Raw genomic sequence first — 57331 nt, forward strand, 5'->3', positions numbered from 1 at the left:
CCCCCTATTCCATAGGGGGGAAGCGAACCCAGTGAGCAGGGGGGTCGATTTGCCTATTCCATAGGGGGTAAGGGAACCTAAGTGAGCAGGGGGGTACTACAACTCTCCCACCGCCCGCTTCACCCTCGCCGCCGCCACCTGGTAATCGAAAACCGAGCGGAAGTAGTCGTTCCGTGTCTGGGTGAGCAGGGTCTGGGCATCGATGACGTCGGTGGCCGTCCCCACCTTTTCCACATAGCGGTCATTGTTGATGCGCAGGTTTTCCTCGCTCTGGCGGATGGCCATCTCCGAGACGGAAATGCGCTCTTCGGCCACCTTGAGGTCATTCAGGGCAGTCTCCAGCTCAAGGCGGACATTCGCTTCCAGGTTACGCAGCCGCTCTTCTTCCCGCGACCTGATCTTCACCGCCTGCCGTTTGCGGGAGGTTGTAGCGAGACCATCGAAAAGGTTGATCTTGAAGCCGACCGTTGCCGACAGGATCGTCTGTTCCTGGACCCTGTTGTTTTCCAGATAGTCCATGGCCAGCTTGGCGTACAGTTCCGGATAGTAGCTGCTCCTGTATTCCCTGATGGCGGCTTCATCGGCCCGGATGGTCTTCTTTATGGCCTCGATTTCCGGTCGCTTGCGCAGGGCGATCTCCATCATCATATGCAGATCTGCCGTTTCCGTGTGCTGTTCCGGCTCCTCCAGTTCTGAACGAAAGCCCGCCACCTGGCCGGTGAGGAAGTTCAGGTAGAGCCAGCTGTTTTCCAGGGTGTTGGCAGCCGAGAGCCGCTTCTGTTTGCTGTTGGCCAGCTTTACCTGGGCCTGGAGCAGGTCGTTGCGCGTCACCACCCCCTGCTCGTACATATCCTGGGCCACTTTCTGGTGATGGGTCATCTGCTTTACCTCATCATCGGCAGTGGCCAGGTATTTCTGCCCGGCGAGAATGCCGTAGTAGGCCCTGACCACCTGGAGAAAGACATCCTGCTCCTCTCCCCGGTAGGCCTGTTGAGCCGCTTCGCTGGCCATGACCGCCTGTTCCCTGCGAGCCCGCGTGCGGCCGAAATCGTAGAGGGTCTGGTAAATGGACAGGTTGGCGAAGGCATAATCAGCCTGCTGGGTCGGTATGGATTCCGCGGTGAATTTCACAGCCTGGGGAGCCTGCTGTGCCGCGTACCCCGCCTGCAGGTCCACCCGTGGCAGGTAACCGCTCGTGGCCACTCCGACAGCTTCGGCGGCCACTTGCTCATCATAGGCAGATGCTTGAGTTGGCTATTGGCAACAGCCGCCCGTGTCAAACAGTCTTTCAAGGTCAGTGCAAAGGCCGAGGTGGCGCTCAGGTACAGCTGGGCCACTGTCAGTATGGCGACTACGATCGGTTTCATCATGGTTTCTCCAGATCAGCTGCGGAGTTTCTGCAGTAACTGTCTCAGGGTTTCCACTTCCCGGTCGGTAAGGGGAGCGGTGAAACGGGCCAGCGCCTTCATTGCCAGGGGCGAAAGCTCCTCTTTCATGGCTTTTCCCAGTTCGGACAGGCAGATCTGATAAGCACGGCGGTCTTTGGATGGGGCAATCTCTGGACCAGTCCCTCTTTTTCCAGCCGATCTATCAGCCCGCCAATGGTGGTGCGGTCAATCTGGCTTCGTGCCGACAGCTCCGCCTGGGAAAGCCCGTCTTCCTGCCAGAGAAAGCCGAGCAGACCGAACTGCTGCGTGGTCAGATCATATCCCTCGAACATTTCCTTAAAGATGGCACAGGCTCTCTGGTATGCCTTTGCCAACAGAAAGCCGACGTTTTTTTTCCATGTCTATCATTGCGTAATCCTTCATAAATAAGGCACATTCAACCACATGGTCAGTATGCTGTCAATCGGTCAACCCAAGTTTTTTAAGGTGAAAGGCGGTCGGGACAAAAAGCAGCAGGTAATCTCCTTTGACTTTGAATTGCAGGCGGATTATATTTCCACGCTAATCGAGAGCCACATGATCCAGGAAATTAAAAATGAACTCGCCGTTCTTGCCGATGCAGCCGACGGCCTCTTCTTGCAGCGCTTCTTCAAGACCGGCCCCGGCCAGTATGGGGAAGGTGATCTCTTTCGCGGTATCCGCGTGCCGCCGTTGCGCAAGCTTGCTGCGGCTTATCTGGATCTGCCCCTGGAACAGGCGGCGCTGCTTTTATCCAGCAACTATCACGAGGACCGGCTTCTGGCGCTCCTGATTCTGGTGGGCAAGTTCAAGCTGGGGGATGAGGCGGAGCGGGGTGCCATCTACAGGCTCTATCTTCAGAACACCCGCTTCATCAATAACTGGGATCTGGTGGATGCCTCGGCGGAGCATATCGTCGGTGGTTATCTTCTGGGGAGGGATTGCCGGCCGCTCCATGGGCTGGCCCGGTCCGGCAGCATCTGGGAAAGAAGGATCGCCATCATGGCGACGTTCCATTTTACCCGCCGGGGCAGTTTTGATAAGACCCTTGAAATTGCGGAGATGTTGCTGCAGGACAGGGAAGACCTCATTCACAAGGCGGTGGGCTGGATGCTCAGGGAAGTGGGCAAGCGCGACCTGCAGGCGGAAGAGGCGTTTCTTGCCGCCCATTACCGGCAGATGCCCAGAACCATGCTCCGCTATGCCATTGAGCGCTTTGCCGAGGAACGGCGGCAGGGCTACCTGAAGGGGATGCTGTAGGGGAACCCTTCAATCCCCCTTGAAGCAATGCAGTGGGACCCCCTCAGTCCCCCCAGGACCAACTGGAGTGGACCCCTCCAGTCCCCCCTATTTTATAGGGGGGAAGCGAACGTAGTGAGCAGGGGGGTGATGTTTATTTCATAGGGGGAAGCGAATGGAGTGAGCAGGGGGGTGTTATTTAGCTGGCTGCAGTTCCGACTGAACCGCTGCTGTCTTCTCCGCCGGGGCCGTGGCCTTTTCCACCGGTTTCCGGTCCAGCCCATAGAACCGCTGGTACAGTTCCATGCCCGCCAGTACCTTTTTCACGTATTCCCTGGTTTCGCCGAAGGGAATATTCTCGATGAATTGATCTCTGGGCATTTGCCCAAGCCTTTTTTCCCATTTGCCCACGTTGCCTGAACCGGCATTGTAGGCGGCAATGACCTTGACCAGGTCGCCGTTGTGGTATTCGAGCAGGTCTTTCAGATGTTTCGAGCCGAAACGGATGTTGACTGCCGGCGAGGTGAGGCTGTTTCTGTCCAGTTTGCCCCTTGCGACGGCTGAGGCGGTTGCTGGCATCAGCTGCATCAACCCCACTGCTCCCACCGGCGAGAGGGCCGTGGGGGAATAGGTGCTCTCGGCGCGAATTATGGCGTACACAAGGCTTTCGGGCAGGCTGCTGTCGCCGGCATTCTTCGTCACGTAGTCCCTGTAGGCCAGGGGATAGTTGAGGCCCCATATCAGGGCGGAATCCTTGTCCAGTCTGCTCAGACGCTCCTTTTTAAACAGATGGACCACCGCGTTGTAGTTGCCCATTTCCAGGTAAAGACGGGCGATTCCCTGCTGCATTTTTGGCTTTTTCTGGCCGGAGAGTTCCTTTTGGGCCTCATCATGAAAGCCGAGGGTTATCAGTGCTTTTACCCGCTCGAAACCGGCCGGTACCGGCAAAGCTTCGGTCAGGTCAACTGGCGGCAGAGTTGTTTCGGTACTGGCGATCCCCGATTCCTTGGCATGGGTAAGGGCATAATAACCCAGGGGGAATTCCGTCATCAGCTGGGAAAATGAGGCCTTGGCTCCTTCCTGGTCGCCGGCTGCCGCCTGGGATTTCCCTCGCCAGTAAAGGGCCCGGTCACGGGCATTTTCATAACCTGCCAGTTTGCCGAACCAGTCGCTTGCAGCCTTGTAGTCCCTGGCCTGGTACCGTTCCCAGGCGCTCTCCCAGAGCAGGCTCTTTTTCAGGCCGGACTCCGGATAAAGGAAGAGTGATCTCTGCAGCAGCTGTTGGGCTTCATCGGTCTTTTTCTGCGATTTTCTGATCTGGGCCGCTTCCAGCAGGGCATCGTCGCAAGAGCAGCTTTGGGCCAGGTATCGGCCAGCAGCAGGTATGCACTGACAGCTTCATCTTCCTTGCCGTTTTTTGCCAGTGTTCTTGCCAGCCAGAAGCGGATCTCCTCATTCAGCACTTTCCCTGTGTTCACTTTCACCAGTGCTGTGAACAGCTGTTCCGCATCCTTGTAGTGTCTGGATTTGAAAAGCGCCTGCGCCTTTTTGAACTGGAATCTGACGTTGATTTCGGGATCTGAGGACTTCTGTAGTACCGAGTCAAAGGTCTTTATGGCCTGAGCATATCTACCCAGATCAAAGAGTATGGTTCCCTGGCGAAAAATCTCACTGGTGGAAAGAGGCTCGATTTTAATTCCCGTCTGTGCCAGCCGCTCCAGGTCGAGGGATGCCTTGGGAGTCAGCGAGGAGGCGGGATAATTGATGGGAATGGAGCGCAGAATGGAGGCTGCAGCGGCGGGGTCGCCAAGCTGCTCCCGGCAGAGTGCCGACCTGTAAAGTGCTGTCAGGGAATCCGCCCCCTGGGGATATCTTTCGATGAAGTCGGTGTAGGTCTTCAAGGCATCCATGAAATTGCCGCCGGCATAGAGTTCGTTCCCCTTGAGATAAATGGCGGCCCGGCTGATCGGACTTTCAGGATAGACCTTCAGCATCTTTCCCAGAGAAGCCAGTGCCTCAGGATGTTTGTCCTGTCTGGAAAAAGCCGTTGCCTGATTGTAGAGGGCATAATCTCCAAGGAGGGGGAAATTATCGGCGGCATAACCAAGATAGGAGATGGCCTCCTGCCACTGCTCCAGTTTTATGGCTGCCATGCCGAGAATGAAGTCGCGGATGCCGCTTTGGGGCGCTTTCAGTGCCGATTCCCGGGCGGGACCATAATCCTTGTCGCGGAAATGTGTCGATGCCTCCTGCAACGCCTCGTCGGGCAGTGGAAAAAGGGTCGTGCCCGAAGCGGAGATGGAAAAAAGTATGATCAGGGCAAGGGCGGTGAGACTGCGGAACAACATCGAAAACTCCTTTTATGACAAATTCATTTGAAGTGGTAAATTAGTAATCATTACAATGGATTAGGGTCACACAGCTGCTTATACTAACTGCATCGTCCGTAAAAATGCAAAGCTTTTTGCCTTAAACGTGTAAAATGTTTGACAAGCCTGAAGAAATTTTAGCATATTGAGTGCAGTTTTTTTTAATGAGCATGAGAGGGTCATATGAAGATAAAAAAAGAAGCCGTTGTAAAACTGCTGAAGAATAATGCCGGAGTTCCCATGGAATTCAGGGAAATGATGCAGGCTTTCGGCATCAGCAAAGCTGAGCGCCCAAAGTTCAAAGCGATCATCGACGGCTTCGTCGACGAGGGGGCGCTTCTGCGTTTGAGGGGGCGACTCTTTATCCTGCCGACCTCTGACGCCGGCCTGGCCGGCAAGCTGAGTGTCCACCGTGACGGCTACGGTTTCGTCATGCCGGAAGATGGGGGAGAGGATGTATTTATTCCCGCCCGTTATCTCAGGGAAAACATGCATGGCGATCGGGTCCAGGTGCAGATCGTGGCCAAAAAGAGGGACGGTAAGCAGGAAGGGCGAATCGTCAAGACACTGGAGCGTGGTTTTTCGAAACTCGTCGGTCGCTTTGAAAAGGGAGCTAAGGTCTCCCGCGTCATACCCGATGAGGTCCGTATCGGCAAGGACATCATAATTCCGGCGAAAGCCGCAGGCAAGGCGACAAACGGCCAGGTGGTCGTCGCCGAGATAACCTCCTACGCCGGTGCCGGCCGTTCCATGGAAGGAAGGATCGTCGAGGTTCTCGGCTGGCCCGATGAGCCGGAAGTGGAAGTGCAGACCATCATCAGAAAGCACGACCTGCCCGACGTTTTTCCGCCATCGGTCCTGAAGGCCGCCCGGGCGGTTCCCGAGACTATCCAGGATTCGGACCACGAGGGGCGGACCGACCTGCGTGGCCAGCTGACGGTAACCATCGACGGGGAGACGGCCAAGGATTTCGACGATGCGGTTGCCGTGAAAAAAGAGGGGAAGGGGGCCATCCGCCTCTGGGTCTCCATCGCCGACGTTTCCCATTATGTAAAGCCGGGCTCTCCCCTGGACAAGGAGGCATACCTGCGGGGTACTTCGGTCTATTTCCCCGACCGCTGCATTCCCATGCTTCCGGAAGAGCTTTCCAACGGCATTTGTTCCCTGAATCCCCAGGTGGACCGCCTGACGATGACGGCGGAGATGCTCTTCGATGGAAGCGGCACCATGCTGGAAGCGGCCTTCTACCCCAGCGTCATCAGGAGTGTGGCCAGGCTCACCTATACCAAGGTGAAACAGATCGTCGTCGATAACGACGCGGAGCTGGTCAAGGAATACGCGGAGCTGGTGCCCGAGCTGAAAACCATGGAGGAACTGGCCCTGCGCCTGATGGCCAAGCGCCGGAAAAGGGGGAGCATCGATTTTGACCTGCCCGAACCGGAGATACTGCTGGATCTGACCGGCGGCATCACGGCCATTATCAGGGCCGAGCGCAACCTGGCCCACAAGATCATCGAGGAGTTCATGCTTGCCGCCAACGAGGCGGTTGCCTCCCATATTGAAGAGCGGGAGCTTCCCTTCCTTTACCGGATCCACGAGACACCCGAGTTTGCCAAGCTGCAGGATTTCAAGGAGTTCATCTTCAATTTCGGCTATGAGCTGCGCCTGCAGGAGGAGAAAGTATCTCCTGGAGAGTTCCAGCGGATCCTTGACCAGGCCCAAGGCAAGCCGGAAGAGCGAATGATAAACGAGGTGCTGTTGCGCTGCATGAAGCAGGCACGCTACTCTGCGGAAAATGTCGGCCATTTCGGCTTGGCTGCCGCTTCCTATACCCATTTTACCTCTCCCATACGCCGCTATCCAGACCTGGTGGTGCACCGGATACTGAAAAAACAGCTGGCCAAAAAGATCGGCGAAAAAGAGAGGGAAAACCTGGCCTCAACCCTGCCGGAGACCGGCCTGCACACCAGCAAACGGGAGCGGGTGGCCATGGAGGCGGAACGGGAAATCGTCGAGCTGAAGAAGATGCAGTACATGCAGGACAAGGTGGGGGAAGAGTTCGACGGCATCATTACCGGGGTTGCTTCCTTCGGCTTTTTTGTGGAACTGGTGGAAATCTTCGTGGAGGGGATGGTGCATATCTCGACCCTGAAGCAGGACTTTTACGAATATGTGGAGAAACAGCATGCCCTGATCGGCGAACGGAGCCGTACCATATACAGGATCGGCGATCCGGTGCGCATCAGGGTGGCCGCCGTCAGCCTGGAAAAGAAACAGGTGGAATTCGTCCTTGCCCGTCATGATGAAAGGGCTGCACCTGTGGCTGAAGGATATGGGGGGGATGAATTTCCCAAAATTCCGGTGCGGGGCAAATGGCCGAAAGTGGAAAGGAAAGAAGACCGCCGTTCCGGTGAAAAGGATCGCAGGGAGAGTGGTTCCAAGAAGGGCAGAAGGCGCAAGTGAATTTTGCTGCAACCTGATGAATGAATGAGTGAGGTATTGGTGAGGAATTCGGCTAACGCCCTGTTACGGGTCTGGTTTTTTTTATTCAAGATAATGGCTGCTGTTTTCATCGTGGAAACCCTGGTCATGCTGTTGATGCAGTATCCCCTGTCTTCACTGCCGGACAATAAGAAGACCTTTCTCGATGGAGCTTTTCTCCTGCTGTTTCTCTCTCCCATACTTTATTTCCTGGTTGTCAGGCCACTGGTGCAGAAAAATGCCGAACATGCGGAATCCCAAGCCGATCTGGAAGAAGCCTTCTTCGAGTTGAACGAACGTAAAACTTTTATCGAGTCGGTGTTGAAGAATATCCAGAGCGGTATTATCGTCACCGACCCGGAACTGAGAATCAATCTTGCCAATGAATACGCCCTTGATTTCTTTGCCAGAAAAGGGAGTGAACTGGTCGGGGTAAAACTTGACAAGGTTTGCCCGATGATCTACGACCTTATCCGTACCGGCACCTATGCTGCCGAAGTCACTGAATTAGGGCACCAACAGAGGACAGTCGGATACAAACGCTTCGATCTGAAGCAGGCCGATGGTTTGCTGGCCGGCCACATCATCACCTTCATCGACATTTCGGAAGTGGAAAAGGTCCGCAAGGAAATGCGCCAGAAGGAACGTCTCGCCACCATGGGGGAAGTGGTGGCGAGGGTTGCCCATGAGATGCGCAATCCACTTTTCGGCATTACCGCCTCATCCCAGATTTTGGCCATGGAACTGCCCCTGACGGCGGAGCAGAAGGAGCTGATGAATTCCATCCTCGTGGAAGGCCGACGCATGAATCGACTGGTGGATGAACTCCTTGACTGCTCCAAGGAGATGAAACTGAAGAAGGTCCCTTTCGATATGGTCAAGGCGGTGCGGGACTCCATCAGTTTCAACGAGCCTTTGATCATGGAGAAGAGGCTTTTTTTGCACAAGTCCTTTGCTGAAGGGGAGGTTACCGTTACAGCCGATCAGGAAAGGATCAGGCAGGTGCTGGTCAACCTGCTGAAAAATGCTGTCGATGCCGTATCCGAGGGGGGGAACATAACTATCGAAATGGAGGGGAAGGATGGCAAGATTCTGATCCGCATCCTGGATTCGGGGCCCGGCATCCCTGAAGAGAGCCTTGAGAAAATCTTCGATATTTTTTACACCACCAAAAAAAGCGGGACCGGCCTGGGGCTCGCGGTCAGCAGAAAGATTATCGAAGCCCATGATGGTACCCTTGTGGCGGGAAACGGGCCTGGCGGGGCGGTCTTCACCATTACTCTCCCCCGGGGGCTTTCGGTATGAGAGCACTTGTCATAGATGATGAAAAAAGCATCAGACTTGCCCTTGGCCACTTTCTCACAAAAAGGGGTTATGGGGTGACCCAGGCGGCGACCGGAGAAGAGGGCCTGGCTTTGGCACGCGGCAACATGCCCGATGTTGTTTTTCTTGACTATCGGCTTCCTGATATGGAAGGGGAAGCATTGCTTCACCCCCTTACGGCGCCGGAGGTGGGAGCCCGAGTGATCATGATGACCGCCTATGTGGACCTGGACAAGGCGTTCAGGCCATGAAGAATGGAGCAGCCTATTTTTTTCCCAAGCCCCTCGACCTGGAGCAGGTTGCAGAGATATTGACGAGCATTGAGGAAACCTTGAAGTTGAAACAGGAGGTGGAATTCAGCAGAAAATCCGGCGGCGATCCTTCTGACGAAGAAGAAGTGATCGGCGACTCCCCCCAGATCATTAGAATCCAGAGGCTGGTAGCACTCATGCAGCTAATAAAAGCGCCCCGGTACTGATCCTTGGGGAATCCGGCACCGGCAAGGAGCGTGTTGCCAAGTCAATTCATCGTCAGAGCCAGGTGCCGGGACCGCTGGTGGAGATCAATTGCGCTTCCCTTTCGGAGCAGCTGCTTGAATCGGAGCTGTTCGGTCATGAAAAAGGAGCTTTTACCGATGCCAAGGAGAGTAAGCCGGGGCTTCTGGAAGTGGCCGATTCCGGCACGGTCTTTTTTGATGAACTGGCGGAAATGCCCCTTGCCATCCAGGCCAAGCTGCTCAAGGTGCTGGACACGAGAAACTTTCGCCGGGTAGGCGGCATCGTCGACAAACGGACCGAAGCCCGGTTCATGGCTGCCACCAACAGAAACCTGGCGGCAATGGTCAAAGAGGGTTCCTTTCGCGAAGATCTGCTCTACCGCATCAATGTCCTGCCTATAACCGTTCCTCCTTTGCGCGAAAGGGGCACCGACGTGGTCATCCTTGCCGATTATTTTGTCCGCACCATGGGCAAAAAGATGGGCAAGTGCAAAGCAGGCATCTCCGTCGAGGCCATGAGGTGCCTGGCTGAATACCAATGGCCGGGCAATGTGCGGGAACTGAAAAATGTCATCGAAAGGGGGTTGATCCTGACGACAGGCAGTGAAATTACCCCCGATTGCCTGCCCCTCGAGCTGCGCAGGAGCCCGGCCTTTCCGGCGGCTGTAGCAGGGCTGAACAGCTGCGGCCATTGTGCCAGGTGAGGATGAATATATTTCCCGGGTTCTCCAGGCCACGGGGCATAATCATTCCCGTGCTGCCGCAGCCTTGGGTATCAGCCGCTCCACACTTCTGGCCAAGCTGAAGAAGATGAAGGTGTAGCGAAATTGTACAGTGTCCTGTTTTGAGACAGCAAGGCCACGTACCCCTTCCGTCCTCCTTTTTTATAGTTACCACGGGCGTTTGCCCTTCTTTGCCATCCTTTCTGCTGTAGTGAAACTGTACACCTCCCATTGGTCCATTACCGCCCCAGCTTTTCCTTTTGAATTTCAACCAGCCGATCCATAAGAGTTTTGCAGATTAAATCCCCTGTGAGGCATGGTCTGTGCTCTGCCTTCTTGCACTTTTTTAAGCGGAGGCCGTATGAACAGCAAGTTATTGAAGAAAATTCTTATTGTGGATGATGAGCAGTCAATCCTGAAGAGCCTTTCCTATGCCCTGAAGACGGATGGTGTGGAGGTTTTAGCCTGCAGCGAAATCGAGCAGGCCGAAGAAGCCCTGGAAAGTACCCGCTTCGACCTGGTGATAACCGATATCCGCATGTCGGGTGTCAACGGCATCGAGGGGCTGGAGCTTCTGACCTATGTTCGTGACCGTTACCACTCGGAAGTGATCATCATGACCGGCTACGGTACGGAGGAAATGGAGGCGGAGGCCTACAGGCGCGGAGCCCTGTGTTATTTCAGAAAACCGGTGGATTTGGGCGACCTGGTGAAAAAGGTAGCCGAAATCGGCATCCCGGTCAAAAATACCTTTACTGGCTGATCAGATGCTTTACCCCATTCAAAAATCAAAAGTGACAAGAGGTTCCCATGCTCAGCAAAATTCTTTTAGTCGATGATTCCTCTCTGATTCACCAGATGTACCGCCTGGTATTATCTCGCTACAACTGTGATCTAGTGGATGCAATGAACGGTCAGGAAGCCCTGGACAAGCTTGCCGAGGATAAGGACATTCAGCTGATACTCCTGGATATCAACATGCCGGTCATGAACGGCGTTCAATTCCTGGAAAAGGCCTCGGCCCTGGGGATCGCCAGCCGGATACCCATCATCGTCATCAGCACCGAAGGGAAAGAAGAGGATACCATTCGCTGCCTGAAGATGGGGGCGAAGGCCTATCTAAGAAAACCCTTCAACCCGTCGGACCTCCACGGACTGATTGACAAGATCATTCCCGATGCGGTCGCCGCCTGACAATTCATGGACATGGAGTGAATGGTGAACAATACAGTAGATTTGTCGGTACTGCTGGCCGATTTCGTCGAGGACACAACAGGACACCTGGATGCGGTGGAAAATGCGCTGCTGGAGCTTGAGAAGCAATATGGCCGGGGTGTCACCGATGAAGCGCTTGTTACCCAGATCCTGGGAAATCTGCATACGATCAAGGGCAATTCGGGGATGATGGGGCTCGGCAGCATTCAGCAGTTAGTTCACAAGCTAGAGGCGGCCTTCAAGCAGGTTTTGGAGAGGAATATCCACCTTACCAACGGCTTCTTCGAAGCCATCTTTGCTGCCCTCAACAACATCCGGGAGTCACTGGCAAAACTGGTGGAGAATCCTGCATACCAGGCCGATTTCAGTGACATTACCATGCTGGTGGAATATGTTTCCAGCGGAGCGGTGGAGAATGAAGGGTTCATGGCCCCGGCGGACAAGAAAGAGGATAGCAGTTACATCAGCCAGAAAAGCAGTACCCTGAAGGTAAATTTCGAGAAACTGGACGATCTGCTCAACCTGGTGGGCGAACTGGTAATCCACCGCACCGGCCTTCTTGCCCTGGAGTCTCGCATCAGGGAGATCAATGACAAATCACTGGTGGAGGCGTTCACGGAATCGAGCCAGCTGATCGGCGATACTGCGGCGCAACTGAGGGAAGCCATCATGAAGGCGCGGATGCTGCCGGTAAAGGTGGTCTTCCAGCGGTTCAACCGCCTGGTTCGAGATCTGTGCCAGCGCCACGACAAAGAGGTGAACCTGGTTTTTATCGGCGAAGATACTGAACTGGACAAGACCGTTATCGATGAGATAGGGGAGCCGCTTCTTCACCTGATCCGCAATGCGGTGGATCATGGCCTGGAAAGCCCCGAAGTGCGCAGGCGGAGCGGTAAACCTGCCAAGGGCATCCTCACGCTACGGGCACGTCACGAAAACAATCATATGGTCATATCCGTTGAGGACGATGGGAATGGCATCTCTCCGGAAAGATTGAGGAATGCGGCAGTCAGCAAGGGGCTGATCGACAGCCAGCAGGCACGCGCACTGTCGGATCATGAAGCGCTGCAGCTGATTTTCATGCCGGGATTTTCCACCAAGGAAGAGGTTACCGAGACCTCGGGGCGCGGTATCGGCCTGGACGTGGTCAAGAATATTGTCGCTTCCTTCAATGGCATGATCGATATCGAGAGCACCATGGGGGTCGGCACCACCTTTACCATCAAGCTGCCGCTCACACTTGCCATAATCACGTCGCTGATGGTGGAGGTGTCCGGTGATACTTACGCCATTCCCCTTTCGGGTGTGCTGGAGAGCATCAAGGTTGACAGGGGTGATATTCATGAGGTGGCGGACGGTGAGGTGATACAGCTGCGGGACCGGCTCCTCCCCCTGGTACGCGTCGGCAGTTTCTTCGGGCTTCCCCAGTTAAAGCAGGAAGAGACGGAATATGTGGTCGTTGTCGGCAGCGGGGAGCGTCGGGGTGGTCTCGTGGTCGACCGGCTGATCGGCCAGCAGGAGATCGTCATCAAGGCCATGGACGATTATCTGGGCGCACTGCCCGGCATTGCCGGGGGGACCATTCTTGGCGATGGCAAGATAGCGCTCATCTTTGACATCGCGTCGCTTATGGGCAAGGCAAAAGGAGGGAGAATCGATGCAGGGAAATGACACGAAAACACTGCCGTCTTCGGGACTGGCTGAAGACATCCTGGCCCAGTACATGGACAAGGCGCAAAGGTCGCTGGATTCGGATCTGGTCGTGGCTGCCGCACAACAGGAGGACCTGCTCCACCACCTGGTCACCTTCAGGCTGGGGCGGGAGGAATACGGCGTCGATATCAGCTCTGTCCAGGAAATCATCCGTGCTACGGACATTACCCAGGTGCCGGGTGCACCCTCCCATGTGCGGGGGGTCATCAACCTGCGGGGCAAGATCATTCCGGTGGTGGACCTGCGCACACGCTTCGGCATGGCGGAGGTGGAGGATTCGGAAGAGCAGCGGATCATCGTCATCGATATAAGGAACAAAAGGCTCGGCATGCTGGTAGACGGTGTTTCCCAGGTGCTCAAGCTTTCCGCTTCCGTTATCGAGGAGATTCCCGAAGAGGCAATCAGTGTCGATCAGAACTATATCAAAGGGGTGGGAAAACTGGACGGCCGGCTGATCATCATCCTCGACCTGAATCGTTCGCTCTTACTTACCGATGGCGCTGCAATTTAAATCATTTTCGAATAGTCACATGGGGAAAAAAGGGAGGTATATGATGTTGGCAAACATGAGAATCGGAGTCAGGTTGGGATTGGGCTTTCTGCTGTTGCTGATGCTGATGATTATTGTCGGCGGGGTGGGTTACTGGGGAGTCAAGACCAGTACCGGCGCCACTATCAGGATGCTGCAGACAGACTCCGAGATTGCTGAAAATTCAGCCAGGGCCAGGGCAGACGTACTTGCCTTGCGCCGCTTCGAGAAGGACTTGTTCCTTAATGTGAAGGACAATGCAAAGGTCGCTGAATACAAGGGAAAATGGAAGGATGTGCAGGAACATCTGGCTGCTCGCATAGCTGATCTGGAGAAGGTGGCAAGCTCGAACAAGGATAAGGATGCTGTAAAAAGCATGAAGAGTGACATGGCTGAGTATGACAAGGGGATGGCCGGTGTCATGGCATGATAGCCGCCGGACAGGTGAATACGCCGGAGGAGGGTAATAAGGCGATATCTGATTTTAAAGAGCCGATTCACAAGTTGGAAGCAGTGTCTACTGAACTGGCCCAACAGGGCATTGAGCGCATGCAATCCATGCAAAAGGTGATGATGGAGCTTGCCCGGCAGACGGTATTGATCATCGTGATCTGCATCATTGTGGCACTCTGTTTAAGCGTTCTGACCGGCCTTTTGCTGACCAGAAGTATCACCGGACCCCTGAGCATCGCCGTTGACACTGCCAACCGACTTGCCGCAGGCGATCTAACGGCGACAATACAGGTGAAATCAAGGGATGAGGTGGGTCAGTTCATGGCGGCCATGAACACCATGACCGAAAGCCTGCGCAATATGATCGGCAAGATAATGACAAGCTCAGATCAGGTGGCCTCAGCTGCCAACCAGATCTCAGCCGGCTCCGACCAGCTGACAAAGGCAGCCCACAGCCAGGCATCGGCGGCCGAGGAAACCTCCAGCACCATGGTGCAGATGGCGGCCTCCATCCAGACGGTGGCGGGCAATGCCGATTCCCTGGCCAGCAACGCCGATGAGGTGGCATCCACGGTTCAGGAGTTGGGGGCGACCAGCGAGCAGCTGGCCAAGGGGGCGGAAGTCATGTCTTCCTCTGTCGCCGAGACTTCCGCAACCATCGAGCAGATGACCGTTTCCATCGACAAAGTGGCGCAGAATGCCGAGGAGCTGGCTTCATCCGTGGCGGAAACTTCTTCCACCATAGAGCAGATGACGGTATCCATAGACCAGGTTGCCGGCAATTCCCAGGAGCTGCAGAGCGTGGTAACGGAAACAGCAGCCATAGTGGAGCAGATGGCGGTATCGGTGGGCCAGGTGGCAAAAAATGTGGAGGAGGCTGACTCTGTGGCCAAAACGGCGGCAAAGGAAGGTTATGCGGGTAAACAGGCCGTTGAAGAGGCACTTGCTTCCATGAACAGGGTGGCAGGTGTCATCGAAAAGACCGCCGACTCCATTCTCAACCTGGACAAGCGTTCGGAAGAGATCGGCAGCATCGTCAAGGTCATTAACGAAATTGCCGACCAGACCAACCTGCTGGCGCTCAATGCTGCCATTGAAGCCGCCCGGGCAGGGGATGCGGGCAGGGGTTTTGCCGTCGTGGCCGAAGAGGTGAGGAAGCTGGCCGAAAGAAGTGTCAATGCCACCAAGGAAATCGGCCTGGTCATCAAGCAGGTGCAGGTGGATACCAGCAATTCGGTGAAGTATGGGGAGTTGGCGTCCAAGGAAGCCAAGGCCTCCATGGAGCTTTCCAATGTGGCTGGAAATGCCCTGGTGAACATCGTCAGTAGCGTGGAGCAGACCAGTAACTTGATGACCTCCATCTCTGCAACCGCCAACGAGCAGGCGAAGGCATCGACAGGTGCTGCAGGCGGTGGACAGGATGAGCCAGTCATCGGCTCTCGTTGCAAATGCTGCAAAGGAGCAGGCACTTGGAGGACGTCAGATCAGGACGGCCGTGGAAAGGATGAACAACCTCACCCAGGAAGTAACCGGAGCCACCAAGGAACAGACACAGGGGAGTCGTCAGATCAGGGTGGCGGTGGAGAACATGAATCATGTCACCGGCCAGGTGGCGATTGCCACAAAGGAACAGGCCCTTTCCGCACGCCAGATTGCCGATGCCATAACGGTCATGAACAGCATGACCCAGTCGGTTGCCAATGCCACGGCGGAACAGAAGAAAGGGGGCGAGATGGTGGTTGCGGCTGTGGAGAACATCAACGACATCACCCGCGAAAATCTGTCTTCGGTGGAGCAGCTCTCCAAAGCGGCCCAGAACCTTTCGGCACAGGCGGTTGACCTGGCTGGCTGGTGGCTGAGTTCAAGGTCAACTGAGAAAGATGGTGAATACTGCGTTTATTGCCATTGAGAAGTTCATCCGTGACCGGAGCATGCTTTACTTCAAGGGAAACAAGAGGCAGGTTCTCAAGGCCAGGCTGGAGGAGCGCGTGGCTTTTCTGGGCCTGCCGGACCTGGCCTCCTACCTTGATTTTCTGCAGAGTTCCGGCAGTGAGGAATCTACTCTCATGGATCTGATTACCACCAACGAGACCTTCTTTTTCAGAAACGGCTCCCAATTCGATTATCTGATGAAGAATATCATCCCGGCTATGGAAATAAAGAGGGGGATGCAAGTCATAAGTTCCTGGGGAAAGCAGAATCGACCCCTTCTGCTTCCATCATGAAAATCAGGGTACTCTGCGCGGGCTGCTCCACCGGAGAAGAGCCCTATTCCATTGCCATGGCTCTGCTTGAATCCCTGCGCTATCCAAAGGCATGGGACGTGGAGATCCTTGCCGGCGATCTGAGCCCGGCCTGTCTGAAAAAGGCGGAAACGGGCTTTTATGAGGAAGAACGGTTGAAGGGATTGCCGCCGGCATTTCGCGAGAAGTACCTGGAATGGATTGACGGCGGTGCCATGGTTCGGGAAGAGGTGAAGAAACTGATCCGCTTTTTTCCGCTCAACCTGCTTGGGGTTGTCAATGGCGAGTCTCTGCCGATGGAAAGCGGCTTCAGTGGTTTTGATTTCATATTCTGCAGAAATGTGATGATCTATTTTTCGATCGATACCCAGCAGCGCCTGGTAAATTCCCTGTACAACCTGCTGTTGCCGGGCGGGTTCCTCTTTACCGGTGATGCGGAGGCGCTGCATATTTACGATCACGGGTTTCAGACGGTTAATGATGCTGAATGCCTGATTTATACGAGAGTGGAGAAAAATGGACATGGCAAAGCCGCTTGAGGGTAAAAAGCCGATGGATTCCTGCCTGGCCGACAAATCTGTCGAAGATTTGCTGCTGCTTGTGGGGGATCAGGATCTGGGATTCAGGGTTGAGGCAATGAATCAGGCACTTTCCATTGGCTTTCCGGAAATTTATCCAGTGCTGGAAAGGGCGGTGAGAAACGATGGTAATGCCGATCTCAGGAACGGGGCAATGGAAGTCCTGGTCAGATTCGGCCGGCAGGCGGTTCCTGCCCTGATTGCCCTTTTGCGGGATGCGGATGAGGAAGTGAGGAATTTCAGCGCGGTAATGCTCGGGGATATCGCCAGTCGCGAGGCCCTTTACCCATTGATCGAAGCTTTACGGGATCCGGATATCAATGTCAGTCATGCTGCAGCCGAGGCACTGGGAAAAATCGGTGACGATGCCGCTTTGCTGCCCCTCATCCAGTTGCTGGAAGGGGATTTCTGGCTGCAATATCCTGCCGTGGTCGCCATGGGAGAAATGGCGGACAGCCGCGCAGTACCCCACCTGATACCTCTCCTTGACCATGAATTGTTGATGGAACCGGTACTGAAGGCTCTGGGCCAGATTGGCGATGCAGGGCACTGCCCCATTTGCTGAAAGTTCTTTGTGACGATCCGGCGAAGCATATTGCTGCAGCTGCCGGGGCCATTGTTGCCGTTGTCGAGAAGGGAGACGCGGTTGCAAAGGACCACCTGGTGTCGTCCATTACCAGGCGAGGCATTGAAAACCTGTTGCGGCATATTTCCAGCGGAGACGGTGATGGCAAGGTGGCCGCTGTGGCATTGTTGGGGCTTGTGGGCGATAAGGCTGCAATCCCGACACTATTGAGGCTCCTGGAAGAGCACGATTATGAGGAAGTCGTGAAAAAAGCCATCACCGGCATGGCCTTTGCCGCCACTACCCTTGAGGAAGGACTGCTTCGCAACAGCCAGAAGGTCCAGGCGGTAGTCCTGTGTCTGTTGCGCAATCTGAACGGCAAGGTTTCGGTGGATCACCTGCTGTCCCTCTTTCACCAAGGCTCTCCCGAGGTCCAGCTGGAGGTGCTTGCTTCTCTGGCCGGCACAACGGAGCCCGAGGTATTCAAGCTGGTGGAATCCATGCTGGAGAACGGCAGTACCGCCAACTCCATGACTGACATGGCAGCAAAGGTGATTTCGCGATTCTCTCCCGACAGGATCAGCTCTGTGCAATCATCTCTTCCAATCTGCCGATCTGCAGCAGAGAAGGGTTGCCGCCCTCGTTGCAGGCTATGCCGAAGCTGATATCTTTACCGATCACCTGTCGGGGCTGTTTGGCGACAGGGAAGTTCTTGTCCGGCTGGAAGCGGTGAAAGCGGCCGGAAAATGGAAGAAAAAGGAGTTCTTGCCCCTGTTGGTTTCCGCACTTTCGGATGAAGAAGAACTGGTCAGGCGGGAAGCGCTGTTTTCCCTGACCGAGTACGGGGAGGCTATGCCTGTGAACCGTGTCCTGCAGCAACTTGGCAGGCAGGATGAGCGGCTCGATTATGAGATTATCATGGCCATAGGCAGAATCGGCAGGACAGAAGCTGAAATGACTCTGGTAGACTACCTGGCAGATGGCGGCATTTCCACCCGCCTGGAATTTGCGGTCATTGAAGCCCTCGGCAAGATCGGCAGCAGAAAAGGAGGAGGATGGCAAACCCTGTCCCGATACCTTGGTCATGCCGATCCCGATATCAGGCGGCTGGCCGTCCAGGCCCTGGCAAGCATTGGGGCTGGCGAATTTGTCGAGGAAATTGCCGAAGCCACACAGGATCGGCACTGGAGTGTGCGGGCAGCGGCATTGCAGGGACTGGGAAGATCTGGCTCCGATTGTGCCATTCCTTGTATTGCCGCAGCCTTGAAAGATCCTGATGTTATGGTGAAGAAAAATGCCGTATCTGCTCTGGCAGAAACGGGAAACGGTCTTGCCGTGCCGGAACTGGCGAAATGCCTTGCCGACCCGGAACTGGTTAAATACGCCAGTGAAGCGCTTTATGAGCTGGGATCGGCTCATCTTTCCCTGCTCCATGCCCTGGCTGGAGGCAATGAACCGTTGCTGTTGCGTCAGGGAGTACTTTCCGTGATCGGCAAATTTGATGATGAGCAGAGCGTGCGAGTCCTGGCTGACCTGGTAAAAAATGACCCTGTTGAAGAGATACGGACGGCAGCCAGTCATGCTCTTATTCTCAGAGGGGGCCGGGTCTGATTGTGGCCAGGGACGAATGTCCTGGAGAAACGGGTGCCTAAATGATGGGAAGCTCTGCCAAACCAGTCATGACCTCTGAAGAGTTCAGGCTTTTAAAGGATTACGTGGCGTCGAAATTTGGTCTGAAACTGGAGGCAATTATCTACCAGCTGAAAGGGAAAAATCCCACATGACTGCAAATGGGCAACGAAAAATACGGGTGTTGGTGGTCGATGATTCGGCTTCGTGAGAAGGGCCATAATCCGGATGTTCGAGACCAGTTCGGACATCCAGGTCATTGATGTGGCCTCCAATGGAGAAATGGCCATAGATCTGATCAAATCCCTGAAACCGGACGTGGTGACCCTGGATGTGAAGATGCCGGTTTTGGATGGTCTGTCCGCTCTGGAAAGGATCATGAAGGAATGCCCGACGCCAGTGATCATGCTCAGCTCCCTGATGGAGAAAGGGGGCGACAACACATTGCGCGCCCTGGAACTGGGGGCAGTGGATTTTGTCGACAAATCTGCGCAGCGGCGCTATGGATATTTCCGTGCTTGCCCGGGAACTGATCTCCAAAATCAGGATGGCGGCCCAGGTGGATGTGGACAAACTCCGGGTGGGGGAGGGACGGGAGGTCTCGCCGCCGGTCCAGGTGGTGGCGGAAAAGAGGGAAACGGAGGTCGTGCTGATCGGTACGTCCACAGGTGGGCCACCGGCATTGCAGAACATTCTGACCAGGATTCCCGCTTCTTTCCCCTGTCCCATACTGATCGTCCAGCACATGCCTGCCGGTTTCACTGCGCCATTGGCGGAACGGCTCAATCGCCTTTGTGCTGTACCTGTCAAGGAAGCGAAAAACGATGAAGCGGTAATGCCCGGCACTGTCTATATCGCTCCGGCCGGAAGTCACCTGAAGTTGAAGAGGGAGGGGAATCACCTGCGCGTTGTCCTGGATTCCCTTCCGGAGGGGACGTTGCACCGGCCCTCGGTCGATGTGCTCTTCGAATCAGCAGCAGCTGCCTGTGGCGGTAAAATCCTTTCCTTTGTCCTGACCGGAATGGGCAGGGATGGAGCCACGGGCGCCAAAGCCGTCAAGGATGCAGGAGGCAAAGTTTTTATCGAGTCTGAGAAAACCTGCATCGTTTTCGGCATGCCCAAAGCGGTTATGGATACTGTAAATATAGACGGTGAAATTCTCCTCGACAAGGTGGCAGAGACCATGATCCGGTCCTTTTGACCCGGCAAACTTTTCCGGCGTTGGAATAAACCTCCGGCTCATGGGACGAGCCTCTTAGCTGTTGCGCTTTGGCTTTCTGCTGTGTTATAAAGCTCGATGCTGTCAAGGTGGTCGAAAAGAGGGTATTCCATGGCCGATGAGAAAGTCCTGCCGTTTATAGAACATCTGGTGGAGCTGCGAAAACGGCTCATCATTTCCTTCATTGCCGTTGTAATCGGCATGGGAATATCATGGAACTTTTCCAATGTTCTGCTCAATTTTATCGAGAAACCACTCTCAGGCAAGACCTATCTGACCGACCTTAAAAAACAGGTCTATAACGAGGTGAAGGAACGCTATCCCTCGATCTACAGCCGCTATAAACTGGATGAAGAGTTCAAGACCCCCGCAAAGGAGAGGGTACTCAATTACAGTGCGCCCCTTGAGCCTTTCTTTATCCAGTGCAAGATTTCCATCATTGCCGGATTGATCCTGGTGCTGCCGGTGCTTTTCCATCAGGTGTGGCTGTTTGTGGCGCCGGGGTTGACCGGCAGGGAACGGAGAATGGTCGTCCCATTCGTTACGGCCAGTACCATCAGCTTCTGCGTCGGTGCAGCATTTTTTCTCATCGTCATCTGGCCGGTTATCATCAATTTTTCCCTTTCCTATGAGGCACAGGGACTTCAGAGCTGGTTCAATCTCAGCGCCTACGTCAACTTCTGTCTCCGCCTGATCCTCATGTTCGGCTGATCTTCGAGCTGCCGGTGCTGGCCCTTTTGCTGGCCCGATTCGGCATCGTCAACTACCAGATGCTGGCCAGAAACCGCAAATACGCCCTCCTGGCCAGCTCCATAGTAGCGGCCTTCCATGCGGACCTGATCACCATGTTTGTCATCATGGTGCCACTGTACCTCATGTACGAGGTCAGTGTCTGGGTGGCGCTTGTCTTCGGCAAAAAGAAAATCAATCCGAGCGAAAACGGGGCAGGCTGAACCTTTGGCTTCAGACTAAATCTATGAGAATAATAAAAGACCTTTCCCAGATAACAGAGCCATTGACCAATGCCGTGGTCACTGTCGGCAATTTCGATGGTGTACACCTGGGGCATCGGGAAATATTCCGCAAGGTAAAAAAGGCTGCAGCCGATTCGGGAGGAGTGTCGGTAGTCGTGACATTTATCCCCCATCCGTTGAAGGTGCTGGCTCCCCAGAAAAGCCCGCAGTTGATCAACACCTATGCCGAGAAGGAAACACTTATCGAGGCATCGGGCATCGATTATCTGGTGGAAATTGCCTTTGATCATCAATTTGCCTCGACCACAGCCAGGGATTTTGTCGCAAATATTCTGGTTGGCAAGCTGGGGATGAGCAAGCTGATCATAGGCTACGATTATGCGTTTGGCCGCAACCGTGAAGGCAATGTGTCGCTGCTTACCCTTTTGGGAGATGAATTTTCCTTTAAGGTCGAAGAGCTGAAACCGATAAGCAATGGGAGTACCATTTTCAGCAGCACTGCCATCAGAAAGATGATCGCAAGCGGCGACGTCAAGGGGGTAGTTCCCCTGCTGGGGAGGCATTTCTCGGTAGGTGGCACGGTCGTCCACGGCCATCACCGCGGCAAGGGGCTTGGTTTCCCCACGGCAAACCTGGAGACGGAAAAGGAGTTGCTGCCCAAAGACGGTGTTTATGCGGTCAAGGTGAAAGTGGATGGTGTTTTTTATGCCGGCGCCTGTAACATCGGAACCAATCCCACGTTCAAAAACCACGCCTTGTCCGTCGAGGTCTTTCTCTTCGACTTCGAGGGGGATCTCTACCAGAAGGAAATCAGGGTCTACTTCATCGACAGGGTCCGCGATGAAAAAAGCTTTGCGGACGTTTCTTCCCTGCAGCAGGCCATAGCCGATGATATTCAGCGGTGCCGTGACATTTTGAGCAAGGCTTTCGTTATCGAATATGACGAATATCTGAAGGATTGAACTTGTCCGGAAAAACGATCGACAAAAAGCTTCTGGCGGGGGTAGGAATCAGCCTTTGCTTCATGGTGCTGCTCTTTCGCAAGATAGACTTCGACAAGGTATTGCTGGCCTTCAGGGCGATGGACTACCGCTATCTGTTGCCCGTGGTGTTCCTGACGTTCGTCAGTTACTATCTGCGAGCGGTACGGTGGAAATATCTGCTTTTGCCCATCAAGCGGACAGCCATGGCAAACCTTTTCCCCGCCACCATTATCGGCTACATGGCAAACAACATCCTACCGGCGCGATTGGGTGAATTCGTCAGGGCATATGTTCTGGGACAGAAAGAGGAGATCGAAACCAGCGCCGTTTTTGCGACGCTGGTGGTGGACCGGCTCTTCGACGGTTTCACCGTTCTGCTCATACTGCTCATAACCTTTTTTACCGTCAAGCTGCCGGCCGGCATGGAAAATGTCCAGGATGGCCTGAAAATGGGAGGCTACGTCACCCTCGGCGTTTACCTTGTGGTGCTGTCATTTCTCTTTCTGCTGAAAAAGAGAACCATGCGCACCATACATGTGGTGGGCGTATTGCTGAGACCTTTCCCGGTCAAGGTTTCAGAGAAGGTAATACCTCTCCTGGGGTCATTCATCTCCGGCATTCGTCTCTCTTCCAGGCCCTCGGAAATACTCATCCTCCTGTTTACTTCCTTCGCTGTCTGGGCCACCTGCATCTGGCCGTTGCATCTGATTCTTCAGTCGTTCAACATAACTCTGCCCATTACCGCTTCCATGCTGATCATGGTTTTTCTGGTCTTTGCCGTTATGGTGCCGGCGTCGCCGGGCTATGTGGGAACTTACCACGCAGCGTGCGTTTATGGCCTAATGGCATTCAACATTCCCAAGGAGCAGTCTCTCAGTGTGGCTCTGGTTATGCACGGGACCGGTTTTTTCCCCGTGATCGTGGCAGGATTCTACTATCTCTGGCGCGACAAGGTTTCTCTGAAAAAAATAAGCGAAAACAGTGGCCAAAGGAGAAATTGATTGAGTAATTTCAGGTGGACTGAGAGAATTGATCCATTTGCGGTGCTTGCCTTTACGGTACCGCTTACCATTTATCTGCTGACTCTCGCTCCCAGTGTCACATTCTTTGACAGCGGCGAATTTCTCACTGCCATCTTCTCCCTCGGTACCGCCCACTCCCCTGGCTACCCGTTGTTTGTCAACTATGCCAAACCTTTTACCTATCTGCCCTTTGGCAGTATTGCCTTTCGTGTGAACTTTGCCACTGCTGTTTCTGCAGCTGCTGCTTGCTATGGCGTTTATCTCATTGTCTGTCATCTGCTGGCCGGAGAAGAATTGGCTGCAAATACCAGGCAGTCCGAAATTTATAAAAAAATCATCGCTCTCTGTGCTGCAACCAGCTTTGCCTTTTCAGCCAGACTCTGGCTGCAGTCCAATCACGACAAGCCTTACCCTCTGATAGCCTTCTTGTCCGCAATGGTCTTCTATCTTCTGCTTCTCTGGAGAGATCGTTACCGTCAGGGAGAGGAGCATTCGGCCTATATCTATTTGGGTGCTTTCCTTTGCGGACTGGCTTTTGGCGCCCATCAGACGATCGTTCTTTTGCTACCTTCCTATGCGTTCCTTATTCTTTCCATGAACTGGCGCCTGATCTGGCGGATCAAGGAATTTATCCTTGCCCTGTTCTTCGGTGTCCTCGGGTTTGCGGTTCATCTTCATTTGCCGGTCAGGGCGATGCAAAACCCGCTTCTCAACTGGGGTGATTCGAAGACCTTGACCCAGTTTCTCTGGAACCTGCTGCGCAGGGGGTACCCTTCGGAAAAGCCGGTGAGGGACCTGAGCCTGCTTTGGGACCAGATAAATGCCTTCAATATACCCTATGAATTTACCTGGGTCGGGCTGGTACTGGTTTTAATCGGAGTCTTTGCTTTCCTGAAAAAAAGACGGGACGAGATTCTGGCTTACCTGATAGGCATCCTGTTTTTTCTGCTGGTTATTGCTGGGTATTTCAATACCCCCCTTGAAATGATTTTCCTTACAGAGGAATTTTTCACCCCTCTGTATTTGCTTTCTGCGGTCATCATCGGCCTGGGGCTTTTTGCCTGGTGCAGAATACACTGGCTCTAATTCCCTCCCAAATTGTCTCGACCTTGCCCGTTAAAACAGCTGTCACACTTTTCCTGCTTGCTTTTCCAGCAACTGTATGCGCCCTGCACTACGTTGAAAACGACCAACATGAAAACTATATAGCCTATGATTATGCCAGCAACACCCTTCGGTCCCTGCCACAGGGCGCCATTCTCTTCACTTGGGGTGACAGCGGCGCGTTTCCGCTCTGGTACCTGCAGGGCGTGGAAAAAATGCGAGAAGACCTGGATCTTCCCCATACTCCACATCTGGTTTTCAACTGGTACCTCGACACTTTTCCCCAGCTCTTCCGACACAGCATGCTCAGGTCCATTCCACTGGAGTCGCAGGCCCCGGAAAATGCACTGCAACTGGTCATTGTGGAACAATACGACCGAAGGCCGGTCTTTGTGGATTTCTCCACCCGCTACTCGATTGAGTTTCCGGATTACCGGCTTTTACAACGGGGTATCTGCTATCAATTGATTCGAGGAAAGGGGGAAGAGCTTTACCCCGATCTCACCGTCTGGGACAACTATATCCTGCGTGGCATTTCCGGTGAGATGTTTTTCCGCGACCTGGACACGGGCAAGGCAATCCTCATTTATGCAAACAGTCATCTGGAATCTGGAGAAACATTGCTGCGAATGCGCCAGCTTGGTCAGGGGGTGGCGGAATTGCGGGCTGCTGAGAGAATCGCACCGCAGATGCAGATGCAGGTAGCACAGATCCTCAGTGGGTACGGAATCAGATGAAACCAGCAATCTCAGGTTTGACAAAGGTTCTCGGAATCATAGGCTCACCGCTGAGCCATTCCCTTTCTCCGCTCATGCATAATGCTGCCCTTGATGCGCTTGGCCTTGATTATGTCTATGTTCCTTTTCCTGTCTCTCCAGATCGGTTGGGAGAGGCGATCCAAGGATTGAAAAGCCTGGGGATAGTCGGCTTCAATGTGACTATCCCCCATAAATCGGCCATTATTCCATATCTTGACAGATTGAGCCAGAGGCTGAGTTGGCGGGGGCTGTCAATACCGTCAACAGGGAAGGGGACCTGCTGGTGGGATATAACACTGATGGCGCCGGTCTGTTGGTTTCCCTGAAAGAAGACTTGGCATTTGAGCCTGGCGGAGCGAAGGTTCTCATTCTCGGGGCTGGTGGCGCCGCAAGGGGCGCCCTTGCTGCCCTTGGCAATGGGGGGGCGGTTTCGATCACTGTGGCAAACAGAAACAGAGAGAAGGCAAATGAGCTGATCGGCCACTTTGCAGGGGTGTTCAATAAGATCGAATTCCATTCCATTTCTTTGGAGGTGCTCTCATCGGCAGAGCACTTGCAACGGTTCGATCTGGTGATCAATACCACATCGGTGGGAATGGATAATACGTCTTTTAACGGATTTTCCGGATCTTCAATAAAAGGGGTATCTGCCTCCTTTTACGACATGGTCTATGCACCTCCATAACCCCCTTTCTTGAGTTGGCCCGCATACACGGGTGCGGAACGGCCAACGGCCTTGGCATGCTTGCGGCACAAGGAGAAATTGCTTTTTCACACTGGACCGGCTTAGCTCCCCCGGGAGGCCTTATGAAAAGCTGTCTTTTGACGGCGGTGAAGGGGAACTAATGCTTGACTTAATAGCTGTTACAAAATACTATTCGTAGGGTTCGACTTAATCAATCTGAGGGTTTCTTATGCATGTAAGCAGGCTGGGAGAGCTCCTGGTCAAAAACAACATCATAACCAAAGAGCAGTTGACCAACGCGCTCCAGGAACAGAAGGAGGCGGGCGGCCAGCAGCGCTTGGGTTCTATTCTCATAAAGAACGGTCTTATCTCCGAACCTGACCTGACATCCTTTCTCTCCAAGCAATACGGCTTCCCTTCCATAAACCTGCAGGACTTTGAAGTCGACCCTGCTGTCGTCAAGATTATTCCAGTCGACATTGCCCAGAAGTACCAGATCGTGCCGGTGAACAGATCAGGTGGCACCCTGATCATCGCCATGTGCGATCCTTCCAATATATTCGCCATAGATGACATCAAGTTCATGACCGGCTACAACATTGAAGTGGTTGTGGCGTCTGAAACCTCGATCAAAGCTGCCATTGACAAGCTGTATGATCAGTCGGCCTCCCTGGCCGATGTGATGAACGATTTTGAGCTGGATGACCTGGAAGTTGTCGGGGATGAAGAGGACATAGATGTCTCGTCCCTTGAGCGGGCCACAGAGGATGCTCCGGTTGTCAAACTGGTGAACCTGATCCTTACCGACGCGATTAAGAAGAAGGCCAGTGACATTCACATAGAGCCATATGAAAGAAGTTTCAGAGTCAGATACAGGATTGACGGCATTTTGTATGAAGTCATGAAACCGCCGATGAAGCTGAAAAATGCCATTACTTCGAGAATCAAGATCATGGCCGAGCTGGACATCGCCGAACGCCGCCTGCCACAGGACGGCCGCATCAAGATCAAGCTGGGTGGGGGCAAGGACATGGATTTTCGCGTCTCCGTTCTGCCTACATTGTTTGGCGAAAAGATCGTTATGCGGCTTCTGGACAAATCGAACCTGCAGCTGGATATGACCAAGCTGGGCTATGAAGAAGAAGCCCTGGCGGCCTTTCAAAAGGAGATCCATAAGCCGTTTGGTATGGTACTTGTTACCGGCCCCACCGGCAGCGGCAAAACCGTATCGCTTTACTCAGCCTTATCCGAGCTCAACAAGATAAGTGAAAATATATCAACTGCCGAGGACCCGGTCGAATTCAACTTTGCCGGGATAAACCAGGTGCAGATGCACGAGGATATCGGTCTCAACTTTGCCGCAGCCCTCCGTTCATTTTTGCGCCAGGACCCGGACATCATCATGATCGGCGAAATCCGCGATTTCGAAACTGCTGAAATCGGCGTCAAGGCGGCATTGACCGGCCATATGGTCCTTTCCACCCTGCACACCAACGATGCACCGTCCACTATCAACCGTCTGTTGAACATGGGCATTGAACCCTTTCTCGTTGCCTCTGCAGTAAACCTGATTACAGCACAGCGGCTCGCCAGAAGGGTATGTTCAGAGTGTAAGGTCATCGATGAAATCCCTGTCAACGCTTTGATCACCGCAGGCGTTCCAGCCGAGGAAGCCTCCTCCTTTGTCTGCTACAAGGGGGCGGGTTGCCCCAAATGCAACGGTACCGGTTACAAGGGGAGGGTTGGTTTTTACCAGGTCATGCCCATGCTGGAAGAAATACGGGAACTGATCCTCAACGGTGCGAACACAGCCGAGATCAAGCGGGAGTCCATGCGCCTGGGCATAAAAACCATGCGCCAATCGGGGCTGACCAAGCTGAAGGAAGGGGTTACGTCTTTCGAAGAGGTGCTGCGGGTAACCGTTGCTGACGATTAGGGGGTAAATCCAAAGATGGCTAATTTACATCAATTACTGAAAGAACTGGTTGAGCGAGGTGGCTCGGACCTCCACATCACGACCAATACTCCACCCCAGATAAGGATCGACGGCAAGGTCACCCCGATGGATTTTCCTCCGCTAACTGCCATCGAAACAAAACAACTCTGTTACAGCATTCTCACTGATGCACAGAAACACAAATTCGAAGAAGAGAGCGAGCTGGATCTGTCCTTTGGCGTCAAAGGGCTGTCACGGTTCAGGGGCAATGTCTTCGTCCAGCGTGGCGCAGTGGCCGGGGTGTTCAGGGTCATTCCCTATAAAATTCTCACCTTTGAGGAACTGGGCCTGCCGCCGGTCGTAAAAGACCTGTCCGAGCGGCCGAGAGGCTTGATATTGGTTACCGGGCCTACCGGCAGCGGCAAATCAACCACCCTTGCGTCAATCATCGACAAGATCAACACCGACCGTCACGATCATATCATCACCATTGAAGACCCCATCGAGTACCTGCATCCCCACAAGGGTTGTCTGGTCAACCAGCGCGAAGTCGGTGCCGATACTAAAAGCTTCAAAAATGCCCTGAAATACGTGCTGCGCCAGGATCCTGATATTGTGCTTGTCGGTGAGCTGCGAGACCTTGAAACCATTGAAGCGGCCTTGACCCTTGCAGAAACCGGCCATCTCTGTTTCGCTACTCTGCATACCAACTCCTGTGCCCAGACCATCAACCGCATCATAGATGTGTTTCCGCCTTATCAGCAGACCCAGGTAAGGACACAACTCTCCTTCGTTCTTGAGGGGGTGCTGTCCCAGACCCTCATCCCCAAAATGAATGGGGAGGTAGAGCACTGGCCCTGGAGGTAATGGTGCCGAACCCGGCCATCCGCAACCTGATCCGGGAAGATAAAGTACATCAGATCTATTCCCAGATGCAGGTCGGACAGGACAAATTCGGCATGCAGACCATGAACCAGTGTCTGTTCAGCCTTTATAAGAGACGTATCATATCCGTTGATGATGCTTTGGGAAGATCCCCTGAGCCGGATGAACTGAAACAGATGATTTCCGCCGGCGCCATGCAAAATGTCCAACGGAGATCGTGAATTGTATAAATCAATGGCTTCAAACGTGCTGACTGATCCGAGCAGAAGTCATGGAGACGGGAGGGAAGATGCCTAAATTTGATTGGGAAGCAAGAAGCAAATCCGGATCAGCGCAAAAGGGTGTCATGGAGGCTCCGAGTGTCGCATGGTGGAAGCACAGCTGAAGAAGTACGGCTTTACCGGCATAACTATAAAGGAAGCCGGCAAAGGCCTCAGTTTCAAAATAAAATTTCCGGGTGGCGGGAAAAAGATCGAAACCAAGGACCTCGTTGTCTTCACCCGCCAGTTTGCGACGATGATTGACTCCGGCCTGCCGCTGGTACAATGTCTGGATATCCTTTCAAGCCAGCAGGAAAACAAGACCTTCAAGGAAATCCTGATAAAAGTCAAGGAAAGCGTGGAAAGTGGTTCGACCTTCGCCGATGCTCTGTCAAAACACCCCAAGGCCTTCGACCAGCTTTACGTGAATCTTGTTGCTGCAGGGGAGGCTGGTGGTATTTTGGATACCATTCTTAACCGGCTCGCGGCCTACATAGAAAAGGCGATGAAGCTGAAAAAGCAAGTGAAGGGGGCAATGGTCTATCCCATTACCATCATGGCCATTGCCGTTATCGTTGTTGGTGTCATTCTTGTCTTTGTTATCCCCACCTTTGCCAAGATGTTTGCGGATTTTGGCGGTGAACTGCCTGCGCCGACTAAATTCGTTATTGCCCTCAGTAATTTCCTTAAAAAGTATATTATCGTTATCATTGCTGCTTTTTTTGCTGCGAAAGTAGCTTTCAGCAAATACTATGCAACGGCAAGTGGACGTAAAGCCATCGACCAGCTGGCCTTGAAACTGCCGGTTGTTGGTCCCCTCATCAGGAAAGTTTCCACTGCCAAGTTCACCAGGACCCTCGGTACGATGATCAGCAGCGGTGTGCCGATCATGGACGGTCTAGAAATTGTTGCCAAGACTGCCGGCAACGTCGTAGTAGAGAAAGCCATTTATGACGTCCGTCAGGCCATATCCGAAGGTAAAACCATGGCCGAGCCCTTGGCCGCTTGCGGTGTCTTTCCCCCCATGGTTGTGCAAATGATCTCTGTCGGTGAGGCAACAGGCGCCATGGATGCCATGTTGAATAAGATTGCCGATTTCTATGACGATGAGGTTGATGATGCCGTCGGTGCACTGACCTCAATGATGGAACCTCTGCTCATGGTCTTTCTCGGGACGACCGTAGGGGGGCTGGTTATTGCCATGTACCTGCCGATTTTCAAACTTGCCGGTGCCGTCGGCGGTTAGAAATGGCCGACAAAAAAAGGTTATTCTGGTTCATATTTCTGAGAGTGGTGGTGGTCTCTTTCTTTCTGGTTTCCACCATCATTCTCGATATAAAAGAGCCTGATTCTTTAGGTAATGTTGCCTTTCACGGATTGATAAAGCTGATCATTGCCACCTATGCTTTTTCGATAATTTCTTTATTTGCCTTAAAGTTCTCAGAAAAGGTCAGCAGTGCACTTACCTATGGCCAGATCATCTGGGACGTTGCTCTTGTTACTCTCCTTTTGATCTTCACCGGTGGCGTCAATTCACCGTACTCATTCCTATACTTTCTTTCGATCATCAACGCCAGCGTCTTTCTTGCTCGAAGAGAAGCCTACTATACCGCCTCCCTCTGCGGTATTCTCTATGGCGGCATCATCGATCTGCAATACTTTGGCAGGCTGGCACCATTCGGTCTAAGTCAGTATCCGATACAGCAATATGGTATTCGCTATCTTTTTTACACCATCTTCCTCAATATTGCTGCGTACTACCTTACTGCGTTCCTTGCCGGGCATCTTTCGGAGCGTGCAAGGGTAAGTGAAACGGCCCTTCAGGACAAAGTAGTCGATTACGAAGAACTGGAGAGGCTGAGTACGTCAATTGTATCCACACTTAACAGCGGCCTATTGACCATAAACCAAGAGGGGAATATCCGCGTTTTCAACCCGTTTGCCGAGATGTTGACCGGCATAAATCAGGATCAAGCCTACGATCGCCATTTGGTTGACGTAATTCCGGGTTTTGCCAACTTCATCGACAAATTTTATGAACCGGTACAAGACGAAGTTGACTTTTTCGACGAGAGCGGCAAAAGAAAGATTTTCGGTTTCAAATCTGTCCCTTTGACTGATAAAGACGGTTTTGTGATGGGGGTCATATTGGATTTTCAGGACCTGACCCAGTATAAGCAGATGGAAGCAAAGCTGAAAAGAGCTGACCGCCTTGCTGCTGTGGGCGAGCTTTCTGCCCGCATGGCCCATGAGATCAGGAATCCCTTGGCTTCCATTAGTGGCGCAGTGCAGCTAATTGCACAAAGCGGCGAGACCTGTCCCAAGGATAAGCAACTCCTGGAGATCGTGCTACGCGAGACCGACCGTTTGAATGAGTTGATCCGCGACTTCCTCGAATACGCACGTCCTACTCCACCCGCAATAGTTAAATTGGATCTGGAGGCACTGATTGCGGATCTGTCATCGCTGCTGAAAACCGATCATAGATTTGCAGGGGTCTCAATTAAGACACAGATTCCCGTGGGGGCTGCAATTGCTTTTGACCCCCAGCAATGTAAGCAGGTGTTTTGGAATCTATTGGTTAATGCAGCTGAGGCTTTGACTGGACAAGGGGAAATAGATGTCAGGGCAGAAATAATAACTGATTCCGCATCAGGCATTGCTATTGGTGATGTAGTAAAGATCGAGGTATCGGACAACGGCATAGGCATGGATCCGAAGGATGTAGGAAGTGTCTTCGAGCCTTTTTTTACTACCAAACCCAATGGTACCGGTCTTGGACTGGCTACTGTCTACAGGATTATAGAAAGCCACGGCGGGATTATTTTTGTGGACAGCAAGCCTGGCTACGGAACAAAATTTGTTATTTTTTTGCCCCAGTTGGTTGAAGCTTAGCAGAAATAAGGCACAGAGGGGGTTGCGTGGCTGCAAATATTTTGGTTGTTGACGATGAACAGAGCATGCGGGAATTTCTCGCCATCCTGTTGGAAAGAGAAGGGTATGCAGTACAGCAGAGCGAAAATGCAACCAGTGCATTGACAGTTCTCCAAGCGTGCCCATTTGATTTGGTCATTTCCGATGTTAACATGCCCGGGCTAAATGGTATGCAACTCCTGGAAGAGATAAAGAAAAAGAGTCCGGAAACGGCAGTATTAATGATTACGGCCTTTACAACCGCAGAGCAGGCGGTCGAAGCGATGAAACGTGGTGCCTATGACTACATTGCGAAGCCTTTCAAGGTGGAAGAAGTAAAGGTGCTGGTTAAGAACGCCCTGGAAAAGAGTCACTTGCAAAAGGAAAACCGCCGCCTGAAAGAGGTTGTTCAAGAACGATACAGTTTCAGTGGGCTCATCGGCAAGAGTAAAAAAATGCGGGACATCTATGATCTCATAGAAAAAGTGTCCGTGAGCATGGCCAATGTTCTGATCCTTGGTGAAAGCGGTACGGGAAAGGAGCTTGTTGCCAAGGCAATCCATTATAATAGCCCAAGACGTGAGAAACGTTTTGTTGCAGTCAACTGCGGTGCAATTCCAGAGACGCTCATGGAAGCAGAGCTGTTCGGCCATAAAAAGGGATCATTCACAGGGGCTGTTGCCGATAGACCTGGGCTTTTTGAGCAGGCAGAGGGGGGAACCCTCTTTCTTGACGAGATCGGAGAAGTACCACTGCAACTGCAGGCAAAACTTCTGAGAGTTTTGCAGGAGCGGGAATTCAGAAGGGTGGGTGGGGTTGCTTCAATTAAGGCGGATGTCAGAGTAATAGCTGCTTCAAATAAAAACCTGGAAGAGCAGGCCCAAGAAGGTACCTTCCGTGAAGATCTCTTTTATCGCTTAAATGTTGTGCCCATACACATGCCATCTCTTAGGGAGAGAGTTGAGGATATTCCTTATCTCGCTGAACATTTCTACAAGAAAGTTACTGGATACGATGGGGCCGGTCCTGTGATTTTGTCTGAGGCTATGAATGTGCTCATCAACTATTCCTTCCCTGGTAATGTACGCGAACTTGAAAATTTAATAGAACGCTGCGTTATCCTTGGCGGCAAGCCAATAACTCTGGAAAGTCTGCCACCACAAGTATTAAATTGTAACAGAGCTTCCGTTTCAGAAAGCCTTGAAGAGTTGTCCGACGAAGGTATAAACCTAGAAGCTTACCTGGATGCAATAGAGAAGCGGTTTCTGCTGCGAGCGTTGGCAAAGAGTAAAGGGGTCAAAAAGAACGCGGCATCTCTTTTAGGAATGACTTTCCGCTCATTTAGATATCGGCTTGCCAAATTCGGGATGGAAGAAGAATGATTGAAGGGGTGTCAAAAATTGTCATCTCATTCTTACTCATTTTGTCAGGCCATCGATTGAAATCCGATTTCTTCGAAGGAACTACCTGTATTCTTTGAGATATTTTCCTCTTCTAAAGCGGCCTGACTTTTGCTAATCTGAAAAACAGTTCCGCATTAAAAGTTGGATGCAAACCAATTGAAAGGAGAAACACCTATGTTACAGAAACTCAGAAGCAAAAAGGGCTTCACCCTCATCGAGCTGTTGATCGTCGTGGCGATCATCGGCATCCTGGCGGCCATCGCCATCCCGCAGTTTTCCGCCTATCGGCAGAAGGCTTACAACAGCGCTGGAAACTCAGACGTGAAGAACTGGAAGACCGGGTTGGAGCATACAACGCCGATTTCCAGACATATCCTGCTGCTTACTATCAACAATAATTATTGTCAAGAAATGGAGGTTACTATGAAAAAATTATAATTTTATCACTTGTTGCTTTACTATCATATGGAGCCAATGCTTTTGCGGCTGCTGGCGCTTTGGCTTCCGGCGCGGCCTCTAATACTGGGGCCGCTATTTTCGGTGCCCCTGATTCTACTGAAGCTGCTAAAATGAATAACAGACTGGTAAGCACGTCCAAAGGCGTAGGTGGTGTTGTGATTTTTACAGCTGATGCTGCCAATAAAACCAGTGCAGGTTATGTAATTGCCTGCAAGCATCTAAGCGGCACAAAATGGTCAGGTACTTCCAACGATTCTACCAAGATTTATTGGAAGCAATCCTCTGTTGCTACTACGTTAACTGCTTCTGAAGTAGGGAATAGTGATGTAGGCTCAACGAATTTTGCTGCCGGAACTGGCTGGACGGAATATTAAGCTAAATACTTAACCGGCAAGATAACGGGGCGGGGTGCGTTGGTGCTCCGCTCTTTTTTGGTTTAAGGGGATAACATGTTTTCAATTATGACAATTACGTTAAAGGGGATATTCCGTGACCGTGTTTTTCAAGGAATTATGGCACTGGTTGTACTGTTTCTGTTAATACCTTCCGCGGCTTCGCTTTCAATGCGCCAGGTTACGGAGCTTTCCATTACCCTTTCCTTGTCCCTTATTTCCTTTATCCTGCTGCTTTTATCAGTATTCCTGGGCGCTACATCGATCTGGAAGGACATGGAGCGCCGCTATACCTTCAGTGTGCTGAGTCTGCCGATTAGCCGGTGTTCATACCTGTTGGGTCGTTTTTTCGGTACGGCTCTTTTTCTCTGTTTGACTTCGCTGCTTCTTGGCAGTCTGGCCTGTATAATGGTCAAAATCGCTTGCGGAATCTACCCTTCTGAACGCCCGATTGTCTGGAGTTTTATCGTATTGGCCATCGTGTTTTCAACACTCAAATACATACTGTTGGTAGGGGTGGCGCTTCTTCTGTCAACAGTCAGCACCTCGTTTTTTTTACCCATCTTCGGTACAATTTGCACCTTTATGGCCAGCGGTATTACTCAGCAGGTTTTTGACTATGTTAATTCCACGTCTTCCGCCCAAGTGATTTCTCCGGTCTTGAAGCCCCTGGTTGCGGTGCTCTACTATCTGTTGCCAAATCTCTCCAGTTTTGATCTGAAGGTGAACGCGATTTACGGCCTCGCTCCCAGTATGTCCGGACTGTTGCTGACAGTCGCCTACTTTTGTGTGTACACCACACTGTTGCTTGGTGGCGCTGCCTTCGTGTTCGGCCGAAGGGAGATGAAATGACCCAGCGAACACCGGTTACCATGCTTCTGCTTGGACTTGTATCCTATTGTCTGGTTATCGGTCCGTTTACTTCATATATGCGCAACAAACCTGTTGAAGAAAAGCTCGGGTATCTGCCAAGTGTCAAACTGCTTAAGCCGCTCAGCGCAGATCAGAAAGAGCTTGTCGCAGAGTCACTGGTGTTCAAGGTAATTGTATATTTTGGCGGTCTGATGGAGAAAGCTCCGGAAGGAAGCATATTTGAGCAGCAGCCTGATTTACAGGGTATGTCGCGTTTGCTTCATAATGCGGTGCATCTGGATCCATACAACAAAGATGCCTATTACTTCGCGCAAGGTTTTTTGACGTGGGATGCCAGACAATTCAAGGTGGCTAATGATTTGCTTGACTATGGCATGAAGCACCGCACATGGGACTGGCAGCTACCATATTTTGCCGGCTTCAACAGTTCGTTCTTTATGCACGATTATAAAAAGGCGGCTGAATATTATAAACTGGCTGGAGATTTAAGCGGCAATTTCCTTTTTAGGCAGTTAGCCGGTCGCTACTTGCAGGAATCGGGGCAGACCGATTTGGCCATTGCATATCTTTCGACAATGGCAAAGGGTGAGAGAAACCAGACCTTAAAAAAAACCTTGTTGACACGTTTAAGTGCATTCAGGGAAGTGAAGCGGATTGAGGTGGCGTGCGACAAGTTCAGGGAATTACACGGTGTTACGCCACTGAACATTGAACAATTGATTGTTGCCGGATTTCTCACGCCACCTCCTGTCGATCCCTATGGCGGGCGGTTTTTTCTAGAACCTGGCGGTAAGGTTGCCACAACCAGCAAATTTGCTTTTGGGGTCAAAAAAGTAAGGTAAGAAATTAAGCGGGAGAACAGATGAACGCCATTGAGATAACAGGTTTGTGCAAGCAGTTTACCGGAAAACGAATGGCAAAGGTTGATGCCCTGAAGGATCTTGAGCTTACGATTTCCGCGGGGGAAGTCTTCGGTTTTCTGGGGCCGAATGGCGCCGGCAAGAGCACGACCATAAAGCTGCTGATGGGCTTGTTACGCCCAACCTCCGGAACAACGAAGATAATGGGAATGGATACCGGTAATGCTGAGTCGCGTCGCTCTGTTGGCTATCTTCCGGAAAATCCTGCTTTCTATGATTATCTGAGCGCGGAAGAGTATATTGCCTTCGTCGGTTCCCAATTCAGGATGCAAAAAGCTTTGCTTGCACAACGTTCGGAAGAAGTGCTCAGGCGGCTTGATCTTTGGGAGGCCCGCAAACGCCCCATGCGCAGTTACAGCAAAGGGATGGTGCAGAGGGTGGGGCTGGCGCAGGCACTGGTTCACGATCCTGACGTCTATATCCTTGATGAACCGATGAGCGGCCTTGACCCGATTGGACGTGCGCTCGTCAAGGACATTGTTCTGGATCTCAAGCAACGGGGTAAAAGTGTCTTCTTCAGTACCCATATTACCGATGATGTGGAAAAGGTATGCGATCGGGTCGGTGTTATAAACAAGGGGCGGATGCTTGTTGTGGACCGTGTCGAAACCATTCTTCAGCGCGGCGTTGAAGGGTACGATGTGACTGTGACCTATCCGGATGGCTTGACTGAAGAGCTTTTTCTGGAAAAAGCCGCTTTACAACCTTTTATTCAACAGTCTGGCAGCAAACAACAATCCATAGCAAAGATTGAACCTCGCCGGAAGGATATGGAGCCTTTTTTCTTGAGATCGTGGCGCAGCAATAACCTGCCGAGGCACCCTCTTTTCGCCCCACTGTTACTGATTGCTGTTGTTCTGGCCATTTATTGCCCAGCGTTAGACAGTAACGTAACTCTCATAGACGACGCCCGTATCATTGCCTCCTATTCATCACCTCCAACTCTGTTTGATATTTTGCTGCCGGGTCACAGATACTATTATCGCCCTCTTGTAGAGTTGTCCTACTACCTTGACAGCCGGCTCTGGGGGATGGAACCGGTTACCATGCACTTGGAAAATGTTCTGCTCCATGTTGCCTGCGTTATATTGGTTTTTTTGCTAGCCCGCAGAATTTCAGCCTGTTATCCTGATTCATCCCCCTTGATTCCGATCTTTTCCGCGCTGTTATTTGCTCTTCACCCCCTGAATGTGGAGGCGGTGAGCTGGATTGCAGGCAGGACCGATCCCATGGCGGCTATGTTTGTTCTCCTTGCCACAATTTTTCTAATTCGCTGGCTGGATGGCGCAAAGTGGTGGGATGCAGTGCTTCTTATTTTCTTTTTCTTGTGCGCTCTGCTGGCCAAGGAGACTGCGCTGGCCTTTCTGCCTGCGGGGATGCTCCTGGTTCTTGGCTGGCCAGCCTCTTCAGGCACTGGCCAGCGAACTCTACGGTTAAAGGCGACAGGCGCAATGGGTCTGCTTGGAATTCTGATTGCCGCGTTGGCTTTCTTACTTCGTGGAGACGCAACGGCCATTGTCCGTTTTTTGTCAGAAAAAAATGCCGGTATTGGGGAGTTCGCATATAATTCGCTCATCACTTTCGGTTTTTATGTAAAAAAGATATTTTTTCCACAACCGTTGAATTTTGCCATTTCAAAAGTCGATGCCAACTATGGTCTGTTGGGGGGGCTCGCTCTCCTGCTCCTGGCCGGGTTCCTGACGCGCCGCAGATTGTCGCCGCTTCTGTTTGCAGCTGCAGCGTTAATGTCCCTCCCCGCGGTTGCCGTGGCGTCAGGGCATGTCGCCTGGACCCCGTACGCGGAGCGCTACATGTATCTCCCGACAGCTCTTTGCTCCCTCGGGACATGCGGTATTCTTTCTGTTCTGGGAAGCCAACGAAATAAGCTTTTCTTCTCCTTCATGTTTTTGCTCCTCTGCAGCATGGCATTCGTCAGCAGGGAGCGCAATCTTCTATGGAAGGATAATCTGGCTTTTTATCGTGATGCTGTCGCCAAGTCGCCGGACTTTGGGGCGGTATACAATGAATTGGGCTCCGCTTTAATGCAACATGGAAAAGTAAAAGAAGCGGGAGAGATGTTTGCAAAAGCCGACCGGCTGAATAATCGACCATCCATAAGGATGCTGATAAAGGCAAATCTGATGGGATCTATGATTGCGAAGGGTGAATACGGCGCAGCACGAAGCTATTTTTTCCAGTTGCATGAATCTAAGAACATGGCGTCAATGGATTTTCTGGACCTGCTACAAAAATCTGACGGAAAGAGATTGGAGACAGCCTCAGCACAGGACAAACCCGCGCTGGCCCGCGATTTGCTAGAGACATTCGGGTTGCTCTATGCGAAAACAAAAGATCCGTTCTGGCTGTACCGCAGTGGCCAGATTGCAGTTTCAATCCGTTCACCTGCAGAAGCTTCAGATTTTTTCAAAAAGGCATATTCCGAAGCACCGGTTGATGCCTGTTATCGCCTGGCTGCATATAAACAAGTACGAAATCTGGCCAATAAATGATCACAGCGTATATTTCAATACTGCGCCCTTCGCAATGGCTGAAGAATCTGATGTTGTTCTTCCCGTCTTTTCTGGGGGGGCACCTCCTGGAGCCAGGCATGCCTTCAGCAGGGATTCTTCCTTTTGCAGCTTTCTGTCTGGTGTCGAGCGCCGGCTATCTCTTTAATGATATTATGGATCGGGAACGAGACCTCTGTCATCCCGGGAAACGAATGAGGCCTATTCCCTCCGGGAAAGTAAGCCCTTTCATCGCCGCCGTATTATCGGGAGCTCTTCTGTGCTGCGGCATAGTCCTGGCGATTCCGGTTTCAGGACCATTTCTTTTGCTTCTGCTGTTGTATGCTGCAGTTTCAATCGGCTACTCCCTCTGGATGAAAAATATTCCTGTCGTGGATCTGTTCTGTGTTTCCGCCGGATTTCTGCTTCGGATGCAAGCAGGGGGAGAGGCGTTTCATGTTGTTGTTTCTCCCTGGCTCTTTATGTGTGTGCTTTTGCTTTCCGTGTTCCTCTGCGCCGGGAAACGCCTTGGAGAGTTTCGTGCGCTGGGCGGGAGCGCATCTTCCCACCGCGGAGTCCTTGCACTCTATCCGCAAGTTTTCTGGACGGGATTATGTACATGACCGGTGGGGCGCTGATTGTCACCTATGAGATGTATTCGATCAGCAAGCAGAGGCTGGTCTTTACTGTTCCGCTATGTCTTTTCGGTCTGCTTCGTTATATATTCAGGGTAAGGTCGGATGGAGGTGGAGACCCGACTGAATCGCTTCTAAAGGATCAAGTGCTTTTTATTGTCGGCCTCCTCTGGACAGTGATGGTTGCCTGGAGCATTTATTCGTGAGCCGTGTCTATATCATTATTGTCAACTGGAATGGCTGGCGCGATACGGCTGAATGTCTGGAAAGCCTGCTCCTCCTGAATTACCCGGATTTCCGTGTCGTACTTTGTGACAATGGCTCCACTTGTGAATCGCTACAGGAAATCAGGAACTGGGCTGAGCAGCAGAAGCTGACATTTGTTCAGTGTCTGAGTGATGAGAGTGAGGCGGGTGGTTCACTGGATGCCGACCCTCTGCTGACGCTGATCCGTATCGATGAAAACCTAGGTTTTGCAGGTGGGAACAACGCTGGTTTGCGTTATGTGATGGCGCGGGGTGACGCAGATTATTGCTGGCTGCTGAACAATGATACAGTGGTGGAACCGGATGCTGTGACCCATCTGGTGGCCCGGATGCAGCAGCAGCCATCAGTTGGAATCTGTGGCTCCACCATTCTGATGTATCATGACCGCCAGCGGGTGCAGGCGCTGGGTGGCGGCCACTACTGCCGCTGGATCGGACTCCCCTGGCACTACGGACGTTTTACCCGCTGGGGAAGGAGAATAAACCGGGAGCGGGCCGAATCATGGATGAACTATGTTGAGGGGGCCTCAATGCTTGTATCGCGGCAGTTTCTCTCTGAGGTCGGCCTGATGTGCGAGGACTATTTTTTGTACTTTGAAGAGGCCGACTGGGCGATTCGAGCTAAAGGCAGATTCAATCTTGGTTATGCAGCCAGGAGTATTGTGTATCACAAGGTTGGCGGCAGTATCGGCACCAGCAGCAATCCCGCAAAGAAAAGTTACACTTGCGATTATTACAGTATCCGAAACCGTCTGTTGTTTACCCGGCGATTTTATCCTGCAGCAATGCCAACAGTCTGGCTGGTGATAGTCGGGGCGCTTCTGCTGCGAATTTGCATGGGAAAATGGAATAGAGCTATGATGGTTTTCAGGATTTTGTGCGGCAGTGACGATCGGCATCATGAAGTCATGTCTGAGTACCCTGAGAAAGCATGAGTGGAGAGGTCAAAATATCGGTTGTCACGGTGGTTAAGGATGACGCTTGCCATCTTGAAGAGACCATATTGAGTGTCATTGAGAAGAAGGCACGCGCAGCGCTTGACTACATTGTGATTGATGGAGGCTCAACAGACGGCACGACGGATATCATCAGAAAATACGCTGATCAGATATCTTATTGGGTTAGTGAGAAGGATAACGGTATCTACGATGCCATGAACAAGGGGTGGGCAACCGCAGCGGGCGACAGTTTCATCCTTTTTATTGGCGCCGGGGACAGGATAGTTTCACTTCCACAGAACATGGACTGCTACAGCCTGAATGATGTTGTCTACGGGGCTGTAATGATGGGTGAAAACACGCTTTTCAAGGCCAGGGCCGATTTCCATCTGAAGCTGTACAATTCGCTCCATCACCAGGCGCTCCTGGTTAACAAGTCGCTCCACCCTGCTCCTCCTTTTGATTGCCATTACCCGGTGTATGCGGATTTTGATTTCAATCAGCGGTTGATGAAAAGCGGGGCCAATTTTGTCTATTCATCGGATTTCATAGGGTACGCCCGGCCAGGTGGAGTGAGCGATCGGCACAGTCTAGATGAATCATTGAGGGTAATTGCCGGGAATTTCGGTTTTTTATGGTCAGCAATTGCCCTCTCAGGCTATTATGCAATGAAGCTTTTCCCTTTTCTGAAACGCATGCGACCCATTTATGATGCTTGATCCTCAAGGAAACCATGGAATGGAAATGGAAACTCAAAACGGGCGGCAGGAATTACTGATAGAGCCGAATCGTCAAGCTCTTCACTATTGGCGTGATGTTTGGGAGTACCGTGAACTGTTCTGGTTCCTGACCTTGCGCGATATTCTGGTCAGGTACAAGCAGACAGCCATCGGAGTTGCCTGGAGTGTTATTCGCCCATTGGTAACCATGGTCGTCTTTTCCATAATATTCGGCATGTTTGCCAAACTCCCCTCAAACGGTGTGCCATATCCGCTGCTGGTCATTGCTGCAATGCTTCCCTGGAACTTTTTTACCAATGCCCTTTCTGAAAGCTCCGGCTCTCTGATCGGCAATGCAAACCTACTGACGAAGGTCTACTTTCCCCGCATCATCGTTCCGTGCAGCAGCATTATCGTCAGTTTGATAGATTTTGTCATCTCGCTGGCAATCATGGCTGTCATGATGTTCTGGTACGATTATCTCCCGGATTGGAGAGTTGTTACACTGCCTTTGTTTTTGTTGCTGGCCTTTCTCCCTATTGCCGGTGCGGGACTTTGGTTTTCGTCTTTGAATGTCAAGTATCGTGATTTTCGTTATCTGGTTCCCTTCCTGCTGCAGTTTGGCCTGTATGTTTCTCCTGTCGGGTTTGCCAGCAGCATCGTCCCTGAAAAGTGGCGCTTGTTGTATGCACTGAATCCAATGGTGGGAGTGATTGACGGTTTCAGATGGGCTTTACTGAAAGGTTCAAGCGAGCTCAATTTGCCGGGGATTCTACTTTCAACGGTACTGTCATCAGTTTTAATGATTACAGGACTCTGGTTTTTCCGTAAAACAGAAAGAATACTGGCGGACGTGATATGATTGCCCCTCATGCCAGAGACCTTGAATTCTCTTTACAGAAATAATTTATGTCCACCATAATTAAAGTCGAAACACTCGGTAAAAAATACACAATTTCTCATCGGCGGCGTGAGGAGGCCTCTTCCCTGCGAGAATTGCTCGCCAACTGCATGGCATCTCTCAGTAGAAATGTTGCAGCTCCATTCAGGAAATCCTCCACCGGCTTATCGAATCTTGCGGCTGCCGCCGAAGATTTCTGGGCTTTGAAAGATGTCTCATTCGAAGTTAGGCAGGGGGACAGAATCGGTATAATAGGCCGTAACGGCGCCGGTAAATCCACACTCCTCAAGATACTCTCCCGCATAACGGAACCAACGACAGGGAGCATAAGGATCAAAGGAGGGTAGCGAGCCTGCTGGAAGTGGGAACAGGCTTTCATCAGGAACTGACCGGCCGTGAAAACATTTTTCTGAATGGTGCCATCCTGGGAATGCAGCGGGAAGAGATCCGGCGGAAGTTCGACGAAATTGTTGATTTTGCCGAGATTGAGAAGTTTCTCGATACCCCGGTAAAGCATTATTCATCTGGTATGTATGTCCGTTTAGCTTTTGCCGTGGCTGCGCACCTGGAACCAGAAATACTGATCGTAGATGAGGTGCTGGCGGTAGGGGATGCACAGTTCCAGAAGAAGTGCCTGGGAAAGATGGAGAATGTCGGAAAAGAAGGGCGGACGGTGCTATTTGTAAGCCACAATATGACAGCAGTTCGTGCTCTGTGCAGTCGTGCCATCTTGTTTCATGGAGGAGAGCTTAAGAGTGACGGTCATGTGGAAACTTCAATCAGCGCCTATCTTGGTGGTATAGGTGATCAAACTCATGTTCAGGAATGGCTCGATAATGATACAGCGCCGCAAAATGCCTCAGCTGTAATTCTTAAGGTTGCCGTTTGTGATAGCAATGGGTCCGTTTTGAACGAAATTACAACAGATACAGAAATCCATCTTGAAATTATTTTCAGGGTTAAAAATGCCGGAGCTTCGATTGGGCTTACGCTAATAATTTATGATACTGACAATACTTGTCTCTTTAGCTCTATCAACAACGGAGAGCCGATGTGGTATGGCAGAGCTATGCCTGAAGGGATTTATCGCAGCATTTGTATTATTCCCGGCTATCTCCTCAATAACAGGATATTCACTTTTACTATGAATCTTTTTGGCAGATCATTTTCTGATGTGCTGACGCTTACCGATATTATCAAAATAAATGTTAATGATACAATCACAGTCAGACGTGATTTCTTAGGAGAGTGCGGCGGGTATTTCCGGCCTGATTTTGATTGGACAACTAAACGTATATGAATAGATCAAATGTAACCGATAGTACTGTCTCGATAATAATCCCTGTTTACAATGGTGCAAACTACTTAAAGGAAGCAATCGACAGTGCCCTGTCGCAGACATATGACCACATTGAGGTGATTGTTATTAATGATGGTTCTACGGATGAAGGGGAAACGGAAAAAATAGCTTTGTCATACGGAGATAAAGTTCGTTATTTTCGGAAATGCAATGGCGGGGTTGCTTCTGCCTTAAATATGGGAATAAATAAAATGCGCGGCGAATATGTCTCGTGGCTTAGCCATGATGACGTATTTTATCCTGACAAGATAGCCAGCCAAATTGCCTTTCTTCACTCGCAAACATCCCCTGAAACCATTCTATATGGGGATTATGATCTCATAAATGCACAATCGGAGATTATTGAAGCAATTGACTTGATTGATCCTCCGCAGCCAGGGCATATGTGTTTTGCTCTAACAGTGCGGTATCCGATTCATGGCTGCACAACTCTCATCCCCCGCCGTTGCTTTGAACGGGTAGGGATGTTCAATGAGGACTTACGGACAACGCAGGATTATGAACTCTGGTTTAGATTCGCAAAGATTTTTCCGATTGTTCATCAACCAAAGCGGCTCATCCATTCCCGACGACACGAAGAACAGGGGACAATTATCATGAACCGCCTTCATATGCGGGAGGTTGACGAACTTTTGAAAAATTTTGTTCATGAGATTGATCCAGTCGAGTTGATTGAGGCTAGCGGGAAGCCTCTCCCAAACGCTTATGCCTATATCGCAAACAGTTATCAAAAGAGAGGATGTTATTCTGCAGCGCTTCAAGCTAGTAGATATTCATTCAGGAACATTGGTGAACTCGCTCTTGTTGAAAAATGTAAGTTGTTTGTCTGCCTTTTGTTGATGGAAGCAAAAGGATACATATCTTTTATTTTGAAGGCAATGATTGACACTTCCATGAAAGCAACGATTTGACAATGATCGGGAAATTCAGGGACCTTTCGGTTATATAAAGGTCAAGGATGAAGTTGTATGAAAATTCTGATTGTTGCCCTGTCAGACAGTATTCACACGGCCAGATGGCTGTCACAGATGACCGGCAAAGGATGGGATATCCATCTGTTCCCGAGTTGTGATGGGGGATATGTTCACCCCGATATATCAGATGTTACAGTCCATCATTCCATTTATTATCAATTTCAGCGAGGCTCAGGTAATGTAAGGAAGCACGGTTTACCGCTCCCCTCGCTCCCGGCAGTTTTTTTGTGCCGGCGGATTCTGGATCGGTACTGGCCGTGTTTTCGGGTGCAGCAATTGGCGCGTCTGATTAATCGTTTGAAGCCGGATGTTGTCCATTCAATGGAATTTCAGCATGCCGGTTATCTGACCCTGGCTGCTAAGAAACTCTGTCGTGGTGAGTTTCCACCATGGATTGTGACCAATTGGGGGAGTGACATATATTTGTTTGGGCGGCTTGCGGCTCATAAAGAACAAATTAGAGATCTTCTGACTCATGCAAATTATTATTCATGTGAATGCCAGCGTGATGTTTGTTTGGCGAAAGTGTTTGGTTTTACAGGAAGAGTGTTACCGGTATTCCCTAATACAGGCGGTTTTGATCTTGCTGAGGTTGCGGGATTCCGTAATGAGGGGAACTCTGCTTCACGACGAGTTATTATGTTAAAGGGATACCAGACCTGGGCGGGACGAGCCCTGGTGGCTTTGAGATCTCTTGAGCGTTGCTCAGACCTGCTGGATGGCTATACACTTGCAATCTATTCGGCAACAGAGGAGGTAGAAATTGCGGCTGAACTTTTTCAGGATACAACCGGTATACCAGTTGTGATCATTCCGAAAGAGACTTGTCATCGTGAAATGCTGCATTGGCATGGACGCGCACGAATTTCCATCGGTTTAAGTATAAGTGACGCTATAAGCACTTCATTGCTTGAGGCTATGGTAATGGGTTCTTTTCCTGTTCAGTCCTGGACTGCCTGTGCTGATGAATGGATCAACGACGGATGTAATGGGCTGCTGGTTCCCCCGGAAGATCCTGAAATTGTCGAACGAGCGTTGCGGAAAGCACTTACAGATGATGAGCTGGTGAACCGGGCCGCGAAATATAATTCCGATTTAGCCTTGAACCGGCTGGATCAAAGAGTACTTAGGGAAAAAGTCGTAAATTTCTATCACATTGTAACTGGTAACAATAGCTTATAACATAATGGAGGAATCAGGTGAAACAATCTGTGGATATCAAAACCTCATTTACAGCAGCAGATTCAATACCCTTAAAGGTACTTCTTGATAAAGATCTTGTACACCATGTGCACCATAACAACCGGATTATACCCGTCCACATTCAATTCCTGCCTACCAATAAGTGCAACATGAATTGCCGGTTCTGCAGCTGCTCTAAACGTGATGCAACCCTGGAGATGGACTTCGATCTGGCTCGCAAAATCATTGAAAAATGCACGAAAGCCGGAACAAAAGCGGTTACTCACCGGCAGTGGAGAGCCGCTGATGTATCCTCGTTTTAACGACCTGGTGGATTGTTTTGACGCGAATTCAATAAAAATCGGACTGGTAACCAATGGTCTTCTGCTGCATAAAGTACCAAAGGAAACTCTTGACAAGATGTCCTGGTGCAGAATCAGCAACCATGATCAACGTTCATTCAGTAAGATCTATAGTAAGCATCTCAGTGATGTGGTTACTGCATCATCGGGCGTTGACTGGGCATTGTCTTAAATACTCCAAACATAGCGGAAATTGTTAAGATAGTCAGTTTTGCCAACGAACACAATTTTACTCACATTCGATTTGTGGCAGATTTGTTCCAGCCTGAAGAGGTTTACATGCAATCCCTTAGAAATATTCTCCGCAAGGAAGGGGTAGGCGACGGAAGAGTTGTTTATCAGGGGAGAAAGGCTTATGACCGCGGCGGAGACTGCTACATTGGATTTCTGAAGCCGTTGATCGGCCCCGATGCCAACATCTATGCCTGCTGTGGTGTCCAATATGCGCTGGAAGTTCCTTCAAGAGACCTGCCTGAAGAACTCTGTCTCGGTAAAGCTCAAGATATTCTCGCCAGAAGCGCATTGCCTTTGGATGGCTCCCGGTGTGTCAAGTGCTACTACATGAACTACAACACCTTGTTGAGCGGCATGTTGAAGTCATTCGTTCACAAGGAATTTGTCTAATTTTATGTGTATCATCGATGAGGTTATAACTGGGGAGCCGCAAAATCCTAAGGTATCTATAATTATACCGGTGTACAACGGCGGTAACTTTTTGCGTGACGCCATTGACAGCGCACTTGCTCAAACATATAGCAACTGCGAAATAATAGTGGTCAACGATGGGTCGAATGATGATGGTGAGACTGAACGCATAGCTCTCTCCTATGGCAACCGGATACGATATGTTGCCAAATCGAATGGCGGTGTGGCTTCAGCTCTTAATGTCGGCATCAGTGAAATGTCCGGCGATTATTTTTCATGGCTCAGATGATGATGTTTTTTATCCGGACAAGACCAGTAAACAAATTGCCTTCATTATGGAGAGTGAAAAGCCGGTAGTGTTATACTGTGATTACGATGTGATAGACGTTCATCGTACGGTGATTAGGACGATGGTTGACTACTACAATCCTGAAGAGTTTTGTCGTGCGCTTATTACTGCCGACCCAGTACATGGCTGCTCTGTTTTGATCCCCAGGGAATGTTTTGCCGCGGTCGGGCTCTTCAACGAAAATCTGCGTACTACGCAGGATTATGACATGTGGTTCAGAATGGCGCAGCACTTCGACTTTATTCATCTGCCGCTGGTATTGTTGCAGGTCCGTCAGCATGGGGAACAGGGCACGATCACAATGAGCCCGCTACATGTCAAAGAATGTAATGAATTCCTGATTGATGGCATGTTGAAGACTTTGCGTACGTTGGACCTTTCATCCTCCCCCGGCAGCGTAAAACAGTTCTTGGCAGAATGCCTGGTCAGTTTTTCCAGGAGGGGATTCCACAAGGCGTCCCGATATGCATTGCTCCATTACGGCACATCGATAGCGCAGGACGGTTCGCTGTTCAGCCGTCCGGCCGTCCGGCCGATTAGTACGTTTATGGCCAGAAATATCGGCCGTGTCAGAAATATCGCCAAGCGTATCTTGCCCAAATAACGGATAGAACATGCAGAATGAACTGACAGAGCAGAACAAGACCATATGCGATAGCATGTTCCCTCTCTATGAGCAGCAGCATGTCGAGATATTCAACAGCACCGAGCAGACCAGGATCCGTACGGAACTCCAATGGGCCCTGGGTCAGATACGCACAGAGGGGCAACGCCTCCCCGCACGCTTGATTTCGGTGCCGGTACGGCAATCTCACGAGACATACGCTGGAGTTGGGCACCGATGTCGTAGCTGCTGATGTCTCCACAGGGTGTCTCAAGCATCTGGCAGAGGCCTCGGGCGGGTTGACCGACCGGAGTACTAGAATATGGTTTGTTGAAAGACTGAGCGATATGTTGCGGGTGCATGATACATGCGGAAAATAAACGTCCTTACAGCCGCGGACAAGCAGTATGCGCGCCACCTGGGTGTGATGCTTACCTCATTGTTAAATTCGTCATCGGTTGATACAATCTTCACAATAACAATACTGGATGGCGGCATAAGCAGAGAAGACATAGGCAGACTGACGAGACTGACAGAGATGTACCGGGCCGCCATTACGTTTGTTGCAATGGACCGGTACCGGTTCGAACGGTACCCTCTAAGCAATCATATACGACAGGCCGCTTACTACAGAATATCCGTTTCCGAGATTCTTGACAGTAGTGTCAGGAAGGTCTTGTACCTCGATTGCGACATCATAATAAATAAGGATTTAACTGAACTGTGGGACACTGACTTCAACGGTTGTGCCGTGGCAGCCGTTGAAGAACCCAAGTTCGACAGACACGTAGATCTGCTTCTGCCGGGTGGTACCTTATATTTCAACTCCGGAGTCATGCTGGTCAACCTGGACCGGTGGCGGGAGGAACGTATCGGTGACAAGGCCCATAATTTCATCCGAAAGCACCCGGACGTTCTTCTACTTCATGACCAGGATGCGCTGAACGCCGTCCTGTGCGGCAAATGGCTACCGTTACATCCGAAGTGGAACCTTCAGACCGATATGCTTGACCTGCGTTCTTTATCCTCGTATTCGGGAAAAGCCGTGGCCGAAGCGGTTGCTAATCCTGCCGTCATTCACTTTACGACGTCCTCTAAACCGTGGCATTACATGAACGAGCACCGGTACAGAGGGGAGTATTTAAAATATCTATACCGCACGGAATGGAAACCCAGATCTCCTAAGTTATATGAGGGATTCCGCACCCTGGTCAAACCGATAATTGGCGTGACCTATAAGCTCCTGGATGTCCTAAAAGCGCTTCACGGGAGATGCCTGATCAGCATAAAAGGCTGTATTGCCACAAAGGACAAAGGATGATGGAAAGTTTCAGACTTACAATATCAGTTGTGCTGCTGGTATTCAACAGACCTTCAGTCACTTCACGTGTCTTTGCCGCGATCCGGGAAACCCGTCCGACACGATTGTTTATCATTGCCGATGGGCCACGGGAAGGGCGTTCGAGCGATGTTGCCTCGTGTGCTGAAGTTCGGCGTATTGTAGCGTGCATCGATTGGCCCTGTGAGGTTTCGCGTAATTATTCTGACGTGAACCTTGGCTGCAAAAAACGTGTGGCCAGTGGTCTTGACTGGGTTTTCCAGCAGGTAGAAGAGGCAATCATTCTGGAGGACGATTGTTTGCCCGATCCGACTTTTTTTCGTTTCTGTCAGGAATTGCTGGGTAGGTATAGGGATGACGAGAAAGTCATGTCTATTTGCGGCTCCAATCCTCTTAGAACATGGAAAGCGGACATACAGGGGTACCATTTTTCACTGAATGGCGGGATATGGGGATGGCGACCTGGCGCAGGGCCTGGCAAAACTATGATGTGACCATATCTCATTGGGGAACGCCGGGGATACGCCAAAGAATCAGAGAGGTGCTTGGCGGTGGTCCCCTTTATCGGCAAAGAGTGCTTGATTTCGATAGGGTTGCTGCGGGGCTTGTCGACACCTGGGATTACCAGTGGACCTTTGCCCAACTCATCTTGGCCGGTTTGACGATAGTCCCATCAAAAAATCTTATTTCAAATATCGGTTTCAATGCCGATGCAACCCATACTGTTGATCCCCACCATATTTTTGCAGAGCTTCCAGTTTACCCGTGTAACTTTCCTTTGAATAATGCCCGGAATGTGACAGCTGATACTGAGTACGATGCGGCTCTTACGAGAAAAGTTCTATCCTCCAGGCCAATTATGCAGAAAATGGGAAATATTATTCATTATCTCACTGGGGGAAGATTTATCAGATTGGGTTTTCGTCATGGGTAAAATTGGGGGCGAGATGCGTTGTGACCAGAAAGTTTCATCTGCGTGGCTTTTGCTTTGGAAGGAAACTACGTTGTGAAGGCTCTGATGCTCAGCACATTCGAGTATGAAGGGGGGGCAGCCAGAGCAGCTCATCGGCTTTTCCGGCAATTGAATCATAACGGTATTGATTGTCGGATGCTGGTCCAATTCAAGCAAAGTGATGACCCATTGGTGTCTGGACCCAGAGGTTTGTATGCTCAAAAAGCGGCCAGGTTGAGGCCGTACGTGGATGGACTGCCGTTACTCTGCTACCGTTCGCGTCTTAGTCCTCCCTGGAGCCTTGCCTGGCTGCCAAAGAATATTGATACTGAAGTGTCGGCTTGCTCTCCGGATATTCTTCATCTACATGGTGTTGGCCATGGTTTTCTATCCATTGCAGCTATTGGGCGGTTATCCCGGCCAATTGTTTGGACGCTTCACGATTCCTGGGCGTTTACTGGAGGCTGCCATCTACCACGGGATTGTTCACGCTATCATTTCGAGTGTGGTCGATGTCCGCAGCTTAACCGGCGGCATGAGCATGATCTGAGTCGCTGGGGCTGGCAACGGAAGGCTCATTACTGGCCCGGGCTCAATGTTACGTATGTGGCGCCGAGCCAGTGGCTTGCAAATTGCGCACAGTCCAGTTCATTGCTCGGTTCATCATCGGTTGAGGTTATCCCTAATGGGCTTGATACCGTCTTATTCTCTCCGGGAGATCGAGCCATTGCCAGGGAAGCGTTAGGTCTTCCTCCCAATGCGATAGTTTTACTCTATGGGGCTTCATCATTTACTCAGGATGAAAACAAGGGATTTAATTTACTTGAATCGGCTTTATCTTCGCTAGCAGAAAGTCTGCCGAGGAAAAGCCTGATCCTGGCTTTATTCGGGGATAGCATTTTCAAGAAAATGAATTGCATGGTTTCCCTGTCCGTTCCTATGGGCCTATCAAGGCAGATGATCAACTGGTAACCCTATACAGGGCCGCAGATCTGTTCGTTTTGCCGTCGCTGCAGGAAAGCCTACCGTTCACCGCAATGGAAGCAATGGCTTGTGGCACCCCCTGCGTTGCATACTCTGTTGGCGGTGTTGGCGATCTAATCACTCACGGTGTGAACGGTTATTTTGCCAGGGCTGCAGATGTTCGAGAGCTTAGGGATGGGATAGCTTGGATGCTGGCGGACCCAGGCCGAAGAGCCGTTCTGGCTCGTCAGGCCCGTTACACGATAGAGTCCGGTTTCAGCCTTGCCAAAGTTGCTGAACGTTATCTTGAACTCTATAATCGTATCCTTGCAAAATCATAGATATAAGGTATATCGGGCGCATGGCTGATGGTAAAGTGAAGATTAGAATGCTTAAGTTGGTTGACCGGTTGGTAGGAGTGGGAGTCAAGATTTGGAGTCCTCGGACGTACGTACGCTCATTCTCATCTCCCCAACGAATCCTCCTCATCCGTCCCGGCGGCATCGGGGATGCCATTCTGCTCATCCCGACCATAAACGCCATAAAACACGCCTACTCTGACTGCGTAATCGATATTCTGGCGGAGAGAAGAAACGCATCAGTATTCGAACTTGCTCAGGGGGTCCGGACGGTATACCGCTATGATGCCATTGCCGACCTCTCAACCGTCCTCTGCCATCGCTACGACGTGGTCATCGACACCGAGCAGTGGTACCGCCTCTCGGCAGTCGTGGCGAGGTTAGTCCGTGCCCCCGTCAAAATCGGGTTCGGGACCAACGAGCGCGCATGTCAGTTTACCCATCCGGTATCGTATTCACTTGACGACCACGAGAAGGAAAGCTTCCTGTCGCTGCTCCACCCCCTCGATATAGCCATCCCCGCTGTCTCTAGGCCGCCGTTTCTCCACATACCGGAAACAGCAGTCCATGCTGTGTCTTCGTTGCTGGAGGGAGTAGCACAATATGTGGCGTTGTTTCCCGGGGCCAGCGTGCGAGAGAAGCGTTGGGGAAAAGATCGTTTCGTTTTCCTTGCTGCTAAGCTGGCTCCCCAGAAAAAAGTCGTGGTTATAGGCGGACGGGAGGATGTTTCCATTGGAGATGAGATCGCCAGGGAAGGCGGTGTGAACCTTGCCGGCAGGACTTCCCTGCTAGAGACTGCCGCAATAATCGCCCAGGCTGATGTATTGGTGAGTGGTGACTCTGGAGTACTTCATCTTGCTGCAGGGCTTGATGTTCCATCGGTTGCACTTTTTGGTCCAAGCAGTATCGCCAAGTGGGCACCCCAAGGCAGCAGTGGCAGCGTGGTAAGTGCGCGGGCTGCTTGTTCGCCATGCTCCTTGTATGGCACTATTCCTCCATGCCGGCACAATGTCCGGTGTATGGATGACATTACCGTGGATCAAGTGATATCGGCGATCGAATCAGTAATTGCCGGACAAGATTGCGGTAACAAAAAAACAGCTGATTGATAAAATCCTTGACATCAACTGCCTGCCCTGCTAAAAGTACTGTCTGTTTTTGTTTAGGCGCGTAGCTCAGGGGTAGAGCACTAGCTCGACACGCTAGGGGTCGGCGGTTCGAAACCGCCCGCGCCTACCAAAGATAAACCTGCCGGTCTGAGGTCTAGGGAGCATCGAGGTTCGATGCCTCTTTCTGTTAAGGGGTCTTTTATGGGCGAGATTACTGTAAAGCTGCCGGATGGTTCGGAAAGAACACTTCCTAGAGGGGCGTCGGTCTATGATCTCGCTGCTTCCATCGGCGCCGGTCTTGCCAAGGCTGCCATTGCCGGCAGGGTGGATGGTGATCTGGTCGACCTCGCAACGGTATTGCCGGATGGTTCCAAGGTTGAAATAATTACCGAGAAGAGCCCCGAGGCGTTGGAAATTATCAGGCATTCCACGTCTCACCTTATGGCTCAGGCGGTTAAGGCACTTTTTCCAGAGGCAAAAGTGACCATCGGGCCTGCCATCGAGACCGGCTTTTACTACGATTTCGATGTGGACCATCCCTTTACTCCCGAAGACCTGGAAAAAATAGAAAATAAGATGCAGGAGCTGGCCAAAGCCAACCTGAAGATTGAACGCCAGGTCCTTACGGGCGCTGATGCCATACGATTGTTCGGTGATCTGGGCGAGAACTACAAGGTGGAGCTCATTGAAGATTTGGGTGCTGCAACTGTTTCCCTTTATCGGCAGGGTGATTTTGTCGACCTCTGTCGGGGACCTCATCTCCCTTCCACTTCTCATATCAAAGCCTTCAAACTTACTTCAATCGCCGGTGCTTATTGGCGCGGCGATGAAAAGCGCAAGATGCTGCAGAGGGTTTACGGAACAGCTTTTGCCGACAAGAAAGAGCTTGATGCTTATCTGGCACGCATTGAAGAGGCGAAACGGCGCGATCACCGGAAGCTGGGCAAGGAGCTGGATCTTTTCTCGTTTTCCGACGAGGTCGGGGCCGGTCTGGTCATTTGGCATCCCAAGGGGGCCATGCTCAGGACGATCATCGAGGACTTCGAGCGCAGGGAACACCTGAAGCGGGACTACGATATCGTTGTCGGTCCACAGATTCTGAAGACCGACCTCTGGCAGCGTTCCGGCCATTACGACAACTATCGCGAGAACATGTATTTCACCGAGGTGGATGAGCAATCCTTCGGCATCAAGCCGATGAACTGCCTCTCCCACATGATGATCTACAAGTCCCGCCTTCGCAGCTACCGTGACCTTCCCCTTAGGCTTTTCGAGCTGGGAACTGTCCATCGCCACGAAAGAGCCGGCGTTCTGCACGGCCTTCTGCGGGTCCGTTGCTTCACCCAGGACGACGCCCATATACTCTGCACCCCGGAACAACTGGATGCAGAGATCAAGGGGGTCATCTCCTTTGTGCAGGATGTGATGGGAGTTTTCGGTTTCGAGTTCGAGATGGAGCTTTCCACCCGTCCTGAGAAATCCATTGGGTCTGATGAGGATTGGGATCGGGCCACCAATGCTCTGCTCGGTGCGCTTAAGGATTCCGGGCGTCCTTTCGAGATCAACGAGGGGGACGGTGCGTTCTATGGCCCTAAAATCGACATCAAGTTGCGCGACTCCCTTGACAGAAGGTGGCAGTGTGCTACAATCCAGTGCGATTTTACGCTCCCAGAGCGCTTTGATCTGACTTACATCGACGCAGATGGTGAAAAGAAGCGCCCTGTCATGGTGCATCGGGTAATTCTCGGCTCCATCGAGCGCTTTATCGGCGTGTTGATCGAGCACTTTGCCGGCAGTTTTCCTGTCTGGCTTTCCCCCGTCCAGGTGGTTGTGCTTACCGTTACCGACAATCAACTGTCCTTTGCCCAGCAGGTGTATGCAGAGTTACGTGCAGCTGGCCTCAGGGTTCAGCAGGATTTCCGCAACGAGAAACTTGGCTTCAAGATTCGTGAAGCTCAACTGCAGAAAATACCTTATATGTTGGTTATTGGTGATAAAGAAGTCGAAGCGGGCATGGTTACTCCAAGATTTCGGGACGGCAAGAATCTTGACAGCATGAAGTGTAGTGAGTTCATTGAATTCATAGAAAAGGAAGTCAAAGGCTTTCATTGAGGAGGTGGCGTCATAGCTAAACCGACAGTCAACATCAATCAGGCAATAAGGGCAAAAGAAGTTCGCGTTGTGGGGGCTGAGAGCGAGCAGCTTGGTATCCTGCCACTCCGTGAAGCATTGGCTCTGGCCGAGAGCCAGCAGCTGGATCTGGTTGAAGTCTCACCTACTGCCGTGCCACCTGTTTGCCGGATCATGGATTACGGCAAATTCAAGTATCAGCAGAGCAAAAAACTGCAGGAAGCCAAGAAAAAGCAGGTTCAGGTTCAATTGAAAGAGGTCAAATTAAGACCAAAGACCGATGAACATGACCTGCAGTTCAAGATAAAACATGTTCGGAGATTTCTCGAAGAGGGGAATAAAGCCAAGATTACCGTCGTGTTCCGAGGAAGGGAGATTACCCACCAGGAACTGGGCATGAGTGCCCTAGACAACTTTGCTTCCGAATTGCAGGATATAGGAATCGTAGAGGTAAAACAGAAAATGGAAGGGCGCAGCATGTTCATCATTGTCGCCCCTAAAACGAAAACGAAATAAAGGAAATAAGGAGAAGGACCATGCCGAAAATCAAGACCCACAGAGGCGCTGCCAAACGCTTCAGCAAGACCGGAACAGGTAAGATCAAAAGAAGTCATGCATTTACCAGCCATATTCTTACCTCCAAAACCAGGAAAAACAAGCGTAACCTGCGCAAGGGCGCTATCGTCGAGGCTGTCGATCACAAGAATATCGCCAAGCTGATCCCTTACATGTAATAAAAACAGTGACAAGGGACAGGTGACGAGTGACGGGATAGAATCCTTGTTACTTGTTACTCGTTACCCCCGTCACCGCCTTAAAGTCCGTGAACCGTGAGGAAACGTCTCCCCTTGCGGATCCGGCAAATAAACAACAAAAGGAGTATGTATGCCACGCGTTAAAAGAGGTTTTAAAGCGAGACAGAGAAGGAACAAAGTGTTAAAGCTGGCCAAAGGCTACCGGGGCGCCAGGAGTAAACTTTTCAGAAGTGCGACCGAAGCGGTGGACCGGGCATTGAATTATGCCTTCCGCGACCGGCGCGTCAAGAAAAGGGACTTCCGCGCACTCTGGATCACCAGGATCAATGCAGCGGCTCGGATAAACGGAATTTCCTACAGCAAACTTATCCATGGTCTTAAACAGGCCAAGGTGGAGGTCGATCGGAAAGTAATGGCCGATCTGGCTGTATCCGACCCACGTGGCTTTGCCGAGATTGTTTCGCTGGCCAAGGCCAACGCTTAGCACATAAAATAAACACTTTCAAAAAAGAAAATGGGATGAAGTCATCTCATTTCTTTTTTTATACAAGGTAACGCTATGAGGGAAAAACTAGAGGCACTTTTGTCGGCAGCCACAGCAGAGCTTGGGCATGTTGCAACCGAAGATTCTTTACAGGACCTGCGGGTAAAATATCTCGGCAAGAAGGGTGAGCTGACAGCGGTCATGAAGGGGCTGGGCAGTCTTTCTTCCGAGGAACGTCCGCTTATCGGACAGATTGTCAACAAGGTCAAGACTGAGCTCGAAACAAGAATCGATGCTGCAGCATTGCAGATACGAGAGGCCGGCAAGGCTGAAAAGCTTCGCTCGGAGCGCGTGGACGTAACACTTCCCGGCAGAAGACTTCCCGTCGGCACCAGGCATCCCATTACTCTCATCACTGAAGAAATCTCCGATATTTTTGCGGGACTCGGCTTTCTGGTCGCCGAAGGACCAGAAATAGAGCACGATTTCTATAACTTCGAAGCCCTGAACTTTCCCAAAGATCACCCTGCGCGCGATATGCAGGATACCTTTTTCATCAGCGATACCTTGCTGCTTCGCACCCATACGTCTCCAGTTCAGGTACGCACCATGCTCAAGCAACCGCCTCCGGTGCGGATCATCGCCCCCGGCACCGTTTACCGTTGCGACTCCGATGCCACCCATTCACCGATGTTCCACCAGATAGAAGGACTGATGGTTGACAAGGGGATAACCTTCGGCGATCTGAAAGGCATTCTGACCAACTTCATCAATCAGCTGTTCGGCAAGGATACCGGGGTCAGACTGCGGCCCAGTTTTTTCCCGTTTACGGAGCCAGTGCCGAGGTTGACATAGCCTGTGTCATCTGCAAGGGCAAGGGGTGCAGGGTATGCAAGAATACCGGCTGGCTGGAAATCCTCGGTGCAGGTATGGTTGATCCCGAGGTTTATCGGCATGTCAATTACGATGCTGAAGCATATACCGGTTTTGCCTTTGGTATGGGGATCGAGCGTATTGCCATGCTTAAATACGGTATCAGCGACATGCGGCTGTTGTTCGAAAATGACCTGCGGTTCCTCAAGCAGTTCTAGTTTCTCAATAAATCTTAAAGTGTGAGAATATGATAGTTACCTATAACTGGCTCAGAGAATTTGTTGATTGCGATTTGCCCGTGGCAGAACTTTCCGACCTTCTTACCATGCTCGGCCTGGAGGTTGAGCGCGTCGAGACGGTGGGCGCAGGGATGGACGATGTTGTCGTCGCCCAGGTTCTGGAGAAAAACCAGCATCCCAACGCGGACAAGCTGTCATTGTGCAAGGTCAATAATGGGACCGAAATATTGACCATTGTCTGCGGCGCCCAGAACTTCAAGGCGGGTGACAAGGTTGCCCTGGCCCAGATCGGCGCTGTTCTCCCCGGTGAATTCAAGATCAAGCGCTCGAAGATAAGAGGCGAAGAATCCTGCGGTATGCTCTGTTCCGAAAAGGAGCTTGGTCTCGCCGAAGAATCGGCGGGCATCATGATTCTGTCAGCGGATCTGCAGCTCGGCATGCCTGTGTTTTCAGCCCTCGGTCTGAAGGATACCATCTTTGAAATCGGCCTTACCCCAAATCGGGCCGATTGTCTCAGCGTAATCGGCATTGCCAGGGAAGTTGCCGCCAAGCTTGGGAAAAAGGTAAAATACCCGGAACTTCGGCCTGTGGAAGGTGCAACTGCCGTGACCGACATCACCTCGGTAACGATTGAGGCGCCTGAGCTCTGCCCGCGCTACACAGCGCGCTATGTTTCAGGCAGTAAAATCGGACCTTCCCCCCAGTGGATGGTAAACAGACTGAAAGCCGTCGGGCAGCGATCCATCAACAACGTGGTGGACATCACCAACTATGTGTTGATGGAATATGGGCATCCGCTGCATGCTTTCGACTTCAAGTTCCTGTCAAAAGGGAAAATCGTTGTCAGGCAGGCAGCAGAGGGGGAGAAGTTTGACACCCTTGATGGCCAGGTACGAACCCTGCAGTCCTCGGATCTGACCATCTGCGACGGGGAGAGGG

General features: G+C 51.5%; 56 protein-coding genes, 1 tRNA gene and 9 pseudogenes (1 of these 66 cut by a window edge). 60 read left to right on the top strand and 6 right to left on the bottom strand.

Going from position 1 to position 57331, the window contains the following annotated elements:
* Window positions 1-96: 96 nt before the first annotated feature.
* The 3 genes from JCM15764_RS15990 to JCM15764_RS15995 form a co-directional block, all read right to left on the bottom strand.
* Window positions 97-1224, bottom strand: coding sequence for a TolC family protein (locus JCM15764_RS15990; RefSeq protein WP_369412349.1), 1128 nt, complete (start codon window positions 1222-1224; stop codon window positions 97-99).
* Complete coding sequence (locus JCM15764_RS24445) at window positions 1128-1370, bottom strand: hypothetical protein (protein ID WP_243689192.1); 243 nt, start codon at window positions 1368-1370, stop codon at window positions 1128-1130. The genes JCM15764_RS15990 and JCM15764_RS24445 overlap by 97 nt, the downstream gene beginning before the upstream one ends.
* 122 nt (window positions 1371-1492) lie before the next feature.
* The gene (locus JCM15764_RS15995) at window positions 1493-1762 is read right to left on the bottom strand and encodes a MarR family winged helix-turn-helix transcriptional regulator (RefSeq protein ID WP_243689193.1); all 270 of its coding nucleotides are present in this window, start codon (window positions 1760-1762) and stop codon (window positions 1493-1495) included.
* Window positions 1763-1964: 202 nt separating this feature from the next.
* Here JCM15764_RS15995 and JCM15764_RS16000 point away from each other — a divergent pair, with 202 nt between their 5' ends.
* On the top strand, window positions 1965-2666 hold the full coding sequence (locus JCM15764_RS16000) for a DNA alkylation repair protein (protein ID WP_054697614.1): 702 nt from the start codon (window positions 1965-1967) through the stop codon (window positions 2664-2666).
* A 174-nt stretch (window positions 2667-2840) separates the two neighbouring features.
* On the opposite strand, the gene JCM15764_RS24450 is transcribed toward JCM15764_RS16000, so the two are convergent.
* From JCM15764_RS24450 to JCM15764_RS24460, 3 genes and pseudogenes are all read right to left on the bottom strand, one after another.
* Window positions 2841-3695, bottom strand: a complete 855-nt coding sequence (locus JCM15764_RS24450) for a lytic transglycosylase domain-containing protein (RefSeq protein WP_243689194.1) — start codon at window positions 3693-3695, stop codon at window positions 2841-2843.
* 27 nt (window positions 3696-3722) lie between these two features.
* A pseudogene (locus tag JCM15764_RS28645) lies at window positions 3723-3980 on the bottom strand (tetratricopeptide repeat protein); the annotation flags it as partial.
* Complete coding sequence (locus JCM15764_RS24460) at window positions 3881-4993, bottom strand: tetratricopeptide repeat protein (protein ID WP_243689195.1); 1113 nt, start codon at window positions 4991-4993, stop codon at window positions 3881-3883. The gene JCM15764_RS24460 and the pseudogene JCM15764_RS28645, both read right to left, overlap by 100 nt.
* 204 nt (window positions 4994-5197) lie before the next feature.
* On the opposite strand from JCM15764_RS24460, the gene rnr reads away from it, so the two are divergent.
* The 59 genes and pseudogenes from rnr to pheT form a co-directional block, all read left to right on the top strand.
* Window positions 5198-7477 carry a ribonuclease R gene (gene rnr, locus JCM15764_RS16010; protein ID WP_054697493.1) on the top strand — a complete coding sequence of 760 codons (2280 nt, stop codon included), beginning with the start codon at window positions 5198-5200 and terminating at the stop codon, window positions 7475-7477.
* Between the two features lie 24 nt (window positions 7478-7501).
* The gene (locus JCM15764_RS16015) at window positions 7502-8800 is read left to right on the top strand and encodes a sensor histidine kinase (protein ID WP_054697496.1); all 1299 of its coding nucleotides are present in this window, start codon (window positions 7502-7504) and stop codon (window positions 8798-8800) included.
* Complete coding sequence (locus JCM15764_RS24465; RefSeq protein ID WP_243689196.1) at window positions 8797-9069, top strand: response regulator; 273 nt, start codon at window positions 8797-8799, stop codon at window positions 9067-9069. Before JCM15764_RS16015 ends, JCM15764_RS24465 begins: the two co-directional genes overlap by 4 nt.
* Complete coding sequence (locus tag JCM15764_RS24470; protein ID WP_243689197.1) at window positions 9066-9296, top strand: hypothetical protein; 231 nt, start codon at window positions 9066-9068, stop codon at window positions 9294-9296. The genes JCM15764_RS24465 and JCM15764_RS24470 overlap by 4 nt, the downstream gene beginning before the upstream one ends.
* Window positions 9296-10018, top strand: coding sequence for a sigma 54-interacting transcriptional regulator (locus JCM15764_RS24475; RefSeq protein ID WP_243689219.1), 723 nt, complete (start codon window positions 9296-9298; stop codon window positions 10016-10018). The genes JCM15764_RS24470 and JCM15764_RS24475 overlap by 1 nt, the downstream gene beginning before the upstream one ends.
* Window positions 10008-10136: a helix-turn-helix domain-containing protein gene (locus JCM15764_RS24480; RefSeq protein WP_243689198.1), complete on the top strand. Its 129-nt coding sequence runs from the start codon at window positions 10008-10010 to the stop codon at window positions 10134-10136. The genes JCM15764_RS24475 and JCM15764_RS24480 overlap by 11 nt, the downstream gene beginning before the upstream one ends.
* A gap of 261 nt (window positions 10137-10397) precedes the next feature.
* Window positions 10398-10799: a response regulator gene (locus tag JCM15764_RS16025; protein WP_054697498.1), complete on the top strand. Its 402-nt coding sequence runs from the start codon at window positions 10398-10400 to the stop codon at window positions 10797-10799.
* A 47-nt stretch (window positions 10800-10846) separates the two neighbouring features.
* Entirely contained in the window at window positions 10847-11230 is a 384-nt protein-coding gene (locus JCM15764_RS16030) for a response regulator (RefSeq protein ID WP_054697501.1), read from the top strand.
* Window positions 11231-11251: 21 nt separating this feature from the next.
* Window positions 11252-12922 (top strand): chemotaxis protein CheA, encoded by a 1671-nt coding sequence (locus JCM15764_RS16035; RefSeq protein WP_243689199.1) that lies wholly within the window; start codon window positions 11252-11254, stop codon window positions 12920-12922.
* Window positions 12909-13475, top strand: coding sequence for a chemotaxis protein CheW (locus JCM15764_RS16040; RefSeq protein ID WP_243689200.1), 567 nt, complete (start codon window positions 12909-12911; stop codon window positions 13473-13475). Before JCM15764_RS16035 ends, JCM15764_RS16040 begins: the two co-directional genes overlap by 14 nt.
* 40 nt (window positions 13476-13515) lie before the next feature.
* Window positions 13516-13923, top strand: a complete 408-nt coding sequence (locus tag JCM15764_RS16045; RefSeq protein ID WP_054697503.1) for an MCP four helix bundle domain-containing protein — start codon at window positions 13516-13518, stop codon at window positions 13921-13923.
* On the top strand, window positions 13920-15785 hold the full coding sequence (locus JCM15764_RS16050) for a methyl-accepting chemotaxis protein (protein WP_054697506.1): 1866 nt from the start codon (window positions 13920-13922) through the stop codon (window positions 15783-15785). The genes JCM15764_RS16045 and JCM15764_RS16050 overlap by 4 nt, the downstream gene beginning before the upstream one ends.
* A gap of 41 nt (window positions 15786-15826) precedes the next feature.
* Window positions 15827-16171 (top strand): protein-glutamate O-methyltransferase CheR, encoded by a 345-nt coding sequence (locus JCM15764_RS16055; RefSeq protein WP_054697509.1) that lies wholly within the window; start codon window positions 15827-15829, stop codon window positions 16169-16171.
* Window positions 16168-16728: a CheR family methyltransferase gene (locus JCM15764_RS16060; RefSeq protein ID WP_054697517.1), complete on the top strand. Its 561-nt coding sequence runs from the start codon at window positions 16168-16170 to the stop codon at window positions 16726-16728. Before JCM15764_RS16055 ends, JCM15764_RS16060 begins: the two co-directional genes overlap by 4 nt.
* Window positions 16712-17332 carry a HEAT repeat domain-containing protein gene (locus tag JCM15764_RS16065; RefSeq protein ID WP_243689201.1) on the top strand — a complete coding sequence of 207 codons (621 nt, stop codon included), beginning with the start codon at window positions 16712-16714 and terminating at the stop codon, window positions 17330-17332. The genes JCM15764_RS16060 and JCM15764_RS16065 overlap by 17 nt, the downstream gene beginning before the upstream one ends.
* Window positions 17326-17997, top strand: a complete 672-nt coding sequence (locus JCM15764_RS16070; RefSeq protein WP_054697524.1) for a HEAT repeat domain-containing protein — start codon at window positions 17326-17328, stop codon at window positions 17995-17997. Before JCM15764_RS16065 ends, JCM15764_RS16070 begins: the two co-directional genes overlap by 7 nt.
* 25 nt (window positions 17998-18022) lie before the next feature.
* Window positions 18023-18943, top strand: a complete 921-nt coding sequence (locus JCM15764_RS16075) for a HEAT repeat domain-containing protein (protein ID WP_439645318.1) — start codon at window positions 18023-18025, stop codon at window positions 18941-18943.
* 41 nt (window positions 18944-18984) lie between these two features.
* Entirely contained in the window at window positions 18985-19116 is a 132-nt protein-coding gene (locus JCM15764_RS27060; protein ID WP_279384494.1) for a hypothetical protein, read from the top strand.
* Window positions 19117-19189: 73 nt separating this feature from the next.
* Window positions 19190-19399: pseudogene (locus JCM15764_RS24485) on the top strand (response regulator); the annotation flags it as partial.
* A gap of 37 nt (window positions 19400-19436) precedes the next feature.
* Window positions 19437-20162, top strand: coding sequence for a chemotaxis protein CheB (locus tag JCM15764_RS24495; protein WP_279384495.1), 726 nt, complete (start codon window positions 19437-19439; stop codon window positions 20160-20162).
* Window positions 20163-20291: 129 nt separating this feature from the next.
* A pseudogene (gene tatC / locus JCM15764_RS16085) lies at window positions 20292-21133 on the top strand (twin-arginine translocase subunit TatC).
* 23 nt (window positions 21134-21156) lie between these two features.
* The gene (locus tag JCM15764_RS16090) at window positions 21157-22116 is read left to right on the top strand and encodes a bifunctional riboflavin kinase/FAD synthetase (protein ID WP_054697529.1); all 960 of its coding nucleotides are present in this window, start codon (window positions 21157-21159) and stop codon (window positions 22114-22116) included.
* A gap of 2 nt (window positions 22117-22118) precedes the next feature.
* Window positions 22119-23138, top strand: a complete 1020-nt coding sequence (locus tag JCM15764_RS16095; RefSeq protein WP_243689202.1) for a lysylphosphatidylglycerol synthase transmembrane domain-containing protein — start codon at window positions 22119-22121, stop codon at window positions 23136-23138.
* Window positions 23139-24245, top strand: a complete 1107-nt coding sequence (locus tag JCM15764_RS24500; RefSeq protein WP_243689203.1) for a glycosyltransferase family 117 protein — start codon at window positions 23139-23141, stop codon at window positions 24243-24245. It begins immediately after the preceding gene.
* The gene (locus JCM15764_RS24505) at window positions 24224-25000 is read left to right on the top strand and encodes a hypothetical protein (protein ID WP_243689204.1); all 777 of its coding nucleotides are present in this window, start codon (window positions 24224-24226) and stop codon (window positions 24998-25000) included. The genes JCM15764_RS24500 and JCM15764_RS24505 overlap by 22 nt, the downstream gene beginning before the upstream one ends.
* A pseudogene (gene aroE, locus JCM15764_RS16105) lies at window positions 24997-25867 on the top strand (shikimate dehydrogenase). Before JCM15764_RS24505 ends, aroE begins: the two are co-directional and overlap by 4 nt.
* A 68-nt stretch (window positions 25868-25935) precedes the next feature.
* Window positions 25936-27642, top strand: coding sequence for a type IV-A pilus assembly ATPase PilB (gene pilB, locus JCM15764_RS16110; protein ID WP_054697532.1), 1707 nt, complete (start codon window positions 25936-25938; stop codon window positions 27640-27642).
* A 15-nt stretch (window positions 27643-27657) separates the two neighbouring features.
* Window positions 27658-28748, top strand: a pseudogene (locus tag JCM15764_RS16115) (type IV pilus twitching motility protein PilT).
* Window positions 28749-28816: 68 nt separating this feature from the next.
* Window positions 28817-30033: pseudogene (locus tag JCM15764_RS16120) on the top strand (type II secretion system F family protein).
* A 2-nt stretch (window positions 30034-30035) separates the two neighbouring features.
* Window positions 30036-31682, top strand: coding sequence for a two-component system sensor histidine kinase NtrB (locus JCM15764_RS16125; protein WP_054697535.1), 1647 nt, complete (start codon window positions 30036-30038; stop codon window positions 31680-31682).
* A 26-nt stretch (window positions 31683-31708) separates the two neighbouring features.
* Entirely contained in the window at window positions 31709-33082 is a 1374-nt protein-coding gene (locus JCM15764_RS16130) for a sigma-54-dependent transcriptional regulator (RefSeq protein WP_054697538.1), read from the top strand.
* Window positions 33083-33277: 195 nt separating this feature from the next.
* Entirely contained in the window at window positions 33278-33541 is a 264-nt protein-coding gene (locus JCM15764_RS27070) for a type IV pilin protein (RefSeq protein ID WP_279384499.1), read from the top strand.
* The gene (locus JCM15764_RS24515) at window positions 33505-33936 is read left to right on the top strand and encodes a hypothetical protein (protein ID WP_243689205.1); all 432 of its coding nucleotides are present in this window, start codon (window positions 33505-33507) and stop codon (window positions 33934-33936) included. Before JCM15764_RS27070 ends, JCM15764_RS24515 begins: the two co-directional genes overlap by 37 nt.
* A 75-nt stretch (window positions 33937-34011) precedes the next feature.
* Window positions 34012-34806, top strand: coding sequence for an ABC transporter permease (locus JCM15764_RS16140; RefSeq protein ID WP_054697541.1), 795 nt, complete (start codon window positions 34012-34014; stop codon window positions 34804-34806).
* Window positions 34803-35669 (top strand): tetratricopeptide repeat protein, encoded by an 867-nt coding sequence (locus JCM15764_RS16145; RefSeq protein ID WP_054697544.1) that lies wholly within the window; start codon window positions 34803-34805, stop codon window positions 35667-35669. Before JCM15764_RS16140 ends, JCM15764_RS16145 begins: the two co-directional genes overlap by 4 nt.
* A gap of 20 nt (window positions 35670-35689) precedes the next feature.
* A complete protein-coding gene (locus tag JCM15764_RS27075) occupies window positions 35690-38257 on the top strand; it encodes an ATP-binding cassette domain-containing protein (protein ID WP_279384500.1) in 2568 nt (855 codons plus the stop codon).
* 98 nt (window positions 38258-38355) lie between these two features.
* A complete protein-coding gene (locus JCM15764_RS28650) occupies window positions 38356-38877 on the top strand; it encodes a UbiA family prenyltransferase (RefSeq protein ID WP_369412350.1) in 522 nt (173 codons plus the stop codon).
* On the top strand, window positions 38868-39095 hold the full coding sequence (locus tag JCM15764_RS28655) for a UbiA prenyltransferase family protein (protein WP_369412351.1): 228 nt from the start codon (window positions 38868-38870) through the stop codon (window positions 39093-39095). The genes JCM15764_RS28650 and JCM15764_RS28655 overlap by 10 nt, the downstream gene beginning before the upstream one ends.
* Window positions 39092-40090, top strand: a complete 999-nt coding sequence (locus tag JCM15764_RS16160; protein ID WP_054697547.1) for a glycosyltransferase family 2 protein — start codon at window positions 39092-39094, stop codon at window positions 40088-40090. Before JCM15764_RS28655 ends, JCM15764_RS16160 begins: the two co-directional genes overlap by 4 nt.
* On the top strand, window positions 40087-40812 hold the full coding sequence (locus JCM15764_RS16165; protein WP_054697550.1) for a glycosyltransferase family 2 protein: 726 nt from the start codon (window positions 40087-40089) through the stop codon (window positions 40810-40812). The genes JCM15764_RS16160 and JCM15764_RS16165 overlap by 4 nt, the downstream gene beginning before the upstream one ends.
* A gap of 19 nt (window positions 40813-40831) precedes the next feature.
* Entirely contained in the window at window positions 40832-41674 is an 843-nt protein-coding gene (locus tag JCM15764_RS16170) for an ABC transporter permease (RefSeq protein WP_054697553.1), read from the top strand.
* Between the two features lie 149 nt (window positions 41675-41823).
* Window positions 41824-43013, top strand: a pseudogene (locus JCM15764_RS24520) (ABC transporter ATP-binding protein).
* Complete coding sequence (locus JCM15764_RS16180; protein WP_054697556.1) at window positions 43010-43984, top strand: glycosyltransferase; 975 nt, start codon at window positions 43010-43012, stop codon at window positions 43982-43984. The pseudogene JCM15764_RS24520 and the gene JCM15764_RS16180 overlap by 4 nt, the downstream one beginning before the upstream one ends.
* Window positions 43985-44041: 57 nt before the next feature.
* Window positions 44042-45229, top strand: a complete 1188-nt coding sequence (locus JCM15764_RS16185) for a glycosyltransferase (protein WP_054697559.1) — start codon at window positions 44042-44044, stop codon at window positions 45227-45229.
* A gap of 641 nt (window positions 45230-45870) precedes the next feature.
* On the top strand, window positions 45871-46215 hold the full coding sequence (locus JCM15764_RS16200; protein ID WP_054697566.1) for a hypothetical protein: 345 nt from the start codon (window positions 45871-45873) through the stop codon (window positions 46213-46215).
* Between the two features lie 4 nt (window positions 46216-46219).
* On the top strand, window positions 46220-46525 hold the full coding sequence (locus JCM15764_RS28660; RefSeq protein WP_369412352.1) for a glycosyltransferase family 2 protein: 306 nt from the start codon (window positions 46220-46222) through the stop codon (window positions 46523-46525).
* Window positions 46437-47189: a glycosyltransferase family protein gene (locus JCM15764_RS16205; RefSeq protein ID WP_243689206.1), complete on the top strand. Its 753-nt coding sequence runs from the start codon at window positions 46437-46439 to the stop codon at window positions 47187-47189. The genes JCM15764_RS28660 and JCM15764_RS16205 overlap by 89 nt, the downstream gene beginning before the upstream one ends.
* Before the next feature lie 367 nt (window positions 47190-47556).
* Complete coding sequence (locus JCM15764_RS16215) at window positions 47557-48510, top strand: glycosyltransferase family 8 protein (RefSeq protein WP_054697574.1); 954 nt, start codon at window positions 47557-47559, stop codon at window positions 48508-48510.
* Between the two features lie 418 nt (window positions 48511-48928).
* Window positions 48929-49462, top strand: a complete 534-nt coding sequence (locus JCM15764_RS16220; RefSeq protein WP_243689207.1) for a hypothetical protein — start codon at window positions 48929-48931, stop codon at window positions 49460-49462.
* A 72-nt stretch (window positions 49463-49534) separates the two neighbouring features.
* Window positions 49535-50452 (top strand): glycosyltransferase, encoded by a 918-nt coding sequence (locus JCM15764_RS24525; protein ID WP_243689208.1) that lies wholly within the window; start codon window positions 49535-49537, stop codon window positions 50450-50452.
* The gene (locus JCM15764_RS28665; RefSeq protein ID WP_054697583.1) at window positions 50395-50784 is read left to right on the top strand and encodes a glycosyltransferase; all 390 of its coding nucleotides are present in this window, start codon (window positions 50395-50397) and stop codon (window positions 50782-50784) included. The genes JCM15764_RS24525 and JCM15764_RS28665 overlap by 58 nt, the downstream gene beginning before the upstream one ends.
* A gap of 47 nt (window positions 50785-50831) precedes the next feature.
* Window positions 50832-51911: a glycosyltransferase family 9 protein gene (locus tag JCM15764_RS16235; protein WP_243689209.1), complete on the top strand. Its 1080-nt coding sequence runs from the start codon at window positions 50832-50834 to the stop codon at window positions 51909-51911.
* A gap of 55 nt (window positions 51912-51966) precedes the next feature.
* Window positions 51967-52041 (top strand) — tRNA-Val (locus JCM15764_RS16240).
* Between the two features lie 71 nt (window positions 52042-52112).
* Complete coding sequence (gene thrS, locus JCM15764_RS16245; protein WP_243689210.1) at window positions 52113-54023, top strand: threonine--tRNA ligase; 1911 nt, start codon at window positions 52113-52115, stop codon at window positions 54021-54023.
* Window positions 54024-54035: 12 nt separating this feature from the next.
* Window positions 54036-54557 (top strand): translation initiation factor IF-3, encoded by a 522-nt coding sequence (infC, locus tag JCM15764_RS16250; protein ID WP_041267183.1) that lies wholly within the window; start codon window positions 54036-54038, stop codon window positions 54555-54557.
* Window positions 54558-54577: 20 nt separating this feature from the next.
* Complete coding sequence (gene rpmI / locus JCM15764_RS16255) at window positions 54578-54775, top strand: 50S ribosomal protein L35 (RefSeq protein WP_012648434.1); 198 nt, start codon at window positions 54578-54580, stop codon at window positions 54773-54775.
* Window positions 54776-54926: 151 nt separating this feature from the next.
* Window positions 54927-55280, top strand: a complete 354-nt coding sequence (gene rplT, locus JCM15764_RS16260) for a 50S ribosomal protein L20 (protein ID WP_012648433.1) — start codon at window positions 54927-54929, stop codon at window positions 55278-55280.
* 75 nt (window positions 55281-55355) lie between these two features.
* A pseudogene (gene pheS, locus JCM15764_RS16265) lies at window positions 55356-56371 on the top strand (phenylalanine--tRNA ligase subunit alpha).
* Window positions 56372-56400: 29 nt separating this feature from the next.
* Window positions 56401-57331 (top strand): annotated as a pseudogene (gene pheT / locus JCM15764_RS16270) (phenylalanine--tRNA ligase subunit beta); it runs 1472 nt beyond the window's last position.

This window comes from Geotalea toluenoxydans JCM 15764, from assembly GCF_001311985.1.
GTDB lineage: Bacteria > Desulfobacterota > Desulfuromonadia > Geobacterales > Geobacteraceae > Geotalea > Geotalea toluenoxydans.

What these genes read in the sequence shown, in the direction of transcription:
- JCM15764_RS16165 (WP_054697550.1), top strand. Translation starts at nt 40,087, where the DNA reads ATGAGTGGAGAGGTCAAAATATCGGTTGTCACGGTGGTTAAGGATGAC.
- JCM15764_RS16060 (WP_054697517.1), top strand. Translation starts at nt 16,168, where the DNA reads ATGAAAATCAGGGTACTCTGCGCGGGCTGCTCCACCGGAGAAGAGCCC.
- JCM15764_RS28650 (WP_369412350.1), top strand. Translation starts at nt 38,356, where the DNA reads ATGCCTTCAGCAGGGATTCTTCCTTTTGCAGCTTTCTGTCTGGTGTCG.
- JCM15764_RS16220 (WP_243689207.1), top strand. Translation starts at nt 48,929, where the DNA reads ATGGAAAGCGGACATACAGGGGTACCATTTTTCACTGAATGGCGGGAT.
- JCM15764_RS24460 (WP_243689195.1), bottom strand. Translation starts at nt 4,993, where the DNA reads ATGTTGTTCCGCAGTCTCACCGCCCTTGCCCTGATCATACTTTTTTCC.
- JCM15764_RS16235 (WP_243689209.1), top strand. Translation starts at nt 50,832, where the DNA reads ATGCTTAAGTTGGTTGACCGGTTGGTAGGAGTGGGAGTCAAGATTTGG.
- JCM15764_RS16125 (WP_054697535.1), top strand. Translation starts at nt 30,036, where the DNA reads ATGGCCGACAAAAAAAGGTTATTCTGGTTCATATTTCTGAGAGTGGTG.
- JCM15764_RS27070 (WP_279384499.1), top strand. Translation starts at nt 33,278, where the DNA reads ATGTTACAGAAACTCAGAAGCAAAAAGGGCTTCACCCTCATCGAGCTG.
- JCM15764_RS16035 (WP_243689199.1), top strand. Translation starts at nt 11,252, where the DNA reads ATGGTGAACAATACAGTAGATTTGTCGGTACTGCTGGCCGATTTCGTC.
- JCM15764_RS16205 (WP_243689206.1), top strand. Translation starts at nt 46,437, where the DNA reads ATGTTGCCAAATCGAATGGCGGTGTGGCTTCAGCTCTTAATGTCGGCA.
- JCM15764_RS16000 (WP_054697614.1), top strand. Translation starts at nt 1,965, where the DNA reads ATGATCCAGGAAATTAAAAATGAACTCGCCGTTCTTGCCGATGCAGCC.
- JCM15764_RS28660 (WP_369412352.1), top strand. Translation starts at nt 46,220, where the DNA reads ATGTGTATCATCGATGAGGTTATAACTGGGGAGCCGCAAAATCCTAAG.
- rnr (WP_054697493.1), top strand. Translation starts at nt 5,198, where the DNA reads ATGAAGATAAAAAAAGAAGCCGTTGTAAAACTGCTGAAGAATAATGCC.
- rplT (WP_012648433.1), top strand. Translation starts at nt 54,927, where the DNA reads ATGCCACGCGTTAAAAGAGGTTTTAAAGCGAGACAGAGAAGGAACAAA.
- JCM15764_RS16215 (WP_054697574.1), top strand. Translation starts at nt 47,557, where the DNA reads ATGCGGAAAATAAACGTCCTTACAGCCGCGGACAAGCAGTATGCGCGC.
- JCM15764_RS28655 (WP_369412351.1), top strand. Translation starts at nt 38,868, where the DNA reads ATGTACATGACCGGTGGGGCGCTGATTGTCACCTATGAGATGTATTCG.
- JCM15764_RS27075 (WP_279384500.1), top strand. Translation starts at nt 35,690, where the DNA reads ATGAACGCCATTGAGATAACAGGTTTGTGCAAGCAGTTTACCGGAAAA.
- JCM15764_RS16145 (WP_054697544.1), top strand. Translation starts at nt 34,803, where the DNA reads ATGACCCAGCGAACACCGGTTACCATGCTTCTGCTTGGACTTGTATCC.
- pilB (WP_054697532.1), top strand. Translation starts at nt 25,936, where the DNA reads ATGCATGTAAGCAGGCTGGGAGAGCTCCTGGTCAAAAACAACATCATA.
- JCM15764_RS16015 (WP_054697496.1), top strand. Translation starts at nt 7,502, where the DNA reads ATGAGTGAGGTATTGGTGAGGAATTCGGCTAACGCCCTGTTACGGGTC.
- JCM15764_RS16170 (WP_054697553.1), top strand. Translation starts at nt 40,832, where the DNA reads ATGGAAATGGAAACTCAAAACGGGCGGCAGGAATTACTGATAGAGCCG.
- JCM15764_RS16180 (WP_054697556.1), top strand. Translation starts at nt 43,010, where the DNA reads ATGAATAGATCAAATGTAACCGATAGTACTGTCTCGATAATAATCCCT.
- JCM15764_RS16045 (WP_054697503.1), top strand. Translation starts at nt 13,516, where the DNA reads ATGATGTTGGCAAACATGAGAATCGGAGTCAGGTTGGGATTGGGCTTT.
- JCM15764_RS24465 (WP_243689196.1), top strand. Translation starts at nt 8,797, where the DNA reads ATGAGAGCACTTGTCATAGATGATGAAAAAAGCATCAGACTTGCCCTT.
- JCM15764_RS24450 (WP_243689194.1), bottom strand. Translation starts at nt 3,695, where the DNA reads ATGACGGAATTCCCCCTGGGTTATTATGCCCTTACCCATGCCAAGGAA.
- JCM15764_RS16040 (WP_243689200.1), top strand. Translation starts at nt 12,909, where the DNA reads ATGCAGGGAAATGACACGAAAACACTGCCGTCTTCGGGACTGGCTGAA.
- JCM15764_RS24470 (WP_243689197.1), top strand. Translation starts at nt 9,066, where the DNA reads ATGAAGAATGGAGCAGCCTATTTTTTTCCCAAGCCCCTCGACCTGGAG.
- JCM15764_RS16055 (WP_054697509.1), top strand. Translation starts at nt 15,827, where the DNA reads ATGGTGAATACTGCGTTTATTGCCATTGAGAAGTTCATCCGTGACCGG.
- thrS (WP_243689210.1), top strand. Translation starts at nt 52,113, where the DNA reads ATGGGCGAGATTACTGTAAAGCTGCCGGATGGTTCGGAAAGAACACTT.
- JCM15764_RS16025 (WP_054697498.1), top strand. Translation starts at nt 10,398, where the DNA reads ATGAACAGCAAGTTATTGAAGAAAATTCTTATTGTGGATGATGAGCAG.
- JCM15764_RS16065 (WP_243689201.1), top strand. Translation starts at nt 16,712, where the DNA reads ATGGCAAAGCCGCTTGAGGGTAAAAAGCCGATGGATTCCTGCCTGGCC.
- JCM15764_RS16030 (WP_054697501.1), top strand. Translation starts at nt 10,847, where the DNA reads ATGCTCAGCAAAATTCTTTTAGTCGATGATTCCTCTCTGATTCACCAG.
- JCM15764_RS16140 (WP_054697541.1), top strand. Translation starts at nt 34,012, where the DNA reads ATGTTTTCAATTATGACAATTACGTTAAAGGGGATATTCCGTGACCGT.
- JCM15764_RS16090 (WP_054697529.1), top strand. Translation starts at nt 21,157, where the DNA reads ATGAGAATAATAAAAGACCTTTCCCAGATAACAGAGCCATTGACCAAT.
- rpmI (WP_012648434.1), top strand. Translation starts at nt 54,578, where the DNA reads ATGCCGAAAATCAAGACCCACAGAGGCGCTGCCAAACGCTTCAGCAAG.
- JCM15764_RS24445 (WP_243689192.1), bottom strand. Translation starts at nt 1,370, where the DNA reads ATGATGAAACCGATCGTAGTCGCCATACTGACAGTGGCCCAGCTGTAC.
- JCM15764_RS27060 (WP_279384494.1), top strand. Translation starts at nt 18,985, where the DNA reads ATGATGGGAAGCTCTGCCAAACCAGTCATGACCTCTGAAGAGTTCAGG.
- JCM15764_RS16185 (WP_054697559.1), top strand. Translation starts at nt 44,042, where the DNA reads ATGAAAATTCTGATTGTTGCCCTGTCAGACAGTATTCACACGGCCAGA.
- JCM15764_RS16050 (WP_054697506.1), top strand. Translation starts at nt 13,920, where the DNA reads ATGATAGCCGCCGGACAGGTGAATACGCCGGAGGAGGGTAATAAGGCG.
- JCM15764_RS16200 (WP_054697566.1), top strand. Translation starts at nt 45,871, where the DNA reads ATGCAATCCCTTAGAAATATTCTCCGCAAGGAAGGGGTAGGCGACGGA.